This window comes from Paenibacillus cellulosilyticus, from assembly GCF_003182255.1.
Classification (GTDB): domain Bacteria; phylum Bacillota; class Bacilli; order Paenibacillales; family Paenibacillaceae; genus Paenibacillus_T; species Paenibacillus_T cellulosilyticus.
Genome location: NZ_QGTQ01000005.1, coordinates 1 through 57,671 on the forward strand (window position 1 = coordinate 1; position 57,671 = coordinate 57,671).

Below are 57,671 nucleotides of genomic sequence, written 5' to 3' on the forward strand. Positions count from 1 at the left end.
AGACCCCTGGAAGACGACCAGGTTGATAGGCTCGGGGTGGAAGCGCAGCAATGCGTGCAGCTGACGAGTACTAATAGGTCGAGGGCTTATCCTAAGCGTTTTGGCGAATGCCAAAATCGCAACTTCGGAAGCATAAGCTAAAATCCTTTGCGCAAGCGAAGGTAAAGCATACGCTAAAGCTAAAATGTTCTGCTACCCTATTCATATCCAGTTTTCAAGGTGTGATTTTGTGCATGAAGTCACCACCACATTGATGTGGTTTTTTTTATTGGCCTTTAGCTCAGCTGGTTAGAGCGCACCCCTGATAAGGGTGAGGTCGGTGGTTCGAGTCCACTAAGGCCAACCATATACGTACGGGGCCATAGCTCAGCTGGGAGAGCGCCTGCCTTGCAAGCAGGAGGTCAGCGGTTCGATCCCGCTTGGCTCCACCATTACATGGATAATGTTCCCTGATAGCTCAGTTGGTAGAGCACTCGACTGTTAATCGAGTTGTCACAGGTTCGAGTCCTGTTCGGGGAGCCATAACTATTCGTATGTCGTAAGGCCCGTTGGTCAAGGGGTTAAGACACCTCCCTTTCACGGAGGTAACAGGGGTTCGAATCCCCTACGGGTCACCATTATGGAGGCTTAGCTCAGCTGGGAGAGCATCTGCCTTACAAGCAGAGGGTCGGCGGTTCGATCCCGTCAGCCTCCACCATAATGAATATCGCGGGGTGGAGCAGCTCGGTAGCTCGTCGGGCTCATAACCCGAAGGCCGCAGGTTCAAATCCTGCCCCCGCAACCAATTAAAATGTGGAGCCGTGGTGTAGAGGCCTAACATGCCTGCCTGTCACGCAGGAGACCGCGGGTTCGAATCCCGTCGGCTCCGCCATTTTAAACAACATCATATGCCGGTGTAGCTCAGTTGGTAGAGCAACTGACTTGTAATCAGTAGGTCGTGGGTTCGACTCCTATCGCCGGCACCATTTTTCCTCGAGGGTTAATTACCCAACAGATCTGAGCATGAGCCATTAGCTCAGTTGGTAGAGCACCTGACTTTTAATCAGGGTGTCGTAGGTTCGAGTCCTACATGGCTCACTTTTAGTTTCATATGCGGTTGTGGTGGAATGGCAGACACGCTATCTTGAGGGGGTAGTGGGCGTACGCTCGTGGAGGTTCGAGTCCTCTCAACCGCACCATAATTTAATACGCGGTCATGGCGGAATTGGCAGACGCGCTAGATTCAGGTTCTAGTGGTGTAACAACCGTGGAGGTTCAAGTCCTCTTGACCGCACCATCTATGCGGAAGTGGCTCAGCGGTAGAGCATCGCCTTGCCAAGGCGAGGGTCGCGGGTTCGATTCCCGTCTTCCGCTCCATAATTAGTGCCCTTAGCTCAGCTGGATAGAGCGTTTGACTACGAATCAAAAGGTCAGGAGTTCGAATCTCTTAGGGCACGCCATTTCGGGATGTAGCTCAGCTTGGTAGAGCACCTGGTTTGGGACCAGGGGGTCGCATGTTCAAATCGTGTCATCCCGATATGACATTAACCTGAATCTATTCCATGGGTCTGATCCTGTGGCATAGAACAAATTTAAACACCTTCAAGGTAATACACTTCTTTCGTAAGAAAGAGGGGGAATCCTTGGAGGTGTTTTTGTATTGCGCATTTGAAAGCCGCCGAACCTTCGGTGGCTTTCTTGCGTTCACGGAACAAAATTTATTTGGAAAACATTATGAAGTCCTTTTTTCTAGGCCTCTTTCTCGGTGGTATTCTGCAGTTTAATGATCGTTCGGGCGTGCTTGCCGAATATAAAGTTGTGCAGGTATTAGCCAGCGGAAGCATAGGTTTATGATTGGATTTGTAACGGAATGGCTAACATTGAAACTCCCGATCAGTAAGGCGAAGGCTCGGGCATATTTCTTTATTAACAATTTAATTGCGCTAGTTGTTACTATTCTTTTGGCGTTATATGCATAGCCAATTTCTTTGATTATGTGATGTATCGACGGGCGCAAAAAGACTGTACAAGCAAACTAATCCTCGCTATGCTGAGAGTGGATTTATTTTACAATAATAGGAGGGTGATTGGGTGGATACTACAACAAAGGTTATCACAAATCAGGTAACAGAAATTTATGTGCATGTTCGTGACTATGATATAGCAATCGCGTGGTATACAGATGTTCTGGGCTTGAGTAAAGATGCACAGGGCAGATTGGATATGAACGGTGCTCGAATACTGTTAATTGAATCGGACAAGAGAAACCCAGCTACGCATGCGGTATTTAGCTTATTCTCATCGGACATTAACGCTGCGCACGAAATCCTCAGATCCAAAGGTGCCCAAGTCGATGAGATTTATTATTGCCCCTATGAGAAAACAACTAGTTTTCACGTAACAGATTCAGAGGGGTACCTAATCCTTATTAAGGATTGTTAGTTGGGTAGACTTCAGATGCTTTCATTCTCTAATAAAATCAATCCTGTCACCTATAGATATGCAAGAGCTGCCGAATAACTCGTCAGCTCTTTTTTTGTGCTCATACCATGCTACTCAGCGATTTTTTTGCGAATAATGTCGAAAAAGATCAATAAAGTTGAGTTTTACAAAACATTATGTCGATTCTTGAAATGGTTTTCCTTGTAAATAAGTTGGAAAAATAGTACATTGGTAGTGTGACCGAAAATAGCACACTTGACGAAAGTCAAGGTCGCAAAGCCGCGGGTCTAAGGTTCTATGGAACGATGACAGCCGGGCTGCCGAAGTGTATGGACAAGATCCTGTCTAGTTGTGACAACGGCTGCTCGTCAGAGCAGCCTTTTTGCGTTCAGAGGTCGGCAGCGCGTGCCCATTATATAGGAAGGAGTCGTGTTGAAGAAGGAATTTAGGAAGAACGATTATGTTTTTGACAAATGGCGTTTCCGCATTATACAACATCGGAGGTAACGTAAGTGAAAAGCAGATTGAGAATGTCCTTTTTCGCAAAAAATTTATTGTTCTCATCTATTAATATTATTTTGGTCGGGACAATACTGATTATCTCTAGCTACTATATTCAGAAAAACATATTGACCAGCCAGCTTCATCAGCAAATTAAGACGATAACAGAAGAATGGTCCAAGCAAATTAAGCCGGAAATGGCCCGGGCCTCTCTGCAGGAGCAGGACTTCCAGGGACCGGAACAGCTTAAATTGAGACCGATTCTCGATTCCGTTAACAAGTATAATCCGAACATCGCGCAGGCGTATGTGAGTGGTACGGAGTTGGAGAACGGAAATAAGACGTCACAGATCGCCGTTCCTACTTCTCTCCTAGAGCCACTCAAGGAGATGAATATGACGGCCAAGGACATGTTCGAGCAGCCGCAAGTAATCGTCGATACGCTGCACAGTATGATGAAATCGGGAGAGCCGACGTTCTCTGATATTTACTCCGATGAGTTCGGCATATGGACGACGATCGCTTATCCGATTAAAGACGAAAAAGGGACCATATTCGCCTATTTCGCAGCGGATGCGGATGCCAGTGCGATTTCTGTCGGGCTGCACGAGCTGCTTGTCTATAGTCTCTCCATTATGATTGGCTTCCTAGTTCTTGTCTTGCTTGTCCAGTACTACATCGTAAGAAGAACGCTGTCGCCAATTAAGTCGCTTATCGGGGGCATCGAGAAGGTTAGTGCAGGAGATCTTGACGTCGAAATAACGACAGGAACCGATGACCTGGGTATCGTAAACGATAAGTTTAACCAGATGGTTCGCAAGATGAACGGTACGATGGTTAAGATACAGGAGCTCTCAACGCAGGTCGCGGAATCTGCCCAGACCTTGTACCTCTCGACAGATGAAAATAACCGTCAGGCGGAATCGATTCATTCCAATATTAAGATGATCGCCGACAATATTTTGATTCAGCAGCAATCTGCACGGGACAGCTCGCGCGCAATTACGGAAATGTCGACCGTCATTCAATCCGTAGCGCAGAACTCGTCCAGTCTGGCAGAGGAAGCTGCGGATATGGAGAGCAAATCAGAGCAGGGCAATACTGCCGTCATCAATATGGTGGATCAAATGTCGGAAATCTCCGGATTCGTGAACAACGTTTCGCAAACGGTAGAATTGTTGAACCATAGATCCAATGAAATCGGCAGCATACTCGTGATGATTCGCGGGATAGCTACACAGACAAACTTATTGGCACTAAATGCAGCCATCGAGGCGTCGCGCGTAGGTGAGCACGGCCGTGGATTCGCTGTAGTTGCAGGAGAAGTACGGAAATTGGCTGAACAATCGAAAGAATCGGCTGAACAAATCTCGACGCTGATCGATGAAATCCAAGTAAGCATTCAACATGCTGCACAATCGATGGAATACGGAACAGGCGTCGTGGAAAAAGGGATGTCGTTGGCTCATGAAACGAGCAGTCTGTTCACGGAGATTTCGAGAGCGACCAAGAATGTTTCGGAGCAAACCCAGGAAGTATCGAGCGCTGCTCAAGAAATGTCGGCAGCAACGGAGGAGCTGGCTGCATCCGCAGATGAATTAAGCTCAACCGTCGATGCGACAACGACGGGAACGGAGAAGATCACCAACTCCGTTGAGGGGCAGCAGCAGCGGATGTCTTCCATTGTAGATGCTTCCAACATGCTCTCATCCGTAGCAGAGAAATTGAAAGAGCAAATCGAAACATTCCGCGTTAAAACAAAATAGCACAGGACAGGAGGGGAGATAATGGTCAAGAATACTGCATTGGGACCGAAAACGGATGACGTAAGGGATCAAGAACTGCCGATTCTGCAGCTTCCAATGGATGGTGCGCGTCAATTAAGAGCGTATGAGTTTGCAAGCATCAATGTGGAGCTTCGTCGAGATCTGCTGGCGTCTTATTCGGGCAATGTGTGCGATGAACAAAGACGTAACGCGTTTTTCTTGGCTATCTATGCCTCCCTTCTCTACCGGTTCTCCGGCGGAGAAACCGATATAGCGATTGGGACATCCATGCCGGATAAAGGCGAATTGCTTATTCTTATCTCACTCGATAAGGAAAGAACGTTTGAGGTAATTTTTGAAAAGGTTCTTAAGCAACTGAGCAAGACAGAGCACCAATATGGCAATGTGGTGGTGGACAACGGCTTTATCGTTGATGGTGAGCCGGATGCCTATAATGAACAGCTTCTAAGCTGGATGCTATCTTGCGGCCACCAAGAAGTATCGCTGCAAGTACGCTACGATACATCCATGTTCAAAGAAGCGACGATTCGCCGTTATTTGGACGCCTTCCGAACAATTGCGGAGGCGGCATATATGGATGAAACGGTAAACATTGAGACGATCGATTTATTGTCCGCCGATGAATATGCCCTGTACGGCAAACTGAATGACACGGATTTGGATTATCCCGAAGACCTGACGGTCCATCAATTCGTTGAGAACGTGGTGGAGCAATATTCAGATCGACTGGCTATTTCTTCGTCAGAAGGCTCCTATACGTATCGGGCATTAAATGAACAAGCGAACCGAGTCGCTCACATGCTGCTAAGCAAAGGAATACGCAAAGGCGATTTCGTAACGATCTTCATGGAAAGAAGCACGGATACGATCATCAGCCTGCTCGGCATATTAAAAGCAGGAGGGGCGTACGTACCTGTAGACCCTGAATATCCGGAAGATCGCGTCAGCTACATTCTGGAGGACACGAGAGCGGGATACATACTCACCAAGCATTCTCATCTAGAGCAGGCGAAGCAGATGGGAGCGAAGCTCGGTACGGTCAAGCATGTCATCGCTGTAGATTCGGATCTTAGCGTTTATAGCGATTCGAATCCGGAGCAAAATATAACGCCGGACGATCTGGCTTATGTTATCTATACCTCGGGCTCGACCGGCAAGCCGAAAGGTGCACTACTGGCTCATAAAGGGGTCGTGAACCTCGGCGTCTTCAGCAAGAAGGAGTTTGAAATTACGGAGCAGGATACCGTGGCGCAGTTCGCATCATTCAGCTTCGACGCCTCTGTCTCGGAATTGATTTGCGCGCTGTTTAGCGGCGCTCATCTGTATTTGCTCTCCGCAGAGGAACGCGTCTCGGTAGAAGACTTCGCGTCCGTTGTAGAACGAATGAAGGTGACGTTTGTTCCGTTCGTTCCGACCGTATTTTTCAACCAAATCGCTTCTGTACTCTCGGATGAGGGCTTCTATAAGCTGCGCCGGGTTAGAACCATTATGACGGCAGGCGAGGCTTTGTACGGGGAGCAGGTGCGCGTTTTTCAGAAAAAGACGGCTGGTCGAATTAACGTATACAACTTATACGGGCCTACGGAATGCACAGTCGGAACGACCTATTATCGGATTCCACAGGTGAAGGATGAACTGACGCATATCCCGATCGGGTATCCAAACAGTAATTACAAGGTTTACGTCGTTAACGAAGGCATGCAGCTATGTCCGGTGAATGTTCCTGGCGAGATGTTAATTGAGAGTGTCGGTCTGTCCAAAGGGTATTTGGGGAAACCGGAGAAGACAGCAGAAGTGTTCATCACTAGTCCCTTTGATCCCGAGAAAATGGTGTACAAATCCGGGGACATCGTCAAGCTGCTGGAGAACGGAACGCTTGAATATGTAACTCGCAGAGATACGCAGGTCAAAATCCGAGGACACCGGATTGAGATTGGCGCCGTCGAAGACGTTATGGCTAAATATCCGAATATTCAGGAAGCAGCTGTTGTTGCGGTTAAGGAGCCGAGCGGACAGCTGCAGCTAGTCGGCTATTATACTTCTAAGGATGGTAGTCGCTTATCCTCTTCGGAGCTCCGTGTCTTCTTGCAGGAGAGGCTGCCTGCTTATTATGTGCCCAAATGGCTCAGTCGATTGGACCGGATGCCGCTTTCTCCAACAGGTAAGGTCGATCGCAAGAAGCTGGCTGCCTACGAGCTGTCATCCATTGAAGAGGAGCAAGCTCTGGTGGACCCATCCAAACAGCCGCATACGGAGGTTCAGAAGCTTATTGCTCATGCTTGGAAGGAAGTATTGGGCAAAGAGGCTGCCAGCATTGAGGACGACTTCTTCCAGATTGGGGGGGACTCGCTGTCTGCCATTCAAGTGCTCGTTAGCCTCAAGCCGCATTATCCGGCGCTTGAAACCCAGCATCTCTATCAATACAAGACGATTGAGCAATTAGCAGGCTGGATGGAACGGCTCAGCCAGCTGGGACAAGCTGCATCTGAAGTGGCGGCAGCGCGTGATGGAAGCATCAAATTACTGCGCGAATATCCTAGAATGATAGGACCGGGTCATTCCGATGAGGACAATAGTGAGCCTACCTGCATTCTCTTAACCGGGGCAACGGGCTATTTGGGTTCGCATATTCTCTATGAATTGTTGAAGAAAAGCCGGGCTAGGATTATAGCACTCGTTCGCAGCTCACAAGATCAGCCTGCAGGCGATAGATTATGGGACGTGATGAGAACGTATTTCGGTGACAGCTTGTTGTTTGTGATGAATGAGCGTGTTCACGTAGTGGAGGGGGATCTTGAGGTTTCTGGACTTGGGCTGTCGGCTCAAGATAAGGATATGCTGCACAGTCAGATGGACACGGTCGTTCATGCTGCCGCCGACGTAAGACACCTAGGCGATGAAGAGCAAATTTTCAAAACGAATGTCGATGCCACTCGGCACCTGCTTGAACTTGCTCAGTCCAAACCAGGCGTACGCTTCCACCATATCTCGACGATTGGCGTTCCGGAACAATTAGCATTAGACGGGAAGTGGGATTCGGTAGAGCTTTCGGGTGAAATGGATGCGGGGCTTCAAGTGGATAACGTGTATACAAATAGCAAGCTGGAAGCGGAAAAGCTTGTTATTGCCGCTGCCTCGCAAGGGCTGTCCGTTAGCATTTATCGCCCGGGAAATATCGCCTGCCATTCTTTATCGGGCAAATTCCAAACCAACATCGAGAGCAACGCCTTCTATCGAATGATCAAGGGGATGCTGCTATTAGGCAAAGCTCCAAAAGTCGACTGCTATATCGACGTTACGCCTGTTGATTATGCGAGCAGTACGATTACGGACCTCATGCTGAAGCGGGAGGCAATCGGCCGCGTATTCCATATTTGCAATCCGAATCCGATCACGTACATGGAACTGATCGAAATGATTAATAAGTGTGGATATGGCGTGGAAACGATGGAATTCGGCAAGTATGTTCAATGGTTGTTCGATCCGGCCATCACGAAGAGCAAAGAAGCACTTGAGCTTGCGATGGCGCAGCTGGAGGGTGAGGGAGCCAGAGACTCGGAGTTCCTCTACGATTGCGAGATGACGAGCGCGTTTCTGGCGCCTACCAGCCTGCGATGTGCCTATACCGATCTATCGTTCGTAGACAAGTTGATGGCATATGCCAGCTATATTGGGTACTTCCCGCCGCCGCAGCAAGTTGCGCAAACCGCGTTGCTGTAAGCTGTGGCAGCGGCACGCACTTTGTTTCGCAGGTGCGACTGTAGGGCGATTGAAATTGAAGGGCACCCTTGTTGGGTGCCCTGGTTATATTGGCACCAATTATATGTCTCAAAATAACGAGTGGAATTGGTTAGAGAATGAGCCGCCTTTGTCCGATCGTTAATTTACGCCGTCATTTTTCGATACTATAGAAGAACAGCGAGAGTAAACACAAACAGCTTTATCTGAATTTATAATTTATACATTTTAAGGAGAGGTTCGTGTATGTATTATCAGTTCTGCCAGCAGGTGAAAATCGTAGATATGAATGAAGAAATTCTTACGGAAGTATTATTCCAGCATGGGGAGTTCGAGACGGCGGCTTTATCGATTGGCTCCTCTGTCCTGATTCAGCAGTTGGGATTAAAGGAGTTTGAAGTCGTCTATGATACCAGGGAGGGCCAGCTCGCTCGTTATAAAATCGTGGATATAGAGATCAATCTCGTGCAACAGCCTGCCGTCACTCGGGTTTATTTGGAACCGGTCAAGCTTATTGTCGGTCAACACGATATTGGGGAAATTGTCTGACATCCATGACGAGCTGCCACTGGGGACGGCGCTAATCTTCGGCAAGCAAAGCGAAAGGGAGCGTAATGCCGCCATTGCAGCAGAGCATCTGTCCGATCAAAAATAAAACCGCCGCGAGGGGGCGGCAGTTTGTAGAAGTTGGGCGAGATAGTGGTCAAGCTCGAAGCTTGGGGTGAAGATATTCAGTGAGCGACCGATCGCTCGAACACGACGACCGGTCTGCAACGCCGCACCTTCCCTTATGTTATTTGGTCTTGAATACGCTGCATGAACTCTTCGGCCGCACTGTAGCCGTGCTGTTTCAGATACCAGTTGTTCGCCGCCGCCTCAATTAAGCCGGCGACATCACGCCCCGGTTGCAGTGGAATCTCGATATGAGGAATCTGCACACCCATATATTCGGTATATCGGGGCTCTAGCTCCAGCTCATTGCTCAGCTCTCCTTCCCGCCAGGTTGTCAGCTCAATATCGAGCACGATGCGCGTCTCGTCCTGAAAAGCTCGACGGCCGTATTGGCGCACGACGTTGATCAAGCCGACGCTTCGCAACGCGAGGAATTCGCGGGTCGTCACATTATGGGTACCGAGCAGCAGCGCCGGACCTAGCTTCTTCAGCACGACGATGTCGTCCGCGACGAATCGGTGACCTCTGCGGATGAGTGTATGCGCAGTTTCGCTTTTGCCGACGCCAGACTTGCCTCTCAGCAGCACGCCGATGCCGGATACGTTCACGCACACGCCGTGAATCGACTGCTCAGGCGCAAGCGCCTTCGTCAGGAACCCGTCTAGCTTGGCGATGAATTCGACGGTCGTATCGGGCGTTCGCAGCAGGGGAATGCCCTCTTCGTCGCAGAATTTCTTCAGATAGGGGATTTCCTGCTGGTCTGCGGTCACAATGAAGCAGGGCGGATGGTACTTGACGATATTGCCGATATAAAGCAGCCGCTCCTCGACGCTGAGTCGAAGCAGATAGTTAATTTCTTTACGGCCTAGAACTTGGACGCGCTCCATCGGGAAGAAATCGAAGTACCCAACGAACTCCAGCCCTGGTCGATGCGCCCGAGAACGCGTAATGTCACGGTTGAGGCTGTTTGCAGCGGCAACCACCTCCAGCTTAAAATGGTCCACGAGTTTCTGCACGGTGATGGTTTTCAAGCGGAAAGCCTCCTTTGGCTGGCATTATGCCGATTTCAGATTACTCCGATGTATTCAACGGTGAAGTCCATTATTCCTGTACGTGGAGAGCTGCGTGCAGAAGAGAACTGCATGTTTTTAAGATAGATCCTGTACAAATAGAAGAGCCGGAAGACGCTGCAAGCAGCCTCTCCGGCTCTATTCATTTGTCATATGCATGAAACGCCGAAGCTAAGGCATATTCAAAATCAGCTGTACGCCCTCGATCTTTAGCTTGTCCATACGGACGACCCAATCCTTAAACGCCTCGTACTTCTCATCGGAGATATCAAACATCCGCTTCATCTCCATAATGACATCCTTCTCGTCGTCGTTGTAATCGCCGTCGGCATAGCACAGCAGCAAGGTTTCCACCATGAAAATATGCTGTACACGCTCATCCTGCACGCAGGCGAGTATATCTGAAAGCGAACGTGATGTCGCAACTGCCACAGGCAAATCCAGCTCAGCCGCGATCATGCGAAGTCCGCCCTTTTCCTTCAAGTTAACGTGTCCGTCGGCATTAACTACGATATGCGCCAGTTCGAGGAAAGCCTTCTTGTACTCATTTTGTTGCAAAAAGTGTAAAAACACGCTGCCAGCTCCCTTATCTGTTATAGTCATCGATTGTTCTTAGTTTCGACACCCACCGCTGTTTTCCTATCGTTCCATACCCGGATATGTAAATTGACAATCAAAAGACTGCTGAATTGTACATAGGTTCAACACTGAAATTGTATAAATCGTGCATTTAGGTACAAATTGTTCACTTGTATCCAGCAGGCTGAGAGCTAGACTATAATTGTAAGCGTTTTCTATTTCTAATTATACTGGAGGTGTATGATGAAATGAAGAAAGGATTGATTGGCATCCTGCTCGCTGCTTTCTTCATATCGCTGTTTGGCTTGTCACCAGAGAGGACGAGCGCAGCAAGCATCAGCATTACGAACGGCACGGACTGGGTGGACACTGCAGGCAATCCGATCAACGCGAACAGCGGCAACATTTTGCAAATCGGCAGCACCTATTACTTGTACGGCGAGCATGCGGTTAGCGGCACGTTCGACAGCGTCAATGTTTATACCTCGACGGATTTGAAGAACTGGACGTTCAAGAATGCCATTCTGACGAAAAACTCGGCGACGGAGTTGAATAGCAGCAAAATCGAGCGTCCAAAGGTGATCTACAACGCAGCCACAGGCAAATATGTGTTATGGGCACACTATGAGAATGGTACGGACTATGGCCTTGCACGCGTCGCGGTAGCGACGAGCAGCACGCCGGACGGCAACTTCACGTATCAAGGCAGCTTCCGTCCACTTGATTACGAGTCTCGCGATATGACCGTGTTCGTTGATACCGATGGCACGGGCTATCTCATTTCGGCTTCTAAGAAAAACGGTGGCGCGAACGATACGATGGCTGTGTTCCAAATGAATGCCAGCTATACGGGCGTTACGACGTTTGTCGGCTGGTTGTTTGAGAACTCGTACCGCGAAGCGCCTGCCGTCGTCAAGAAGGGCTCGCGCTACTATCTGTTCACTTCGCAGGCATCGGGCTGGTATCCGAACCAAGGCGCTTACGCCACCGCTACCTCGATGACAGGCACGTGGTCGGCGCTGACCAACTTCGGTAATCCGTCTGCATTCGCTACACAAATTCATGATATCGCGACGATTACGGGCAGCAGTGCGACGACCTATATCTATATGGCCGACCGCTGGAATCCGCTTGATCTAAGCGATCATAAGCATATTTGGCTGCCGCTAACGCTCGATGATTCAAGCGGAACGGCGACACTGGAGTGGTACTCCGACTGGTCCATTGATGCCGCCACCGGGGTCGTTACAACCCCTTCACTGGTGAATCATGCCCAAGGCAAGACAGCAACAGCAAGCTCTGTCGCCTCTAGCTCCTCAGCCTCGAACGCGAATGACGGCAACTACACGAACGCATGGGCTGCTTCGTCGAGCTCCTGGCCAGCATGGTGGCAGGTTGACCTTGGATCGGTGAAGACGATAACCGAGGTAGACATTTCGTGGTTTATGTACAAGGGCTCGGAAGGCTATTATAAGTACAAAATCGAGATCAGCAACGACGGCTCTACCTACTCGACGCTGGATATGACGAGCAACACGCGTTACGGCTTCACGACCGATGCGGTACATTTCACCGCTCGTTACGTCCGCATCAACATGGTGTCGGCGGTGTTGTGGAACAATCCGAGCAACTGGTATACGCCAACGCTGCATGAAGTGAAGCTGCTAGGTCCTTCCACGCCGGAGGCGACGGGGTACAGCCAATTTGCATCGTATAACTATCCGACCTATTATATCCGCCATTATAATTTTGCTGCGCGGATCGATCCTAGCGTCTCGCCAGTAGGGGATTCGCAATTCCGCGTCGTTACGGGACTTGCCAGCTCTTCCGGTGTGTCACTGGAATCGGTCAACTATCCCGGTTACTTCCTGAAGCGCAACTCAAGCAGCAAAATCGTGCTGGAGGCGTTCGCGAATACGACCGACTACAAGGCGGATGCGACGTTCCTGATCGCCTCAGGTTGGGCGGATAGCTCCAAAGTTTCATTGCAGTCGTACAGCCAGCCTGGCTACTACATTCGCCACTACAATTACGTGCTGCAGCTTGATCAGATCACCTCGTCGAGCAGCACGACCGATAAGAGCGACGCTACGTTTACTAGAACGAGTTTCTAGTCGGCTGATTGGTCGATAGATACAAAGGGACAGTCCCCTGCGCCAATGCAGCTAGGGGACTGTCCCTTTGTCACGAGATATTTCATACAAGAGGTCCCCTTTCTATTACATAATAGTAAATGTGAGAACAATTAAGGGGTATCACGTTTATAGGTAGACGAAACTAGCATAATCAAGTAAAATTTGGAATTAATCCGTGGTATTTTGACGCAAAATGAGAGGTTTTGGCGAGTAAACCGTCATATTCCGATGCCTGGCGGTGTTCCTGTTACTTGAGCTCCACCTGGCAATAGACCAAGGAAGAGGTGCTGTTCATGCAAGAAATGCCCGTTCACTCGTTTGATCAAGCAGATGTTCAAAGCAACAAAGGGATGGCCATCGTCGCATACATTATATTCTTCATTCCGCTGCTCGCTGCACCAAATTCAGCGTTCGCAAGATATCATGCAAACCAGGGTTTGACTCTATTCATTACCTGTGTTGCGCTTAACATCGTACTCGGCATTATTCCGATTATTGGTTGGCTGCTGCTTCCATTCGCTAACCTAGGATGCTTAGCGCTCGCAGTGATTGGTATCGCAAGTGCAGCACAGGGGGGCGCCAAGCCGCTTCCTGTCATTGGCAAATATACGCTGATTAAGTAAAATGTAAGTGCCGAGAGACCGCGTCGACACGGATAAGAGGGGCTATGACAGGCTGAGAACGAACGGCCTGTCATAGCCCCTCCTTGGCGTTGATTATTACAGATGGTTCTATCTCATTGTCTTATCGACGGGAGACGGACGGTTAGACTTGAGGGAAAGGCGACCTTGCTAATCCCAACAAAATTCGGTAAGTTTGTTAAACTGACTTATGAGCATCTGCATCTGCACGCCCTATGTCTAGCCCCACTTCCTGGGCTCTTGTTCTACCCAACCGATTGGCTCCAACAACCCCGGCAATAATGAGCACCGAGCCGATCAAATGATAGACGGTCACTTCTTCTCCAAGGAAGATTGCTCCCGCCGCTATTGAGACGATAGTCGAGAGATTAGTAAACGCGCTCATTCTTGATGCTTCCATCTTCGATAGGATGTAGTTGGACGTTAATGCTGTGACCAGCGATGATACTACCCCTAAGAAGAGAATGGATAGGAGAAAGGTGCCGCTTGTCAGCGGTGCAAAATAACGGTGGAGCGTACCTGCAGCCGCATGGTCAGTGAGTGTGACTGCTTGAAAAAAGACGAACCCGACTCCGAGCATCAAATAGGTGATTTCCGCCGGTCGGAATTGCTTCGATAGCGTACGAGCCAGCACGGTGTACCCGGCAAAAGCGACACACGTCAGCAGCAATAAGGAGATCCCCATCAGGTTCGATAGATCGATGCTGCTGCCTTTCATGATGAATATAAACACAACGCCGAACACCGATAGAAAGATCGACAGCTTCTGTAATAGGGTGGTCGTTTCCTTGAGAAACAAGGAGGCGATGATCATAGTTACGACCGGGGTGAACGCGTACAGAATGCCGCCTTCCGCCGAGCTGGCGTGCTTCAACCCGAACGCTTGCAGCGTAAAGAAACCAAGTGGATACATCGTTGCCAGCAGCAGCACTTTGCCAAGCGGCTTGCCGTGGTACGACAGCTTCACCCAGCCGAATGCGACGGGCACGGTCATGACGAGGAACGAAGCCGCGAAGCGGAAGGCCAACGTGTCCAGTGGGCTGGCGTAATCGAGTACTAGTTTGGCGAATAAAAAGGACAGCCCAATAATGACTGCGTTAAGCACGGCTAACAGGTAGGGAAGCCGCATATCTTTATGACTCATGTTCCATCATCCTCTCCAACTAACGGCGGCGTGTTCGCGAACGTCTCACCTGTTGAATTGAAGATAAAATAATTCGGTACGTCGAACAATATCATTTTCCCCTAACTGTACTGGTACAGTTGGGTCATAGGAGGAGGGCAGTATGAAAAAATATAACTCGATCCTATCGGATATAGAGAACCGTATTCGGGAGGGGCGCTACACACCTGGTCAGAAGCTGCCCTCCGTCCGCATCGCTGCGGAACATTATGGCTGCAGCATTAGCACGGTCACGAAGGCTTACGCGGAATTGGAGAAGCATCACGTCATTTATTCGGTTCCGCAAAGCGGCTTTTACGTCGTGGAGAAACCGGGCGATTGGCGTGATAAGCGGGATAGCAGGCTGATCGACTTCGCTACGGTGCTGCCGGATTTGGACGCGTTTCCGTATTTGGATTTTCAGCACTGTCTGAACAAAGCGATTGATATTTACAAGTACGATCTGTTTACCTATGGAGAACCGCAAGGGCTGGAGTCGTTCCGGCATACGCTTGTTTCGCATCTGGCCAATGACCAAGTGTTCACCCGGGCGGAGCGGATCTTCATCACTTCGGGGGCACAGCAAGCACTCGAAATATTGGCGCGAATGCCTTTTCCCAGCGGAAGGACTGATATTCTCGTCGAACAGCCGGGCTATGACCGGTATTTGCGTTTCCTAGAGATGGAGGGTATTCCGGTACAGGGAATTGCTCGTACCACTGCGGGTATTGACCTGCAGGAGCTGGAGACGAGATTTAGGAGCGGCCGCATCAAAATGTTCTACACCATGCCGAGATACCACAATCCGCTGGGTACTTCGTACAGCCTCGAAGAGAGGAAAGCAATAGCTAAGCTGGCCATCAAATACGATGTGTACGTCATCGAGGACGACTACATGGCTGACTTGGGTGCGGAGCACCAATTCGACCCGATCTACGCCTGCGATGGGAGCTCGCACGTCATTTATGTGAAGAGCTTCTCCAAGATCATCTTTCCGGGCTTAAGGTTGGGCGCGCTTGTGCTGCCTGAACGACTGCTCAAGACGTTCTATTCGTATAAAATCTACCCCGACACTTCGCTATTATCTCAGGCGGCGCTTGAGGTCTACATCAAGAACGGTATGTATGAGCGGCACAAGCACAGGATAAGCAGCCTATACGCACTGCGGATGCGGGCTTTGCGGGAGGCAGTGGGACGATATCATGAGCCAGGGCTGATGGAGATACCCGATATCCGCGCTGGCATTTACACACACTTCAAACTGAAGGCCGCGGTTAATATCGAACGTCTCTTAAAGCGGTTAAGCGAGCGGGATGTGAATGTCTCGACAAGCAAAGGGTACTACCTGACGGATTATATAGAGCGGGAGAAGTTTCTGCGACTCAGCGTGTCTCAGGCCTCATCGGAACAAATTGACGAAGGGGTCAAGATCATCGTGGAGGAAGTAAGGCGCGGAAACTGGTGAACGTTGGTCGTATCAACAGCCCTTGAGACGGGGGGTATAGCCGACCGGAACGGCGTGAGCTGGGTGCTGTCCTACTACCGAGGTTGATGCGAAAGTATCAAATAAACATCGCCAGGGCTCGGGCCGCGTGGCGATGTTTTATTTTACAAACAAACCTACTCCTTACTTGCCAAGCACATTCCTCTCAAATATGCGGTCAGACTGTCGATGTTCATGCGGACATGCCGATTATCGCCCTCCAGCTTGCTAAGCATGATGCCGCCCTCCATGACGGATAAGGTGAAGGTCGCAAGTGCATCGACTTGAAGGTCGGATCGGAATTCGCCGGACTGAATACCTTCGGAAATGATCGCCCTCAAAGCATGCAGCGTGTTATCCAATCCCCGACGAGCCTCCGCGCGTAAAACAGGATGCCCGTCATCGGACTCTGTTGCAAGGTTCAGAAGCGGGCAGCCACCGATAAAAGGAGGATCGTCCACGACATTCTCGTACACCCGCAGATAGACCAGCAGCTTGCCCATTGCGGTCGACTCCTGCTCGAGCGCTTCCTTAATGGTACGACTCACAATGCTGCCTGCATATCGGTAAGCCTCAACGGCAATTTCATCCTTGTTCTCGAAATGGCGGTAGATGCCGCCCTTCTTGATCCCCGTTAACGCTGTAATGTCCGACAGGGACGAGCCCGCATAGCCCTGCTGGTTAAACAGTTCGGCCGATTTCGCAATAATGTTGTTGCGGGTATTTTCACCCTTCGTCATGTCGTTCCACCCCCCTGGTGCACTTAAGAATAATTGCCTTTATTATACCAGACTACAATTGGCTGCCGGGAACCGATCCGCTGCCGTACAACGTGTCTATGCCAAAACTTAATAATTCTCTGCATCTCGGTTTACCATTCGGGTTTACAATCAAGGGATTACGTTACCGAGTCGGAAAGTGGTGAAGCGATGGCGGCATTGCAAAGGTGGGCGCCAACGGTGCTCAAAACGATTCTCGTGGTGGTAACGGTGTTTTTCGTCGTAAGAAGCGTTCCGTTAAGGGCGTCGGACATTCCGGCGTTCCTGATGCGGGCGGATTACCGATTCTACGCGTCCATGCTCCTATTCGCTGTGTTTCTGATGCTGCAGGCGAGCATATGGGTGTTAATCGTGAACGCGGCGATGACGGAGGGAGAGCGAGAAGGCATTCGGGAGGGTCGGAAGCTAGGGCTGCTGACTGGACTTCGCATCTTCATCGACTCGCAATTCGCCAAGTACATTCCCGGCGGTTTCTGGAATTATGCGGGCCGCGTTGTACTCGCGACACGGGCAGGCGTTCCGCTGCAAGCGCAGCTTGCATCCATCGTCTACGAGAATGTTTTGTTGGTGTCCGCCGCGTTAATGTACGCGCTTCTTTTCGCTTTAAGCTTGGGCGGCAGTCCGCTGCCGCTCGTATCGACCGCGCTTGTCATTATCGCTTTGGCGTATTTACTGTACGATCGCATTACGACTTGGATCCGGCAGCTATTCGTTCGTGCGTCCCGTTGGAAGCTCCTTGGGAGGCTGCTCGCCAAGGGGCGAGAATCTCATGAATCGGCAGCCGTCGGCGGTTCGGCGGTTATGCCGCGGAATCCATTTTTCGGGTATTTGGTCTGTTTTCTCGGCAGCCATTTCATAATGGGGATCGCCTTCTGGATGCTGACCGACAGCTTTGGCGAAGGGCATATCGGTTTATTGTACGCGGCAGGGACGTTTGCAACCTCTTGGCTGCTCGGGCTGTTCAGTCCGCTTCCAGGGGGGCTTGGTGTAAGGGAAGGTTTTCTCGTTTATTTCTTATCCCTAAAGCTGGGAACGGATGCGGCCTTACATATTTCCGTTATCGCGCGACTGTGGAACATCATGGCGGAATTGACATTCTGGCTGCTCATTAAAGCGGTAAGCCATCTACCGAAAAGGGTGAAAATGTATGAGTAGAAAAATCGTTCTCGTAACCGGTGTTTTCCCTCCCGGCATTGGCGGCATGCAGAACTATTACTACAACCTGTCCAAATACTCCAAGCACCATATGACGGTTCTCGCTTCCGAATATCCCGAGTGCGTCTCCTTCGATAAGGGCCAGCCATTCCGGATCGTGCGAGGATCGTTTATGCGAGGAGAAAGCGTAGACTTTACGAGTTGGGGACGGTTATTCCGCCATGTTCGAAGATTGCTTCGAAGCGAAGAGCCGGACGTCACTGTGTACGGTTATGTACTGATTGGCTTTATCGGACTGCTGCTGAAAATATTCAGCGGGCGGCGTTATGTGATTTCCACGCATGGCATGGATATGCTTATGTTCCGCAAGTACATCGGATTGAATCAGATCGTGAAGCTGATTTTACGAAAGGCGGACGGTGTGCTGACGAACAGTGAATATACGAGAAAACGGGTCGAGGATTACGGGGTTGATCCGAGCCGCATCGGGCTTGTGAATCCTGGGGTAGAAGCGATCTTCGATCGACAGGAGAAAAACGCAGAGCTGCTGAAGCAGCATGATCTAGAAGGCAAGCACGTCATTCTAACGGTCGGCCGACTCGTCAGGCGTAAAGGACATGACCGGGTGATTGAGTCCATGCCTGCCATCCTGCAGCAAATCCCTAACGCTATTTATGTCATCGTTGGTGACGGTCCAGAACGCGGACGCCTTGAGCAGCTGGCGAAGACGACAGGTGTGTCAGAAGCGGTTCGGTTTGTCGGTAATGTCTCCGGCAGTGAACGGCTGAACGACTATTACAATCTGGCTGATCAATTCATTATGGCCTGCCGCGAGCTGGAGGAAGGCGACGTAGAGGGATTTGGCATCGTTTATCTGGAGGCTGCTTCGGCAGGCGTACCGGTTATTGCGGGCAAATCCGGCGGCGCATCGGAAGCAGTGCTGGATGGGACGACCGGACTTATCGTTACGCCGGAATCTCATGCGGAAATAACAGCCGCTGTCGTCCGGCTTGCGAGCGACACCGTGCTGCGGGAGAGCCTTGTGCTAGAAGGCTATAAGCGCGCTAAGACGCAGTTCCAGCACGAGAACCTGGCCGAAACGTTCGATCTCTATATCGGACGGCTCTGTGCACGTCCGCTGCCGGGTAAGAAGCGGGCCAAGAAGCCGGCGATTCAGAGAATGCGTTAGTTTTGATTATGTTGAGATTCAAACAGACAAGACCGTGCTCAGCCCTGTATGGGAGGAGCGCGGTCTTAGTTTTTTACAATGGAAACTACTATACAGTATAGAGTACTTTATGGTATACATATGTTGAGGGGAGGATTATATTGGAAATTAATAAGGAAATGCTGAAAGGTTACATAGAAAACATCATATTGAGCCAGATTCTGCATGAGGATCAATACGGCTATGAAATCTCCAAACGAATTCGAGACATTAGTGAACATACATTCGAAATAAAAGAGGGTACGCTGTACGTCGTTTTAAAAAGGCTCGAAGGAAGCCGAATGATAACCTCTTATTGGAACGAGGACGAGGCAAGCGGGGGCGGAAGGCGTAAGTATTACAAAATTACGGAGGAAGGCAAGAACTACTTAGTAGAGGGAAAGAAGCAGTGGGACTTTTTTAAAAATATAATCGACACTTTCTATAGGGGGGTTGAAAATGAAGCGAATTGAGGACTACATTGCGTCGCTCAGCAGACATGTCTCGCTTGAACGCAAGGAGAAGAAAGAGCTAGAGGACGAAATTAGAAGTCATTTAACTGATTCTGTCTGGGCCTTAAGGCAGGAAGGCTATTCTGACGAAGAGAGTATGACGATTGCTTTGAAGCGGTTCGGAGAAGAAGAGATCATTAATGCAGAGCTGCGGAAGATGTATTTCAGAATGGATTCAAGAGGTGGATATTAATCGCTGCATGCATGTTCCTTGTCCTCTCTCTTGCATTCGTTATGTATAACCGATTCCTTGAGAATCGTAATTCCTCGGACTTTGATAACATGCTGCATGACTATCATGGCCGAGTAGAAGGTAAGATCACGAATGGTGTCATACCGACGGCGGAGATTCAGTCCTTTTATAAGGAGCATAAGAGGATATTACGGTTTGTCTATGTGCCTAAGACGAAGGATTTAACGAATGAATACGTGTACCCCGAGGATACGGAGGCATCAGGGTTGGACATGCAGCCTTACATTTCGTTTCCGGGTCTCATGGATCTAACCGGTGCTCAACGAGAGGTTAGAATTGCATTGAACAGAGAGGCATTATTCTCACCGTTGCCCCGCGTTTCTTTGGCAGCCGCAATGGTTAGTTTGTCAGTCTATTGGATCTTGTACGCATTGTGGAGCATCCTGAATGCTCATCGGATGGGTAGATTGAATGTACTGTGGGTCGTCCTGTTCTTTTCACTGAACATCGTAGCTTATCTTCTTTTCATCCTAATTGATAAAATAAGAATGGTTCGGCTAAAGGAAGTAATTTGAAACGTATTGAGAGATAGCCGATATCATATTTCCAATTAAAATGCGGTCGTACACTGGAGGACTGACGATGGTATTCGTAGCTTTACTTAGAGGCATTAACGTAGGCGGCAATAATAAAGTCGATATGAAGAAGCTGAAGCGTACGTTCGAAGGGATCGGCTTAACGGATGTCGTGACCTACATCAATACGGGTAATATCATATTCAGGGATGACACGCACTCCGCTCACGAGCTGAGTGAGAAGCTGGAGGAAGCGATAGCCGCAGACTTCGGCCTGAAGATTAAAGTCATGGTCCGTACATTAGACGAAATCAAAGTGATTATGGACAAGCTGCCTGAGCATTGGACGAATGGTACGGATATGAAGAGTGACGTACTGTACCTATGGGAAGAGATTAATGACGAATCTGTCCTCGAGAAACTGATCATTAAGCCTGAGGTCGATCGCGTTATTTATGTTCACGGGGCCATTCTATGGTCGTACGACCGTGACAATGCAGGCAAGAGTGGCATGAACAAAATTATCGGTACGAAGGTCTACCAGCAGACGACGGTACGGAACGTCAATACGGCACGCAAGATATACGAGCTCATGCTGGTCGCTGAACAAAAGGAACTTAGCTAGGGAAATATAAAAGCAAACCTGTGATCGGCACGCGTCGATAAACAAAACAAAAACTCTCCTTACATAGCTTATATAGGGGAGTTTTTGTTTTGTTGTGTATATTAACTATCCTTTTATTTGTTGAGGCTTTTGTTTAATCACATTTCCATTAACAGCGTCGAACTTTCTATCAATCCCTGCATATCTATTACTTCTACCAACACGTTTTACTAAGCCGTAACTTCGGAGTGTCTTAGAAATTTGAGGTGATGTGTAATTTATATTTCCTTCAACAAACTTGATCCCAAGTGTTTTGCTGATAGAATCTTTAACCTCAGCAAGTGGTTTATTTTGACGGTGGATCCCACTAAGTATTCGTGCATACCTTTGTGGTTCTACTTCTCGCTGGTGAATTCTTGTTACTACAGGGTAGTAGTCACTCATCAAACGATGTGCATCTTCCGCAGGAACATTGTAATTGTTGATCAACTCATTTTCAACAGCTTTATCATACCGACGGAACATCTCTTCTTTTGACATGACACTCCCACCCTTCCCAGTAATCTCTTGCGTCACTAACGGTAATATTGGTATCAAATTGATAGTAGCCGACGGGAACTAACATTGAATTTATGTCTTCATCGAAGAAGGCAATCTGATCGCCTAATTCAAGTCCTGATAAAAACTTAGATCCGTCTTTAGTCCATACAATTGCATTTGCGAACCATTCCTGATCATGCACGTTGTCTACATTTCGTCCGTCCTCGCGAAATGCATGTATTACTACCCCTGTATTGTTGTCGGCCATCGAACCACAAACGATTTGAGGGTGTCTTTCACACATACACTCTCCTACTGAACTATCAAACCTATGCCTCAGGATAAAGTTTGACCATGCTCGTGACTCGCCCCTAAAATCAAGTACTTCAATGACCTGTGGGACTAATTTTTCTGGTGCCAACTGATAAACAACGACGCAAGGGGCAATATTAGAACCGTCTTCCTCAGCAGCGAGTAATTCGTCTTCATAAAAGCTTTTCGCCCATCTTGAAGCTTGGTAAAAATCGATCGTTGTATAAAGTCCAGAGCCAAAATCTTTGTTCTTCCCTGCAAATTTCAAATTAATGGGCTTTTCAATAAGCCCGTTGCAATACTTCATGATCGTCCCGTGAAAGACGTAATCCGGCGTATTGAATCTTACAGTAAGAGGGTTGCTCATTTCCCTCTCACCTCAATTTTATCACGTACCGAATATCCCAGCAATCGAGTGAAGTCTATAATATAAGTATTTCCCACTTGTTCATCCCCTACTCGGAACAGATGTCTTATTTCCAATTATTATCATTATAACTCCTCTCTGTGAGGAAGAGTATCCTTGGCTAGGATACGTGCTTGAGATGACGAGCTAACAATGATGCGGAAATAAAAAAACGCTCGGCAGCTTGTGGCTGCAGAGCGCCATTATTAATCTGTACCACTTGTAGAAAAACTTAAAGTGTCTAGAAATGTACGGTTAACGTCATCATCTTCAGCCAACTTCCAATTTACACAAATATCAAGCCCCTGTCATGATAGGGACCTCTTGCATTGTACGTTCGAACGGCTCAGGGGAACCGGAATACTTATGTCCCCTACGTCACGCCATGAACATAAGTGAACCATTGCGTATCCAGCGCGCCTTGCCCTGGATTATAGGTGAAGAAGTACTCGACGGTATCGCCGGCCTGCAAGTTGTTTAGCGGATACGTATAGTTGCCATCGCCAGTCGATGACATGGCGACGTTCAATTGTGCACCGTTATTGACCTTATAGTGCAAATCGGCGAAAGTGGCTCCATTCACGTAGAACACCAGGTTGTTGCCGGTCTTCTTCAATCCACGTACCGCATCACTGATCGTGACCGTAGTTGGCTGTTGTGTCACCACAGTAATGGTGGTGGCAGCGGAATAATTGCCGTCAGCCGTCGTTGCCGTTACGGTCGTTGTTCCTGGCGAGAGTCCTGTGACGAGACCACTCGCACTCACAGAAGCGACGCTGCTATTGGCGACGGACCAGCTCACTTGCTGGTTCGTTGCATTCGAAGGCGCGACAGTGGCACTTAACTGCACGCTGCTGCCTTGTTCAACTTGTGCGCTCGTCGGCTGAACCGTTACGCCCGTAACGGGCACACTCGTGCTCCCGCCACCGCCGCTGCCTTCTTGATACACGCGAACGTAGTCGACCTGCATCGTAGCTGGGATGTCCGATGGATCTGGTGACAGACCGCCGTCGAAGTGTCCGCCGACCGCCAAGTTCATAATGAGGTAGAAAGGCTGGTCGAACGGTGCGTTCGGATTGTTCGGCGCTGCAACGGAATACCATTGCTCACGGCTGACTTTGAGGAAGAACTTGCCGTCCACATACCATTTCACATTATCTTCTTCCCAGACCACGGAATACACGTGGAAGTCGTTAGCGAAGGTTTGATCCTGCGGGAAGTGATATTCCCCAGAGATGTAGCGGTTAACCGGCCATTGGCCGCCAAAATGGACAGCGCCGCTGGTTGTACCCGGCAGACGGCCTTTTGCTTCCATAATGTCGATCTCACCGGAAGCAGCCCATGCGCCATATACGGAATCTTCCGGCAGCATCCAGAGTGCCGGCCATAAGCCGTTGCCCGTCGGCAGCTTCGCACGAATATCGACACGGCCGTATGTGATGGACATGTGGCCCTTCGTGTTGATTTTGCCAGAGGAGTATTGGGCATAGCGGGTTGGATCCTGCGGGAACGACTTCGGATCGTCGATTGCTTTCAGGTTGAGCTTGCCGTCCTGCACGAATACGTTCTGCGTGCTGGTGGTATAGTACTCCAGTTCGTTGTTGCCCCAGCCCCAGCTGTTCGGATCATCGGAGATATAGTAGCCTGTCTCGTAGTTCCACTTGTTCGTGTCCAGCGCCGTTCCGTTGAACTCATCCTGCCAATTCAGGCTGTAGCCATCTAGGGTAGGGTCGGTAGGTGTACCAATCGTAATGTCTCCTTGATCGGTAACGTCCGGCCGAGGTGCATCCGGGTTGCCGATGAAGGTGTAGGTGACAAAGTTGCTGCCGACACTTCCGCCCGTTTGCCCATTTAACGGATAGCCGATGCGAATTTGCATGTCGACTTGGATTGGCTGGAACCAGAGTCCGTAAATATAGTCAGCCCAGTAGCCCCACTGATTGGCATCGGACATGTTATTGTAGCCGTTGCCTGCATACGTGAAGCTGCTTAAGCTGGAATCGCTTAGTTCCACCCATTGTCCGCCGACGTTAATCTGATACACGAATTTACCGAGCTCGGTTCCAATCGCCGGTGTGCCATCGATCTTAGGCAGTGGAATGCCAATGGAACCGTTCGTATCTGCTGTAAAAGTTGTCGTGCCATCGTAGGAAGTGAGCGTATACGAGTTACGTACCGGTTGGTTGAACGTAATCGTATAGATGACGTTGGCCAAGGAGGTCTTGGATTCCAGCTTAACGTTAATCGACTCCGTCACTGTGAACCAATAACCGCCGCTGCCTTCGGTGAACTGACCGAAGTTGCTGTCGTAGATCCAGCCGCTGGCTGCATTATTGTCGATGTCGATCCATGTGCTGGAGGAGACCGGCTTGACGTACACTTTCAGATCGTCAGCGACAGCTGCATAAGGGATCGCGGAATCATTGTTGAAGGTAGGATAATTGATGCCTGCACCGCCGGTATATCCGGCTGTAATTTGCGTTCCCGCCGTTGGGGTCATAGAGGTGATGGTTGTTGTGTTAATGTTCTGGAACGCGAGCGTGTAGTCGAGCGTGACGCCGTTCGCTTTGGAATAGAGCTGGATTTCTGTCGTAGCGGACAGGGTGAACCAGTAGCCGTTCAAGCCGCCGTCGCTCCAATGCCCCCAGTTCTGGTTGTAGATAAAACCGCCGACGCTGTCGATATCGATCCAGCTGCCGCCCGATTTTACTTTCACGCCCACGTCATCGACGACGTCTGCCCAAGTCGCGGCACCTCCGTTAAACACGGGCATAACGAAGCCGTAGCTTGCTTGTCCGACCCCTGATTTCGAGATGACTGGACCATCATTGGCTGAATAGTACGCCATTGAGGTGACGGTCGTGCCGGCTGCCTCGGCAACCTGAATGCCTGCATTCGGCAGTAAACCGGTGCTTAGGAATAACGTTAGGGAAAGCAGCAACCCCCATATTTTCTTCATAATCATCCTCCGATCATCGTTATGAGATATTCGTAAGCGCTTACAAGATGGGCCCGCAATTTATTGTATCGGAAGCCTCCGCGGGCCGAAAAGGCACTATATTTTTGGTTATACCCCAATTTTTTGTCTCATGCTCTGATAACAAGGCCCTATTTATTGATAGAAGTCAATTTGCAGTACGGGAATTCATTTAAAAATTATGGAATAGCGGGAAGAAGGATAGCCGATTGTAGTTATAGAATTTGCTATGTGCGGAACGTTTGTTTACTTCACCTATTTCTGGTTTATCGATGCAAAAAAGGATCCTGATAAAACGAAACAGAGGCGATTAAGTTGAATGTATTCTATAACAATAAACCTTATAATATGGCTGAAAATAATGACTTGTTTGGAACCGTATTTAAAGCAGAAACAATAAGAAGTATTCTAGACAATAGTACTGAGTACTTTGAAGAAAATAACATGATAGCGTTATATGGTAATTGGGGTAGTGGAAAAACATCAGTAATGAAATATATTGAGAGTAAGACCACAAGATATAAAACAGTTTTTTTTGAAGCCTGGAAATACGAGCATGACTCTAACTTAGCTCTATCTTTATTTGAACAGATCGTTGCAATAATTGAAGATGAAAATGAAATGTCCTCTCCAATTATTGAGAGTATTAAAGTCTTGGGAAGATCCATCTTTAATTTCGGAAAGAAATTATTACACAATTCGGAAATATCACTGTATGGTATAACTGTAGCCACTGGTCTTACAGAAAATGATATTGTGTCTATAGGGAATAGATCTTTTTATGCTGAAGTTATAGAATTTAATAAGAAATTTAAAATGTTAATTGAGGATTACTATCAACATACTTCCAGGAAAATATTAATTTTTGTTGATGATTTAGATCGCTGCGAATCTGAAAACATACTGAATTTATTATCTTCAATAAAACATTTTTTTACTGATTCAAATAAAATTGTGTATTTTTGCGGTATCGACAAGGATGCAGTAAATAAAGCTATAAATATAAAGTATAATAATATAATTAAATCTGAGGAATACTTAGAAAAAATATTTGACTTAACATTTAATATGCCAGAGATTATATCTGTTGATGAATTTATTAATGATTTTTTTAGGAAACTGAACATTCAGAATAATTCAGAGAGATACTCTAGGGAATTGTTGCAAGACTTTTTTCGTAGAATGAATTTTACTAATCCGAGAAAAGTGAAAAAAGTTTTAAACAAATACATATATCTAAATGATTTGTTTAAGTCCGGTTTAGGTGTTGAAAGACATTTTCCTGAATCATTTGAAAATCATAGCCCAATGCAAATGGTCATGATAATGTTTGTTATTATTTTATACGAATTTAATAGAAAACTGTTTGATGGTATCTACGATATAGAATCAAAATTTGCTCAGATAATAAACAATCACAAAGCTGAGCAAGTATATACTGAACAGAGCAGAAGCGAGTCTTTAAGTTCATTTATAAATAGATATAGAGCAAGTTATAAATATTTGAATATTAATTTTGGGATGTCGGACTCAGTCATAATAGAAAAGAGAAGAAATGATATTGTAATGCTTATTATGAGTATACTTCCGACTGATATTAATAACATAAGTGTCCCTGCGTTGGGTAGTAACAATTCAAATGAAGTAAATACAAATATCACTAATTACATTTCTCAATTTAGAATGACAGAAAATAAAATTCTATATTTATTTGCTCTACAGTTTTTTGATTTGGTTTCAGATATAAATAAGAAAAAGTATACGGACCATAGTGGGAATATTGGTTTTTATTCATTATTTCAAATGGCAAATTTATATTTCTAACAGTATGATATAAAGCGTCCCCAATAAGAATCCTTTTAAAAAAGGTTAAGAAAAAATAATAAGAAGTTAAACAATGCAGAGCCTTTGATACGTGAGAGGTTCTGCATTGTTTATTTATGAATCAGTTACTGATACAGCCAAATGCCCGTGATCGTCATGACCGCTGGCAGTGCATGCTCATCAATCGGTACGTCATCGAACCAGCCGCCAACGGCAAGGTTGAGGATGAGGAAAAACCTCTGGTCGAAGGGGGTTACGCCCGGCTGCAGGCGCCGCTCGGCGAAGCAATGCCCGTCCACTGTCCATCGCATGCTGTTCTCGTCCCACTCCAGCCCATAATCATGAAATGCATCAATGCTCCCGCCTTGCTCGAATGCGTAGTGAAACTCATCGGTTATTTTGTTGGGTCCCATGTCGGTGCCATGATGCAGTGTACCGTAGACTCGATCCGGCAGACGGCCCTTCGCCTCCATAATGTCAATCTCGCCGGAAGCGGGCCAGCTCCCATAAACAGAGTCCTGCGGCATCATCCAGATGCCCGGCCATATGCCGGCTCCAGTCGGCAGCTTCGCACGTACGATCAGCTTGCCATAACAGAATGACATATGGTTCTTCGTATCGATCTTAGCAGACGTATAGACGAAACGGCGATCGCCCGACTCAACAATCTCACGATGTGCGCATAGGTGAAGGCCCTGATCATCGATATAGAGATTGTTGGCGCTGTCCGTATAGAATTGCTGCTCGTTGTTGCCCCAGCCAGTTGTAATGAAATTACCGTTATCATCGACCAAGTCGTTGCCTTGACGAATATTCCACTGCTTCAAATCCGCGCCGCTGCTCAAGAAATTCTGATGCCAAATCAGCTTGTTCATTCCGTTATTCCTCCTATTGATGAATGACCTCAGCCTCAGCATACCGTTTATCCGGCCCCAATCAATCAAACCCAAAATATTGAGATAGCATCAAAAATCATGCCATTTTTTTGTGTACGCGTTTTCATTACGATGAAAGCGAAAGGAGAGAGGGCAACATGCTGCAAGGTCGTATCCGAACGTTTGTCAGGCAGTGGCAGCTGCAAAGCATGGTCATACCCGGTATCATCTGGATGTTCATCTTCTGCTACATCCCGATGTTCTGGCTCATTATCGCATTTATGGATTACAGCATCGCCAAGCCGATGCTCAGTTCGCCTTTTGTAGGCTTTAAGCATTTTGAGGATTTCCTAACGGACGACCGCTTCTGGCGCTCGATTCGCAACACACTGGGGATGAGCAGCATCAAGCTTGTGCTGGGCTTCGCCATCCCGATCGTATTCTCCCTGCTGCTGAATGAGATTCGAAGCGTTCGGATGAAGCGTACGGTGCAGACGATCTCCTACCTGCCGCACTTCATCGCTTGGACGATATTCGGCGGCATTATGCTGAACTGGCTCGGCGAAGGTGGTGTCATCAATCAGCTGGCGATAGGGCTTGGTCTACAGGATCGCGAAGTGTTGTTCAACAGCGAGCCCAAGTACTTCTGGTGGATTACGTTCTTTTCCGATGTGCTGAAGGAAACCGGCTGGAGCGCCATTATCTACATCGCGGCGATCGCAGGCATCGATCCGGCATTGTACGAGGCGGCGGAGCTGGACGGTGCGAACCGCTGGCAGCGCATGTGGCATATTACGATCCAATCGATTCGCCCTACGATCGCAATCCTGTTCATTCTGGCTGTTGCAGGCATTCTCGGCAGCAACTTCGACCAGATCTTCATGCTGAAGAACAACATGAACCTGAAGATGGCGGAAAGCTTGGACCTCTATATTTACAACATGGGTCTCGTATCGGGCCGATACTCCTTCTCGACAGCCGTCCTGTTCGCGCGTTCGATCGTGGCACTGTGGCTGCTGTTAATGGCCAATTACGCGTCCAAGAAACTAAGCGGGGATGGCATTTTCTGATGAGGCGAGGGCTGAATGATGGTTAACCGTACAAAATTACGCCGTATCGGTGGTTTCGAAATCACCAATGGACTGCTGATGCTGGCTGTATGCTTCATGACGCTGTATCCGATGTGGTTCGTGCTGGTCAATTCGTTCAATGCCGCGGAGTATGCGGTGCTGGGAACCGTCAATTGGCTTCCGAAGGCGTTCTCTCTCGACAGCTACCGCGTCGTGTTCAATAACGAGAACATGATGCATGGCTTCCTGATCACCGCGCTGCGGACGATAATCGGAACGGTTGTGCACGTGCTGTTCACCGCCATTGTGGCGTACGGCCTAAGTAAGACGAACCTGATTGGTCGAAAATTTTATATGAAATACGCATTGATTACGATGCTGTTCTCGGGCGGACTTATTCCGACGTTCCTGCTGATGACGAAGCTGGGGCTCTACAATAACTTCCTGGTGTTCATCATTCCCGCTATGTACTCCTTCTTCGATATGGTCATCTTTATCAGTTTCTTCCGTACCATTCCTGACAGTCTAGAGGAGTCAGCGAAGGTAGACGGCGCTTCGGATTATGGGGTGTTGTTCCGAATCGTGCTGCCGAACAGCATGGCGGTTATCGCGACGATTGCGCTCTTCTCGGCGGTCTACCATTGGAATGATTACTACCAAGGCGTTATCTACATCCGCTCGCAGGAGCTGCTGCCATTGCAGACGATGCTGTACAAAATCATCGCAGAGAACTCCATGTCGTTCATGCAGCAGCAGGCGATGGCGCAGTTCGGCGCGAGGCTGCCCGGCAACTCCATCAAGTTCGCGTCCATGATGGTCGCGACGGTACCGATTCTGCTGTTCTACCCGTTCATCCAGCGCTATCTCGTGAAGGGCGTTATGATCGGCGCAATTAAAGGTTGAGCATCATAGGCCTCTTGAAGCATGATGAAGGGAGGCGTGTGATTTCAATAGATCATCATATAAGGGGTAAAGAAAGGATGAACATGCCAATGAAACGCATCAAGATGATCAAGCCTTTCATGGCGCTCACGCTGTCGATGATTCTGACGCTGAGCATGGCCGCGTGCAGCGGCTCGGACAGTAACGAGAACGAGAATAAGTCCGAGTCGTCAACGGACACCGGCACCACGAAGACAGACGATGCAACTGCGACGGCGCCTGCAACGCCAAGCGCCGAAGAAGCAGCGTGGAAGCTTGATACGAGTCCGATTGAACTGAGCTGGTTCGTAGGCGCTTCCTGGTACGCCCACCAATGGGGCGACAGCTTGAACTCCAAATACATTACGGAGAAAACAGGCGTGAACGTGAAGCTCGAAGTGCCTTCCGGCGATGCGAACGAGCAATTAACGCTTATGATGACGTCCGGTCAGCTGCCAGATCTGATCAGCATGGGCTCGTGGGAAACGGCTGTGAAGAAGCTTTGGGAAGGCGATCAGGTTTATGCGTTGAATGAGCTGGCGGATAAATACGATCCATACTTCTACAAGGTAGCGGGCGACGGCACGCTGAAGTGGTACAAACAACCAAACGGCAACACTTATGGCATTCCTAACGATTCCTACAGTCCTAATCTGATGCATGAAACAGGCATGACGGCCGCTAACCAAACCTTTTTGGTCCGCAAGGATCTGTATGAAGAGATGGGTAAGCCGGATCTGTCGACGCCGGAAGGATTCCTCGGTGCGCTGCAGACGCTGAAGGACAAGTACTCCACGTACAAGGGCCAACCGATGAGCCCGTTCTTCGCGCAGGGCAATGTCCCTTATGGCATGACGGAGTACTTGCAGAATCTGCTGGCGATTCCATATGAGAAAGACGGCAAAGTGTATGACCGCATGACGGACCCTGATTATATCAAATGGCTGAAGACGTTCCGCTCCGCTTATGAGAAGGGGCTTCTGAACGCCGACTTCCTGGTGGATTCGGATCAACAGGTGGAGGAGAAAACGAACAACGCACGTTACTTCATGATGATTCGCGAATGGACGGGTATGGCTGCGGTTAACCCGATGCTGGCAGCGAGCGCGAACCCTGATTCTTACTACATCGCCGTAGATGGACCGCAGAACAGCAACGGCGATTCGGCAAAACTGTTCCCTGGCAACATGGACGGCTGGATGGTTACGATGATCAGCAAGTCGACGAAGAACCCTGAGCGTGCGATCCGATTCCTCACCTATCTGGCGAGTGAAGAAGGCCAACGTGACCTGTTCCTCGGTAAAGAAGGCGAAACGTGGGACAATGTTGGCGGCAAGCCGGAGCTGAAGACGGACCTAGTGAACCTGGTCAACACGGATATCGAGAAGTTGGAGAAGGAATACGGCGTACTGGATACGTATTGGATGATGCGCAATCCGGTTATCGTGAACCAGTGGAGACCGGAGAAGTCGCCTGTTATTAAACAAATGGAAGACTTCGCGAACGCGCAAGCGGATATCGACAGCGGCATCTACAAGGGCCTGGACCCGCTTGGTGATTCGGAGGTTGCCGTTAACTGGGCGAAGATCAGCCAGAACTGGCAGGAGGTCATGCCGGAGCTGATTATGGCCAAGGATGATGCAGCGTTCGATAAAATATTCGACAGCTTCCTGTCCCGCCGCGATAAATACGGCTTCGTGCAAGTAATGGAATATCGTCAAACGGAGCTTGATGCGCGCAAAGCCAAAATGGCGGAGTAAGGATTGTTTCGTTCGCAATGAACCGGTCACCAAATAGGTGGCCGGTATGATCTGTTCCAGGCCTACCCATGAAGTGATATCGTCTGCTATATTACAGAAATAGGGGGGCCAACGATGAGGCGTGCACTGCGGCAGATGAAGAGAATTTATCGCAATTCCAGCATTACGCATAAATTGTTTCTGGCCTTCAGCCTGCTGATCGCCGTCCCTGCCATTCTGATTGCCTTCCTGTTCATCCACATTCAGGAGGAACAGCTGTACAAGGAAGCGATGGCCTCCGGCAGCAGCCACGTCATGCATCTGAACGAGCAGCTGCGCAGCAGAATGAGCATTATTGAAAACGTTTCCTCGATTGCGCTCGCGCAGAAATCGTTCGTCGACTACATCCACTCCGACATGCGTTCGGACGGGCTTGGCTTGGTGAAGTTCCGGCAGAACCAATTCGAACAGATGCGCCACATTATTCAAAGCAATAAGATGATCAGCCAGCTCAGCTTCTACGTCGATAACCCGAATGTCCAAGAGATTTGGCCCGAGATCTACAGCTATGACCGATTCTGGCCGCAGGAATATTGGCTGAGCCTGCGCAACGAAGGCGGAGCAGCCTACCGTTTGTTCGCTCTCAAGGATGGCGAGCACACATTGGCTTATTATCGATTGGTGCGGCTTCAAAGCCAATTGCAGAAATATCCAAGCATTATGGAGGTTCGAAGCTCGCACAGCGAGTTTTTCGGCGATTTGTTGGATGATACGAACAGCACATTCTTCTCGGTTGTCATGGACGCGAACGACCCTGCTCGTACGATCTATAACGATAAGCATGCATTTGTACATAATGAAGGTGATCATTTAGGGGACATCTTCACCAGCATTCACAAGCAGCTCGATATGCTCCAACAGACAGACCCCATTCAGGCCAAAGTGGGTGGCTTCACCTACTACGCACAATACCACTACATCGCGCCACTGAACGCCTATGTGGTCGATATCGCCTCCCGAGAGGCGCTGCTGAAGGGGCCGCGCAGCTGGTACGTGCTCGTCATCGCAATTGCACTGATCGGACTGCTGCTTATGCTGGTGCTTGTATCGCAGATGAACCGTCGCATTTTCCGCAGGCTGGACAGCGTATTGTTGTCGATGCGCAAGGTTCGCGGCGGCCAATTGGATGCGAAAATCGAAACGGGCCTTGGTCCGAATGAAACCGGCGATGAGATTGATGAGGTAGCCGTCAGCTATAACGGCATGCTGGAGGAGATCCAGCGGCTCATGACGCAGGTGGTCGATAAGCAGCTCGTTGCGAAGAACGCGCAGCTGCACTCGCTGCATTCGCAGATTAATTCGCATTTCTTATATAACGCCCTAGAATCGATTCGCATGCTGGCAGAGGTTGAACGGCGGCCAGCCATTGCCGATGCGGTCGTCACATTAGGCTCGCTCATGCGCTACAGCATGAAGTGGCGCAGCGACACGGTCGCTTTCGGCGAGGAGCTTGCCAATATTCAGAGCTATGTCCAATTCATTAACTTCATGGAGAGCGGCGGCATTGAATTAACAGCGGATTATCCGCCAGAGGTGCTGCAATATGCCATCCCTAAGATGTGCATGCAGCCGATCGTCGAGAATGCCGTTCGCCATGCAGCCCCTTCAGGTGGTGGTGTGCACATTCGAATCCATGTCAGTGTGGATAATGACAGTCTTCTGATCAACATCCGCGATAACGGCGTGGGCGTCGAGCCGTATATGCTGGAGAACCTTCAGGCTGTGCTGCGCGGGGAATCGGATGCACCGATTACAGGGAGCAACAACGGACTCGGCTTGGAAAATGTACATAAACGGCTGCAGCTTCATTACGGCACTGGCAGCGGACTATGGATGGAGAGCGAGCAAGGCGTCTACACATGCGTGACGATACGACTGCCTTGGGAAAATGACAATCTGGGAGGCTGGTAGCCATGTTCAACGTTCTAATCGTCGATGACCAGAGGAACATACGTGAGGGCCTTCAGGCGATGCTGAGCCAATTTCCGCTGCCGCTTGGTGAACTCTTCTGCGCCGCTAACGGTGTCGAGGCTCTTCGGCTGCTGCAGGAGAGCCTCATTCATCTCGTTATAACCGATATTCGAATGCCGGATATGGACGGATTAGAGCTGATGGCGGGCGCCAAAGCAGCGCACATCCATGTGGATTTCCTCATTATAAGCGGTTATGGCGAGTTCGCTTACGCACAGAAGGCAATTGAGCTTGGTGCGAAGGGCTATATGCTGAAGCCCGTGAAGCGGGAGGAGCTGCAAACCGCGGTAGACCACGTGCTGCAAGAGATCCGAACGAAGCAGGAACTCTCTCGTGATTGGAATCATATGTCGATGCAGGTGAAGGAGACAGAGCGCAAAGAGCTGTGCATGTTCATGCAAGGGGCAGCCTACGATGATGCTTGGGTCGTTCAGAACGAACAGCACAATCCGGAGCTGTGGCGTAATTACCGACTATGCCTGCTGCGGGAGGAAAGGTGGATCAACCAGCCGGGTGCGAGCAACGCGCATAGTATAGAGGCCATTGCTTACAGCGTGTACGGGACGCAAGGATGCTTGTGTCTACAGCAAGGAACGCAGCTCATTCTCGCGGTTGATGCGTCCATCGATGCGGATGCGCTGCCCGCTGCCCTCAAATCCGCCCAGATCGATGCGATCACGGTCATGACTCACCCGCATAAGAGCTTACGAGCGCTGCCGGACAGCTATGCGCAGCTCATGGATGTGAATCGCCACAGCTACCTGTTCCCTGAGAAGCGCTGCATGCTGCCAGCTTATATGGAGGGACTTGCGCAGCAATGGCAGATCCCGCATGACGAGCTGCAGGAGCTGTTCCAGCATATCGGCAATCCTAGCAGCTGTAAGATAGCCGAAGGTATCTCATCACTCTTCCACAAAAATGTGCTGCGGCGCTACAACGTCCGCTACACCCAGCAGTTATGCCGTGCTACGGTTGAGCTGATCGAAGAGTACGAACGCGTTATCCGGCCCTATCTAGGGGAGGAAGCGCTAGACATTGATTGCCTGCGCAATTTATTCGACTACCCCGGCATTCGCGAGTATATTCAAGCGCTCCAGCAGCAGCTTCTTCGGTTGAACCAGCTCTATTACGATTTCAAGTGCAGCTACCGCAATACGCGGGATTTGAACGAAGCGATCCGATTCATTCACGAGAACTATCATAAGCCGCTCGATCTCGCTATGGTATCCAATCATGTGTCGTTGAATTACGCGTATTTCTCCAACCTGTTCAAGAAGAACATCGGCAAAGGCTTCACGGAATACTTGCGGGACGTTCGCTTGGACAAAGCGCGGCGGCTGCTTGCGGAGACGGAGCATAAAATCATCGACGTAACCGATATGGTCGGCTATGAAAGCTACAAGAGCTTCACGCGTGCATTCCGCGATGTAATGGGCATGCAGCCAAATGAATATCGGCAGCAGATGCGGCGGAAGGTGGAGTAAGAGGTTGTGGGAAAAATAAAACACCGCCAGGAAGCGCGAGGGAGTATGACCAAGGCTTTACGGCGGCGTTTTTAGTTGTCCTAGTAAGATTAGTACTCCAGTTCCAATTCCTGTCCGCCAATCCATACACGCTCGATCTCCAGCTGATCGCTCAACAGCAGGATGTCGGCCTGTTTACCGACTTCAATCGAGCCTGTCACGTTGTCGATGCCGAGCTGACGGGCCGGGTTGCCGCTTGCCATGCGGCTTGCGTCCGCGATCGGCACGCCGATCTCGCGAACCATATGGCGCAGGGCGCCGATCATCGTGAGCGTGCTGCCGGCGAGATTGCCCGAATTGGTCAGCCTCGCGACACCGCATGTCATCGTAACCGGAAGCTCGCCTAGGTGGTAATCGCCATCGGGCATGCCCGCGGCAGCCATCGCATCGGTGACAAGAATGACCCGCTCAGGTCCCTTGGCGCGGCGCAGCAGCTCGATGCCTGCGGCATGCACATGATGGCCGTCGGCGATGACCTCGGCGATGATGCGGTCGTCGGTCAGGACAGCGCCGACCGTACCTGGCTCGCGATGGTGATAAGGACGCATCGCGTTGAAGGTATGGACCGCGTGGCGCAGCCCGCGATCCGCTGCCGCGATGATCTGGTCGTACGTTGCATCTGTATGCCCGCACGAAGGGACGATGCCATGGCTGTCCAAGCGCTCGATATAATCGAGCGCGCCATCCACTTCCGGCGCAAGCGTCTGGATGCGGATGACGCCGGGATAACGGCTGACCCATTCCTCCAGCCAATCGGGCTGCGGAGGCAATATGTAGTCAGGGTTCTGCGCGCCCTTCCATTGGTCACTCACGAATGGGCCTTCGAAGTGAACGCCAAGCACTTGCGCATAAGGCATGGGAGTGGACATGAATTGGCTTACCCGATCCAGTACGCTAGTTAGCTCGTCGCGGGACGCTGTCAGCGAAGTAGCGAGAATACCGGTCGTTCCATGGCTGGCATGAAACTTGGTAATCGCGCGCAGCCCTTCCTCGTCCGCATCCATGAAGTCATGACCTGCGCCTCCGTGAACATGGACGTCAATGAAACCGGGCAGTACCCAGCCTCCAGCACCGTCGATAATCTCGCCTTCTCCGCTAGAGGCCGCAATCGGTCCGTGTCCCAATGCCTCGATGCGATCGTCCGCCAGCCTGATCCAACCTTCATCCAAGACGCCTTGTGGCGTAACAAGCTTGACGTTCTTCAGGACGAGCGGGCTCATCGATGTTGATGTTGAGCTGCTCATGCCAGCTTCTCCGCTGCCGCTCTGTCCAGCAGTACGACCAGGTGCGGATGCGTCTGCAGCAGGGATGCTGGGCAATCGGTCGTAATCGGTCCTTGCAGCGCACGCTGTACGATATCGGCTTTGTCCGCGCCTTTCACGACAAGCAGAATCATCTTTGCTTTCAGAATCGTGCCGACACCCATCGTAATGGCCTGAGTCGGGACTTCTTCAATCGAATCGAAGAACCGAGCGTTCGCTTGCCGAGTTTCCTCTGCCAGGTCGACGATATGCGTCCCCCGCGTGAGTGCGTGGGCGGGTTCATTAAAGCCGATGTGTCCATTGTGCCCGAGTCCTAACAGCTGAAGATCGATTTGTCCGGAATCCTCGATCATCTCGTCATAACGCGCGCACTCTGCTTTTGGATCAGGAACATTGCCATTCGGAACATGTGCTTGAGACGGTTGGATATCGATATGGTCGAACAAATGCTGGCGCATATAGGAATGATAGCTTTCGGGATGGCTGGCCGGCAGGCCGATATACTCATCAAGATTAAACGTTGTAACGTTCTTGAAGCTGAACATGCCGCGCTTGAAATCGCTGACGACATGCTTGTAGAGACCGACGGGCGTTCCGCCTGTCGCGAGGCCTAGCACCGCACGCTTATTCGTCTGCACGACACCTGTAATGATGCCCGCGCCTGCTTCATTTAATTTGTCATCCGAGTCGAAAGTTAGGATGTTCATGTATTTGTCCGCTCCTTTTTACCTGTGTAGTGTTTAACGGTCTGGAATGATCGCTCCAGTCGTGGAACATAATCGTCGAAATGCTCGCTGACGAGGCCGGTGAACAATATATCAATGACGTGAAGCTGCGCCATCCGCGACGCCATGTCGCCTCGGCGCATCCCGGCTTCGGAGGAGGAGGTAAACAGCCGGATGTTCGCGTGATCGGTAAGACCGCCAGCGCCGAAGCGGGTAAGCGAGATCGTCGTCGCGCCTTGATCGGCCGCGCATCGCAGCGCATGGATCGTCTCCGGCGTTTCCCCGGAGTAGGAGATGCCGATCGCAACGTCTTTCGCGGTCAACGATGAAGCCGAAGTAAGCTGCATGTGCGAATCCGTGAATACCGCCGCCGCTTTACCGATTCGGATCAGTTTGTGGAAAAAATCTTGCGCTACAAGACCCGAGGTTGCCGCTCCATATAGATCGATTCGTGAAGCCGAGTGCAGCGCTTCAATCGCCTTGCGGAGCTCTCCGATATCGAGAATATGCGTCGTGTCGGTTACCGACCGAAGGTTATTAATTGTAATTGCCGATACGATATCAGGAAGCGGATTGCCCGCCACGATATCCTGATATTGCGTCGTGTCCGGAGGCTGTGCGAGCTCGCCGGCCAGCTGCATCTTGAACTCTGCAAAGTTCTGAAAACGCAGTGTTCGGCAGAAGCGGGACACCGTTGCCGTACTGCTGCCAGCTTCTTTGGCAAGCTCGGTAATCGTCAATCGAGCCGCTTCCTGCGGTCTGGCAAGGAGGAAGGCAGCGAGCTCCCGTTCCTTCGGGTTAAAGCTGTCCATATTGTCGCGAATCGTGTTTAGTAGGCTCACTTTTGCGATTCCTTTCATGAAAAGAAAATAAATTTCATGATATATTAATATTTTAAGAAAAATATTTTCATGGCTCTTATCTATAAGATACGGCATGCCGCAGAGATCTGCAACTGCTAATCATTATCCCCTTGGAAGACAAAAGTTCCCGTTGAAGCAAGCGCTCGTGTTGAACGAGATGCCGATCATGCACGAGATTCTATAAGCAAAAGAATGAAAGGGCTGCTCCCAAATGTCTATGTCATAGACGATTTGGGAACAACCCCTTATTTTATGCATGATGAATACGCGGCATGGGCATCGCTTCCTTGCCAAGCTCGGCCCAAGCGTACTTGAGCAGCAGCTCGGACTTCAGCCCGGCATGCTGTGGATCATCCCACAGATTGTGCCATTCATTCGGGTCATTAACTAAATCGAACAGCTCTCCATACGTCTGGCGGTAGTAGATCGTCAGCTTGTAACGTTCGTCGACGTACGTCTTCTGATGAATGGTCGTCGGCTCATGTCGGAACTCGCAGAGCGCGTGATCGCGCGCTTGCTCGTTCTGTCCCAGCCATACGTTCTTCTGATCCACGCCTGTCATTGCGTTCGGAATCGCAATGCCGCACATGGACAACAACGTTGGCGCTAAGTCGATGAGCGACTGAATCGCGGTGCTGCGTGCGTCAGCCGGTACATGTCCGGGATAGCGGACGATCATGGGTACCTTGATCAGATCCTCGTAGTGGAACCCGCCTTTGTACTGCAAGCCATGCTGGCCGTAGAAATGACCGTGGTCTGTCGTGAACACGACGATTGTGTTATCCCGCAGCCCGAGCTCATCAAGCTTGTCGAGAATGCGGCCAATATATTTGTCCATCAGACTGATCATGCCATAATACGTCGCCACGAGCTGTTTGCGTTCGTCCTCCGGCAGCAAGTGTGAGCGGTAGCCGTGAATTTCCCTTCCGGTCTCCTTGAGGTAGCGGAAATCTGGATTGTCGAGCTGGGTCATGCCGAAGTGAGGCGGGTTGCGATCATGCTCCCCTGGAACAATGGAAGGAATCGTTAGTTTCTCCGGATCGTACATCGTATCCCACGGCTCGGGCACTAGATAGTCGGGATGCGGATCGAAGAAGCTGGACCATAAGAAGAACGGCTGCTCCGATTCCTTGAACGATTCCAGCAGCGCGTTGGAACGCTCCGCAATCCACGTGTTGTAATGGTACTGCTCGGGTATCGGCCATTTATGAGCAATCGACGGATCCATGGTTCCGGTTGGCGCGAGGAAGTAGTCACGCCAATTGTCGCACCCGTTCTGTTCCAACCAGAGTGCATAGTGCTGGCCCACGTGAGCTTCGTTCGTATGATTGCGGGCGAGCTCGACATGGTTGAAGCCGTAGAACTGCTCGTTGAATGTTGACCAGAAGTCTAGATCCTGCAGGATCGGATAAGATTCGATCGAAGGGTATTCCTCCGTTCCTTTGAGCGGTTGAAAATGCGCTTTGCCGATTAAGGCGGTCTCGTACCCGCTGGCGATCAGGTCTTCACCGACTGTATGACGGTCTTCGAGCAGCTTCGTGCCGAGCGTCCAAGCGCCATGCTGACTCGGGTATGTTCCTGTAATGATCGAAGCGCGTGTCGGCGTGCATGTTGGATTCGGGCAATAAGCGCGGGAGAACATCGTGCCTTCCTTCGCGAGCCGATCCAAGTTCGGCGTATGAAGCTCCGGATTAATCGCGCCGATCGTGTTCCAATGCTGCTGATCGCTCGTGATGAGCAATATATTCGGTTTGTGCGATGAGGCCATCCCACGATCCCTCCTTTAGTCCGTAAGCTGAATGTAAGTGGGTATAAATCGTGTTGGCGGCGTATCTATACGGAAGCCGCTATGCGAAATCCCATGTTGCCCGTAGAGCTGTCAGGTGTATTCTTGCTCCTGGCTGCCGTTCGGTAGCGGTTGCAATACGAGTCATGGCACAGGTAAGAGCCGCCTCGTATGGACCGGCTGCCGGTCGGTTCGGAGCCATAGGGACTCTCAATAGATGTAATGCGATGATAATCCGCCGAGAACCAGTCCGCGCACCATTCCCACACGTTCCCAACCATGTTGAATAGACCGTATCCGTTCGGCTGGTACGCTTGTACCGGAGCGGTACTTATATACCCGTCATCTGCGCGATTCTCGATGGGGAATTCGCCCTGCCAGATATTGCAGCGATGCTCGCCGCCTGGCGTCAGCTCATTTCCCCAAGGATAAGTCGCCTCTGCGAGACCTCCGCGGGCCGCGAATTCCCACTCGGCTTCAGTCGGCAGTCTGACGCCGGCCCATAGGCAGTAGGCGGCTGCGTCGTTCCAGGAGATGTGCACGACCGGATGATCCGAGCGATTCGCCAGCGAGGAGTCAGGTCCTTCCGGATGAAGCCAGTTCGCTCCATGAACGACCAGCCACCAGGGAGTCTGCGGTGGGAACTGTGTCACCTTGCGTCTTGTTTCTTGCGAGACGAGCATATGGAAAACGAACGACCAGCCGAAACGCTCGGCTTCGGTTCGATACCCGGTCTGCTCGACGAACTGCGAGAATTCATGATTCGTTACGGCATGAGGCGAGATCAGGAAGGGCTTCAATGTGACCCATCGGGGCGGTCCTTCGCCGTCTTCTGGGAAGCTCTCCGCCGCATCTGTTCCCATCCGGAACGTGCCACCTGCCAGGCGCACCATTTTCGCGCGAATATGCTCCCGGCTCTTGGCAGCATTCGTTGGCGAAGGCAATTCCTTGGTATCGCGGACCGTTTTATCGGAGACGATCTCTCTCCCCGCTGCGCAGCAGGAAGGGCGCACTTGAAGTTGACGCATGGCTTCTGCACTTCCTTTCCGAAATCCGGGCAATAATGGCGAACTCAACGATGGAATTCCAGTACATAGACCGAATGAGGCTTCATGTCGAGAATGGGAGGTTGACCTGCACGATTATAGGCTAGGCGCCGTTCCTGCATCACGACGGCTTCCGGTTCGAACACGGAATTAATCGCTTCGAAGTCGTCGCCGGTCAGTTCCCACACGATGGCATCGCCGGTTTCTTCGAATAGTCCCACCGACAATACAGCCTCAACGGGCTCCAGACCGCGGTTCACGGCGAATATCGTCAGTGTTGTTCCCGCCTCGTTGAGAGCAGCTGCAACATCCAGCACCGATGCCGGGCTCGGATCAATGGCGAAGCGATTCGATCCGGCGGTCCAATCGTACGTGTCGCAATCCGTCGTCACTGGCACGATGCGGGAGATGCTGCGATTGGCATATGCCTTCATCACATGGAAAGTCGGCGTGCCGTACGCGACGCGGCTGCGTCCGCTCCAGCCAGGAACCTTGCCGCGATATTGATCCGCATAGACATCTCCGATGCGGATGCAGCCGCCAAGCCAGCCGTTGACGAGATCGGAGAAGCTGCCGATCTCCACGAGATGGGACTGCCGCAGAAACTCGTTCAAGTTCGTTGCATTGGCGACCGCTGCCTCCAGCGTATGCTCCATAGGACGATCTTTACGGATCGTATTCGGGTAGTACATCGTGTTGTATTCCGTAATGGCCAGCTTCATATGTGCGTAAGCCGGGTCTTCTTCGATAAGCGCCGCTGTGCTGCCGATGATGGATCGGCTCACTTCCGCGAACGAGACGACTGCGGGATACCGCGTTTCCTTCGGCGTCTCCGGCAGAATGCCGACCGTGCCGTGGCCATGATAAATGTGCAGCGTCAGCATATCGATCTTATCCGCCGAACGTTCGAGCAGTATACGATTCCATTCGGGATCGCAATCGCCGCAGGCGAGCAGGACGATGTTGGGATCGGTGGCTTTCATCGCGTTCGCGAATTGGTTGTAGCGATGCGCGAACTCCTCGGCCGTGCAATGACCATGCTGCCAATGGCCGTAAATCTCGTTGCCGATTTCCCAATATCTAACGCCATACGGCTCAGGGTGTCCATTGCGCGCGCGCAGCGCCCCGTAGACCGTATCGATGCTTCCATTGCAATATTCGAGCCAAGCCGCTGCTTCCTCGGGAGTTCCCGTCCCGGCGTTGACGCAAATGAGCGGCTCCGTGTTCGTATCCCGGCAGAATGCCAGAAACTCGTCCGTGCCAAAATATTTGTTCGTCCATCCGCCCCAAGCTTCATTGATCATATTCGGGCGCTCCAGCACGGGGCCGATCGCGTCCTCGAAGTGATAAGCGCTAATGTAGTTGCCCGCGAGACGCATCATGCCAGGCTTTAGCTGCTTCGTCAGCTCGACGACATCCCGTTTGACGTACCCGATGCTGTCCGAAGGAAGCAGAGAGATGTGATCGAGCCAGATCGTTCCCGAACCAATTGCATCACGCCAACGATCCTCTTCGGATGTGAGGATGATTCGGAATTCAGCCCGTTCACAGGACCGGCTAATCTGCAATTCAGCCTCATACGTCTGCCATCGATGTCCACGAAGCGTTATGTTGACAGTGCCAAGCAGCTCTCCTGTCTCCCGATCGACGATCTCGCACACGGCAGAGGGCAGATCAATGGCCGCCCGCGCCACGATGTGTAAGCGGTACGTCATGCCGCCTTCCACGCTGACGTGCTGGCCGATCCCGCCTCGGCACTGATCCGCACTCAGGATGCGAATGCGCTGGCTGTGGCCGGAATGGCGAGGCGCTGCAGGTTCTAGCGCGTACTCGGTATTTTTACCATCGGTAACCGCATGCCAGCCGGAAGATACGCCACGCCCGTCGGCTTCGTCCTCGAAGTCCATGTCCTTCAGCACGAAGGCAAGCATAGCGTCCATATGGTCGCGAATGTCCTCTACGAAATGGCCAAAAACGTAAGGATTAATGCGATGTGCCGAAGGCCGTTCGGCATGCACCGTAATTGCAGCCCGTCTACTCATTGTGTTCTCTCCATTCTGTTGGTGGTGAACGCGCTATTCTTTAATGGAACCGATCATGACACCTTTCACAAAATGCTTCTGCACGAACGGATACATCATAATGACAGGAATGCTTGCGATAATGATAAGGCCGTATTTGATGCTCTCAGCCAGCAGCAGCTTCTCGGTCATCCCAAACGTGGAGCCGGAGCTGTCCAAGTAACTGCTCTGACTGACGATCAGAATTTCACGCAGCACAAGCTGCAGCGGATAAAGGGCGTCATCCCGCAAATAGATGAGTGCGTTAAAGAAGGCATTCCACTGATTGACGGCATAGAACAGCACCATGACGGCGATGATCGGCTTCGACAGCGGCAGAATAATGTGAAGCAGCAGTCTCGTGTTCGTGCAGCCGTCTATCATGGAAGCCTCTTGCAGCTCCCATGGAATGCTGTTCTGGAAGTACGTCCGCATGACGATCAGGTTATAGGTAGCGATTGCGGTAGGCACGATCATCGCCCACATCGTATCGACGAGATGAAGATTTTTGACAACGAGATAAGTAGGGATCATTCCGCCGTTGAAGAACATCGTGAATGTAATCAGGAACATTAGAATACGCCGTCCTGGAAGGTCCCGACGGGACAGTGGGTAGGCCGCCAGCGTCGTCATGGTGACGTTGATTATCGTACCGACACCTGTATAGAGAAGCGTGTTGCGGTATCCCGTCCAAACCGCGTCGTATCGGAATATTTCCTTGTACGCGTCGAGTGTGAAGCCTACCGGCAGCAGCCATAGATCACCGTTCATCACTCGCACGGGGTCGCTGAAGGATGCGCTCAAGACGAACAGCAGCGGATACAGCACGATTAGCATGATGAGCCCGGCGATGGCGTAGACGATAAAGTCGAACACACGCTCACCAGCCACGGAGGCCGATCTGCGGCGCGTTACAATTGTTTGTTGATTTACCATAGACTCGTCTCCGCCTTTCTGCGAGCGTAGCCGTTAATAAGAACCAGCAGTGTAAAGTTGATCGCCGAATTGAACAGACCGACGGCGGCGCTGTAGCTGAAGTCGCCTTGCAGAATCCCGTTGTTATAGATGAAAGTCTGGATAACATCACTCGCACCGCGGTTGAGATCGTTCTGCATGAGCAGAATTTTCTCGAAGCCGACGTTCATGAACGCACCGACATCGAGGATCAGCATGATGATCATAATCGGCGTAATGCCAGGCAATGAGATATGCCATAATCGGCGAAGGCGGCTAGCGCCGTCTACCATTGCAGCTTCGTATAGATGCGGATTAATGCCGCTAAGCGCGGCAATATAAATAATGGAAGCCCAACCCATGTTCTGCCAAATGTTAGAGCCGACGAGAATCGTCTTGAACCAGCCTTCGCTCTCCATGAATGGTACGGATTCGAAGCCGAATGCGTTAAGAATCAAATTCACGAAGCCGGATTTCGGATCCAGAAACAGCTGAAGCATGCCGACGATAACGACGACGGAGATGAAGTGCGGCATGTAGGTTATATTTTGCAGCAGCTTCTTGAAGCGCTGGCTTCGGATCTCGGTAACGAGGAGAGCCAGTAGAATGGGTATCGGAAATGCAATGAGTAAAGAAAGCAGGCTGATGCTCACCGTATTCCAGAGCAGTCGGCCGAAGTAATACGAAGAGAAAAAACGATCGAAATTGTCGAACCCGACCCAGTCGCTGCCGGTAATTCCTTTGACAGGAATGTAGTCTCGGAATGCGATCTGGACCCCATACATCGGGCCATACTGGAAAACGACGTACCAGGCTACCGGAAGCAGCAGCATCAGGTACAAATCATATCGGGATAACGCTCTCTTCCAGGCTCTGCGCCAATTCTCCATCATGAAGCCCTCTCTTCCTGCGATGTCTCGCTGGATTCTGATGCGAACGTATCGTGGAAACGGCCGCTCTGCCAATCACCCCGGTGAGAGAGATCTGCGAGCGGCCCATTCGTTCGCTTACTTGTTCTTGTCGTATGCTTCCTGATAGATCTTCTCCAGCTGTCCAAGGTTCATCTTCTCGAGCGTCTTCACGTAGTCATCCCACTTATCAAAGGAGAGCGCGCCGGTAATGAATTTGGAGCTGTTCTCCAGCACGTAGATATCGATATCTTGACGCAAGGTGTTGACTTCTTTGGACGTCTTCTCATCGAAGATCGGTGCACCGTAAATTTCCTTAGGCAGGTATGGTTCGAGTGCTTCCTGCGCCGCCTGGACTTCCTTCGGATTGATCGCCGACGAGTTGAGCTCGCTGATCAGGTGCGGCGCTCCGCCGCCCGGCCACGGCGAGAATTGTCCGATCGTCGTACCTGTGCCGCGAGAGTCGGTTAGAATCTCATCCGTATATTCCGGCTTTCCGTCGCTTTGCAGGTTGTACGTCTGTCCTTCGATGCCGTAACGGAAGAAGATGGAGCCTTCATCGCCATAGAAGTAGTCGATCCAGCGAATGGTTGCCTCCGGATTCTTGTTCACAGATGTAATGGCGAAAGCGCCGAAGTCACGCGCGACCGGTTTGCCGAATGCTTTGCGGTCTCCGTTCGGACCGGCCACCGGCGCAATGCCGACATAGTCATCCTTCTTCGAAGTGAACGGATCGTTCGCTTGGTTGGCGAAGAAGCCGAGGTTGCCAGAGCCCATCTTCGCAATGTATTGGGCTTCCGTCTGCGTGAACACCTCGTGATCCAGAAGATTCTCCGTGTACAGCTGATTGACGAATTGCAGCAGTTCCTTGAATTCCGGGTTATCGAACCAGATGTCCACCTTGTCATTATTGATGTTGAGATCGTAGCCCATCTGCTGGTCCAATCCCCAAGAGCCGATGAACTGGTTGATGATGCTGTTACCGACGATGTCCTTGTCTTTGCGCCGCGCGGACAACGGAATTTCGTCCTTCTCGCCATTGCCGTTCGGGTCGTTGTCGCGGAATGCCCGCAGCACGTTCAGCAGCTCGTCGGTCGTCTCCGGCGCCTTGAGTCCAAGCTTATTCAGCCATGTCTGGTTAATCCAGAACTTATCTGTTCTGCCGGAGCCAAGCGTTACAATCGCTGGCAGTGCATAGATATGACCGTCCGGAGCGGTAATGGATGACTTGATCTCCGGATATTGCTCCAGCAGTCCCTTCAGGTTAGGTGCGTACTGGTTGATCAGGTCCTCTAGTGGAATCAGCATGCCGGATGAACCGTATTTGACCGCCTCAAGCTGTGTAATGCCTGCCTTGAACAGCGCGTCCGGCAGCTCGTTGGAGGCGAACAGCAGGTTCTTACGTTCAACGAAGCCTTCCGTCGGAACGTCCTCCCATTCCACATCGATATTCGTCAGCTTCTCGTATTCTTGGAACACGAGCATGTCTTCGTAAGGACCGTTCGGCGGCGATTTCTGCGCGAACATCTTCAGCTTGATCGGCTCTTGCACGATCGGGAATCCGCTTGCGGATGCATTTGAGGCATTGCTGTCTGAATCGCTTGTCTCTGTCGTGCCTGCTTGCGACGGACTTGTGCCCGCACTGGTTTCTTCTTTGTCGCTGCCCGAGGAGCATGCGGTAACGGCGCTTGCTAGCATGAGGACAGATAAGAGATAGCCGGTCTTCTTCTTCCAGTTTGTCATTTCTGAGAACCCCCTACAGGTGTTTATGGAAACACTCCAATTACGTATGGAAAGCAATGCTTTCACAATTGCAGCAATACCAAGCGGCAGCTGCAAATGGCTGAAGGGCCTTTCGTAAGGTACGATCGGTCGGTGTGGTGAATCCACAAAATGTTTGCTTATTATTCACACCAATTTACTATGCTTTATGCGCATAGGTTTATATTAATCCGAACATTTGTGGAATAAAATATCAATTTGTCTGATCGCGATTTGTCATTTTGTCTGGTCTTGGAGGTAACGACTCGGCGGCATTCCGTACTGCTTGCCGAAGGCGCGGGAGAACGAGTATAGGTCTGGATATCCGAGCGACAAAGCGATTTCGGTTATGCTGTATGCCTCACTTCTGAGCATCGCAACAGCCCGTTCCATGCGCAGCTTCGTCAAGTACTGCTGCGGCCCCATGCCGGTAAGCCGCGTCATCTCGCTGTATAGATGAGAGCGGTGAACGCCGGAGGCACGTACAATATCTGCGACGGCGATTCCCTCCATGTAGTGCGTTCGGATGTAATCGAGCGTTGCGTTGATCCACTTATCGGTGCTTTTATTGACTGGTTCGGGGTCACGGGTCGTGTGCAAAATGCCGAACAGCCTATAAATAGATGCGCTTAGCTGAAAGTCGTCGTCGGCATTCTCTCCTCGCATGAACGATAAGGTTTGCTGAATCGAGGCTTCCGTATCGGGCGTCAGCCGCTGGCGAGAATAGGGTAGATCGAGGCTGATACCGAGACGGTCAAGCAGATCAGGTGCCTGCGTTCCGTTGAATGCCAGCCAGTACATCCGCAGCCGAACAGGTTCATCCAAAGGCTCGCCACGGCGATACAAATACCTCTGATTCGGATACAGACAGAATACATCTCCTGCATGAAGTGTCACTGATCCGCCGGGGTATTCGAGATAGAGTGACCCCTCAATGATGAAGTGAACGGAGTAGCACTCGATGATTTTCGGCCCGACGATATACGCCGCTTTGGCTCTGTTCCATCCTGCCCGGACAGGCCATAAGCCTCCCTTCTTCTCGAACGGAGAAGCTGTATAGTAAATGTGCTCAGCGAATTCATGATCGAATTCTTTCATAGCAGATCACACTCCTTATGTTCTAAAACTAACTATTCATAGTATAATAGTCGCATTTTAGAAAACAACATTCTTATTGCCAATGAACGGGATCAGCTGGTTGAAAAATATTTTCCCAGCACCTTGCATTACCTATAATTCCAAGTATAATACTAGGTATATAGGTGAGGATGGAGATGAGCTTATGATCTCAACCGGAACATTCGAGAGACAATGGATGGATGATTATTTGGATTTGCTGAACTACGCGAGGCAGATTGGAGACAATGCGTGGCAGCAAGAAATAATAAATACGATGAACGATGCTAAGCATCGTATGGAGCAAGAATCGCTTGAACGTCGACGGGAAGAGTTGTGGCAGCAGTTCGATGCCATAAACGCCAAGATGCTGGAGTTGTATCGGCAGCTGCGTGAGACGGAGAATGCTTCAATCGCGGAGCGATTATCCGAGGAAGTGTGGGAGCTGAAGACACGGCGAATCGAAATCGGCAGGCAGCTATACGCCATCCGATAATAAATCTGGTCCAAATAAAAAAGCCCGCATGCAGTTAACCGCTCTGTCGGACATCGGGTATTGCTATGCATTTGTTAAGATCGGTGCGCGTGCAGTCGTCTGCTCCGCAGCAGCGTAAGTAAACCAGTACGGATCCATGGTCAGATGGATATGTACACCTACATAAATGTAACCCAATTTCGCAAATTCGGCAACCGCTTGTGTTTGATTGCTCCTTGGCAGAGGAGAAATCTTATACGGCGGTTTCTTTCATTTGACGCATCATGCTCATCATCATCGTCATCATTTCGTCGCATTGCTGCATATTAGCCATCATTGCGTCCATATCCATCATGTCCATCATGTTCATTTCTTGCATTTGGTCCATCATCATCTGCATGTTCTTCATCTTGCACATCATCTCATCCATACACATCGACATCATCATTTTCATCGACATCATTTCCATCTTCGCACACATCCTTATTATGGATAAATTTACTTTCGAATAGTAGATTAACGGATTTGGTCGAAATACACAAGATATTTTTTGATAAAATGTTGATTTTATTTCTATATGTATGTTAGTATATTGGGTTTATTATTCCGCTTTGGTTGATTGGTTTTATTGTAATTTAGACGAGCGCGAGGCAAAAAAGAAGCGGATCCTGATAGCAGGTATCCGCTTCTTTTGCCATTATGACTTAGAGAGATCAAGTGGAGCAGGCGGTTTCTCGCCTTGGTTGTTCACTTCATCATAGAAGTGAGCCGACGCAACCGATATATAAGCTCCGAGCCAGAGATAGCCGATACCCAGCGTCAGTATGCACAGCAGCGCCCAGCCGATGAACGTGAGCTGGAGAACGAACAGGCGCCATTTGTGGCCGACCATCATCTCTTTGCTGCGGCGAATCGCTTCGAGCGGACTTATATTCGGATTATCCGTCAGAATGTAGTAAGCCTGCGAATAGCGATAAGCGGCGATGATGCCAGGGATAATCAGCAGCAGTGTCCACAGGCAGATAAAGATGGCCATCAGAATGTACAGCAGGAAGGCTTTGCCCGGATTATTGAACCCTTGATATATAGACTTGGCCGGGGGCTTCTGATGGCGGGAGATACCCAGGAAGAAGGCTGCTGTCCCCAATGCTATCATCCCTGCAATCACGTAGCTCATAATATCGCCAGCGACTTTTAGTGTGTGAGAGAAAAGTCCGAGAAAGGCCAGAATGAAAGATGGAATAGAAGCGAGCAGTATTGCGCCAACTGATTTGCCCCATTGTCCCCGCAAGCTTTCTCTAGCTCGTCTGCGAAACTCAGAGTAAGAAACGTTCAAGTTGTTATCCTCCTAATGACTTGTATACTTAACAGCTTATTGCAGCAAGGCCACTTTTATATTCGACGATTTGGTCGAATAACCTCTTTTTTTGTCGATGGTAAGTTGGCTGTACTACGTGACGTCTTCAAGAAGGTAAGGTGAAAGTGCTGGCCTTTTATAGATAAGTACGCAAATATGACGGGCTAGATTCAGATTTTGAGGATAGTTACGGGAATTTGTATGCTCGCGGAGTACTATGCTTGATCGTTTCATCGCTTAAGTCAGCTAACGTATGCGAGATATAATAGGAAAAGCTCAGTAGGTAGGAAAGGGGAGTGCGTGCTTTGAAGGAAAATGATACGGATACCTATCCGCCAGGTTCGGTCATACCGTTTCAACTATTAAACAGTGCCTTTGAGAGCGAACAATTGGATAAGGTCATGTACATCATAGACAATTACACGATTGATCATTATAACGATAAGGATGATCCTGTAATCGTTAATGCCGCCCGGCGCGGCAATAAAACGCTATTCGAGAAGCTTATTAAGCTCGGTGCTGATATTAACGCAATGAATCATGTGAAATCTTCGGCCGTGAAGAGCGCTCTTTACTCTCGGAATTATGAGGGCATCCGTGCCTTGCTTGAGCTGGGCTTCGAGATGAAATCTTATTCTGGTGGTGCGGCTCTTCGCTCGGCAGCATGGGACGGTGAATTCGCAATGGTTCGCCTTTTCGTCGATTATGGAGCGGATGTCAACTTCAGCGGCAAGGATCAGGTGTTTCCGTATTGTCCAACGCCGATTCAAATGGCCGCATCCGGCAACCATTTCGAAATCGTCAAATATTTGGTGGAGCACGGCGCGGATGTAACGATCAAAGACAAGTATGGTGGACGTGCGTTTCTAGAGGCGAAGCAGCTCAAAAATCAAGAAATGATGGCTTACATTAAACAGTTCGAGCCAGCAATCTGGCATGAGGCGGACAAACGTGCTGCAGAACTAAAAAAGATGGGACTACCATCGGACATCGTCAAATGGCTCGGAACCGAGAGCCGTCGAATCGATCTTCCCGATAATGGCTCGGTGGAATATATCGAGTTCGAAACGATCTTTGATGTGAAGGAGATACATTGGCAGGATAGAGTGTTTCTGGATTTCACCAAAGAAGTTGAAGGCTTTGACAGTACAGGCTTTATCATTTGGATTCCAGACCAGAAATGTTTAGGCAGCTTAGATGTCGAGCATGATGAACTTGTCACATTTGAGGGAGTAAAGTGGCAGAAGTTCATCAAGAAGCTCCCTATCATTATTGAGCATGTGTTGGATGGCGCGCCGATCGATGAGCTTTAAGCCTCTTCCTCCGCACTCATCGACGGATAATGCCCGTTCTTAAGCTGACGGATGCTGTATCCGAAATCCATTTGGAGGTGGGGATTATCTTTGAATCCTTCCCAGTCGCCGCCCCATGTGAAGCCGAGCTTCTTGGCAATATCGACGACCTCCATCCAGTCCGCGCGGCCATTGCCGTTGCCGTCATACCCCATGTCCCAGATGACATCATTGCTTGGCGTCCGCAATGCGAAATCAATGGCAAGACCGTAGTTGTGGTACGACTCGCCGCCCTTTACCTGGGTCACAACTACACCGCTGTCCTCGCGTCCTTGGCGGTACAGCGCATCCTGCTCGGCGGAGCTGCGGAAGCCGTCGGTGATGACAACCTCAATACCAAGCTTCGAGGCTTCATCGACCAATTGGTCGATGGCCTGCGCAACGGCAGGATGAAGCTCGGTTGGTGGAGGCAGCTCCTCAGAGGGACCTTGCCGATATAACCATACAGCGGCGGCGACCAGCAGAGCCAGTGCTATGAGGACCAGCAGATTTATTCTCGGCCAAGGATATGTATGCGAAGAGCGTACTCTTGATCTCACAGGAGCGGTATAGTCTGAACTTTGTTTCATTTGCTGCATCACGATAAGGGCCTGCCTTTCTTCCGTACGAAGGAATGGTGGTCGGCTTATAGAACAAGCTGATATTCCTATTGTAGAAGAAACTTTCTTAAATAATCTTCAAGCAAAACTTAAAGTTAACTTAAGATTTTCAATTGTTGGGAAAAGAATAGCAGAGTAGACTGTTCTCCGTAACGGTCTCAGGGTCAGCCCCTACGCACCGACTAAGGTCGAGGAACTGCCACGACCGCATTGCATACGAACTTAAACATAGGGTTCCTGTCTATGAAAAAAGCCGGCAACGTCGCGCGCCATCAGGCGAGGACAATGCCGGCTTTATCTTTTCCGAAATCTACACGATCTATAGATCAATTCCGACCATCGATTGCGCCATTGCTGGCGTATCGGTAATAATGCCATCTACCTCGAACTTGAGCATTTCTTTCAGATTGTGGCGTCCGTTCACCGTCCATACCCAGACCTCGCGTCCGGCATTATGGGCCTGATCCAAGAGCTGCTTCGTCACCATGATCTGCTCAACGGTGTAGAAATCGACGTCCAGCGAAGAGAGATTCCCAACGGCAAAATACATGATTTGACCGATTCGGATCTCGGGCGCCAGCTGGCGGATTTGCCGCAGTGTGCTGCTGTCGAACGACTGAATGTACACGTCTTGTTCCATTCCGAAATCATGGACCAGCTGAACGACTTCCTTCACGAGCGGTTCGCTCGGTCCGGTCGGCTTCAAATCAATCAGCAGCTTAATTTGCCCTTGTGCTTCGGCAAGCACTTCCTCAAGCGTCGCGATAGGGATAGAAGCGCCTTCCTCATCAAGGCCCAGGGAGAGCTTGCTCACTTGGGCATAGGTCAGGTCGGACACACTGCTCTTCACACCCGTCATGCGGTAAAGTGTAGCGTCGTGATTCAGGACAGCTACACCGTCCTTGGTCAATTGAACATCGATCTCGACCGATTGGATACCTTGTTCGATTGAGCTTAGAATTGCCGGCATGGAGTTCTCCGGTGCGAATTCGATGTCGCCTCCGCGATGCGCCGAGATCAGCACGCTCCATTTGGCATAGACCAGATGGCTGCTTGCCTTGACACCAACGAATATCATCAGAGATACATAGATGACGCCGATTACGGCGAATAACGTTCGTCTGCGCGTGTACCGTCTCGCGGCGTCGGCGAGATTATGCTCCCAGCGCCCGATGAAACTGCGATACAGCCGAAGGTGATCGCGCGGCGCTTGCCCCCGTTCTCGTCCGAACACATAGAACAGGCGCGTCAACACGATGATGTTCAGCGGCATGATCGCCAGCGTCAGCATGTATGTAAGCATGGAGGTGAGCGTTAATGAATAATGCTCGGTGAATGCCTTAAGAACGTTATGGTTGAGCCAATAAGGTAAGAACGACAAGGATGAGAGCGCCGCAAAGCCAGTACCGATGACGAGTACATTAATGAGAAACAACGAGACGAGAACCCTTGATTGCTTCCCCCTTGTCAGATCGAGACTGCTTCGAATGGCGGCGCCGACCGATCGGCCCTCCAGGACGATGAAGTGAAGCACGAACACCCATCGCATAATCAAGTAAACCGCCGCGGTCAAAATAACAACGTACACGATCGACATGACCAGCGATAAATGCAGCACATTGCGCTCAAGGAAAATCGGTACGTTGAATAGCGCATAGAACGACTCCGACATCGGCGAGTCGACGAACGGGATCAGCACGAGCAATAAAATAACGAGCTGCACGGAACCGACGCCCAGCAGTCGCGGCGTCTGGCGAAGCGCCGTCAGTAGCGCGTCAGTAATGGCGACCCGATTGCCAAAATACCGCTGCTGGACAAGAACAACGAGCACACATAGCTCGATGAATACGGCGAATGATGCGATTAGACCAATCGCAATGAGTCCGACCATACCCTGCCAGTTCAATCCGAGCTCCGCAATATCTTCATTCATGAGCGAGCCAGAACCGATGACCGTAAGAACACGGTTGAAGATCAGCGTAATGATCGGAATAATGATGACACTAGTAAGCAGCATATATAAATATTCGAAAAATAGCAGCTTCGGATAAGCAGCACGGAAGTCGCGGATGCTTCGACTGAGCAGCTTGAGCATGGCGTTCATCCTTTCTTCAATGCAGCACTTGATCAATAGTTGTACTAATAAAAATACAATATTGACTGTTATAATACCAGTTTATGACGAACAAGACCGGACAGCATCCTCGATAGAGGGCCGACCGGTCCGATTATATGCTTTATTTTTGGTAGAGTGGTTTGATTAGTCGACAATGACTTCTTTGTTCGGATTATGTAAGTATTCGAACATCAATTGAAGCTGCTTCAGCGTATTGCGTTCCGCAGACAGCTCGGGCAGATTATGCTCCTCGAAGAAGTCGACAGCACTGGTCTCAAGGCCGATCTGAGCGTCACCGCCGATGATTTCGCATTGGATGAATATTTTGTAGATATGATAAGGTTCGGGCGGGTGGTTGTGGAACTTCTTGTCCAGCACGGCCAGCAGTCGAACCGGTCGAACCGTATAACCGGATTCCTCACGAACCTCCTTAACCGCGACCTCTGTCGGGGAAAGTCCAATATCGGCCCATCCGCCGGGGAGAGACCAGGCTCCGTCCATCTTCTCGCGAACGAGCAATAGTTTACCCTGCTGGAACACGACTGCTCTTATATCGACCTTCGGAGTGGCATAGCCGGTATCGCTGGCAAAGGTAAGTTTGATCTTCTCGTCTGAGGTTATGGAGTAATTCGCTAGGATGTCGATGCTCAGCTCTCGGAGGATCTCATACCGCTCAATGTCGTATACATCCTTGGCATAGGTCAGTCCCGTTTGTGCAATGGCTTGTATTTGCTTGGCCCATTCCAGCCATTTCAATTCCATTGGTTATTCCTCCTTATCCCTGCTGGACCAGTTATTACTATTATCATACTACAACCTCTAGATATAACCTACATATTATTATCTACATATTGATTACCCGGCGATCATGCGTACGACTCTTTTATTTCTCATTTACTCGCCTCTATGCAAGGGATAATATGGAGGTAGAAGTGAATAGGAGGGGGCGTTCAGAGAATGCGTCAATATGATGCGGCTCTAGTTTTGAAAGCGGTTTCCGATCGTATGATTCCTGGGGATGAATGGCCTTCGGCCTCGGATGGCGGCGTGTTAACCTACTTGGAGCGCCGCGCTGCGGAAGATGTCACCGCTTGGACAGAGGTAGTCGAGCCTGGGCTTCGCGCATTGGATGAGGAAGCATACACGCAATATGGCTGGTCATTCTCGGAACTGCTGCCTCTCGAGCAGGATCAACTCCTACGCGAAGCGGAGCGCGACAACTATCAGGCTTGGCCTGTGTCACCTACACATTTCTTCCGTACGCTGCTCAACCTAGTGGTTGAGGGCTACTACGGCAATCCAGATGCGGGCGGCAATAGGGGGGGCAAGTCATGGGAGATGCTTGGCTTCCGTCCCGGCCCGATTATGAATATAGATACACCCGTTCCAGAGGTCGATTTGCCGCAAAAATCATTCGATCAGCTGCGAGATCGCTATGATGCGATCGTCATTGGAGCAGGCGCGGGTGGTTCTGTTGCAGCAGCGGTATTGGCAGAAGCGGGGCTTCAAGTTCTCGTCGTGGAGCGCGGAAGCTGGCTCCGATACGATGAGGTCGGCCGAGATCATCTGCGCAATCATCGGCTTAGCCATTATGGACATAACACAGGCCCAGACTTGGAGGGGAACCCGCGCACTATCGTTTTGGCAGGAGAGGAAGAGCGTGTGACAGCGCCTTACACGGGCGATTACCACAACAATGCGATGACGGTGGGTGGCGGAACGAGGGTCTATGGGGCACAGGCATGGCGCTTCCACCCGAACGATTTCCGTATGGCAAGCCGTTACGGGGTTCCAGAGGGAAGCTCATTAAGCGACTGGCCGATTCGTTACGAGGATCTGGAACCTTACTATGATCGTGCAGAATGGGAGATTGGCGTCTCGGGTGATGGGAATGCTCACTCTGGAAGGGGCAATCGGGAGCGTCCATTTCCGATGCCGGCCATGGCGTTAAACCTCGATGCGCAGCGGTTAGCCCGCGCAGCAGAGAAGCTGGGATGGGAGACGGGTCCCGTTCCGCTCCTTATCAACTCGGTAGAGCGGGACGGGCGGCCGGCATGCGTCCGCTGCGGCGAATGTGTCGGGTTCGCCTGTCCCACCAACAGCAAGAATGGTGGGCACAATACGATGCTCGTTCGAGCGATGGCAACGGGCAATTGCGATCTGATCTGCGATACGATGGCGGAACGCATCGATACGGAAGGTGGCAAGCACGCGACGGGCGTTCGACTTGTAAGGCAAGTCGATGGTGTTGTCGAGCGGAGACAAGTACGGGCAGGACATGTGGTGGTGGCTGCTGGTGCCATTGAGAGTGCACGATTGCTGCTGGGCTCAGCTACGGATGAGGAGCCGGATGGAATCGGCAATCGGAGCGGTCAGGTAGGAAGGCATCTGCAAGGACATGTGTACGCCGGTGCGTATGGTCTCTTTGATGAAGTCGTACAGGATGGTCTTGGGCCAGGGGTCAGCATTGCGACCTTCCGTTTCGATCATAGCGGCGAACAAGGCGTAATCGGGGGCGGGCTGCTTGCGAACGAATTCACTCGGCTGCCGCTCATTCATTGGTACCGAGCCGTTGCGCCAAATGCAGCACGATGGGGAATCGCAGGGAAACGGATGATGCGCGATAGCTACTTGCGCACGAGTCAGATTATGGGCCCGATTCAAGAGATTCCGAATCCGGAATCTAGAGTGAGCCTATCCAAGACGGTCAAGGACCGTTTCGGGATTCCGGCAGCCCGTCTGTCCGGCAGCGTTCACCCTGAGTCGCTTCGGGCGGGGAACATGCTGGGCGAGCAGGCGGAGAAGTGGCTGTGGGCAGCAGGAGCGCGAGAGGTGTGGCGTACCGGCCCATATGGTGGGCTTAGCGGCGGTCAACATCAGGCGGGAACACTGCGGATGGGGAATGACCCGATGACATCGGTCACCGATCCACTTGGCCGCATACACGGCTACGATAATCTATGGGTAAGCGATGGCTCGGTACATGTAACGAATGGCGGCGTGAATCCGGTGCTGACCATTATGGCGCTGGCCTTCCGCACCGCAGAGAACTTGGTGAACCAGGGGCAATGAATAAAGGGGAGCGCTTCTCAATGCGGAGAGGTGCTCCCTTTTGTGTGCCTGTAGCAATAAAAACTTAACAAAAATCGAGAAATATTTATTGTAAAACGATAAATCATACGTTAGAATCAAATCAGAAAACAGCCCTTATGGTAACCGAGATTAGGGGAGGCATAACAATGAATGTTAATAACCGGGTGCTGGAGCAGCTCCATAACCCACGTGAGCTGGAGCAAATGTTTCGAGCGGACCCCGAGGCGTTCCGCCAGTCATTCGCTCATGCTTGGGAGCACAATCCCGATTCACAGGTTCTTGCCGTGTGGAACGAACGACTGCATTATAAGGAGCCAGAAGCTGCAAAGAAGGCCACCCTGTTTCAGCGGAATTTCGTATCGATGGGCATTTTGGCGATACTGGCTGGTATTTGCACGAGACTCATCCTTTTCTTTGCCAATCGCGGCGACATCACGATGATGAATATTGCCTTTGGTGTACTTCCCTTTATTGCGGCTTATTTCGCTGTCAACAATGGAGCCAACAAGCGAATGATCTACACCTTGGCATCGATATTCGCACTTGCGATCGTCCTTCTGAATCTGCTGCCGCAAAAGGAGACGGACAGCATTGTATTGGCGTATTTGCACCTGCCGATCTTCTTATGGGTAATCGTCGGGCTCGCCTACACAGGCAATGAATATCGCATCGGCAGAGCAAGGCTCGCTTACCTCAAATTCAATGGCGAGTTTGCGATCCTATACGCCTGCATGGCGATCAGCGGCATGCTGCTGACAGGCATTAC

Annotated in this window: 45 protein-coding genes, 14 tRNA genes, 1 rRNA gene and 1 riboswitch (1 of these 61 running past the window's edge); of the genes, 37 read left to right on the plus strand and 23 right to left on the minus strand. The window is 50.5% G+C overall.

Annotated elements, in window-relative coordinates:
• The 19 genes from DFQ01_RS09020 to DFQ01_RS09115 all read left to right on the plus strand — a co-directional run.
• Positions 1-94, plus strand: a 23S ribosomal RNA gene (locus DFQ01_RS09020); the annotation flags it as partial.
• Between the two features lie 175 nt (positions 95-269).
• Positions 270-346: transfer RNA gene (locus DFQ01_RS09025), tRNA-Ile, on the plus strand.
• 9 nt (positions 347-355) lie between these two features.
• Positions 356-431: transfer RNA gene (locus DFQ01_RS09030), tRNA-Ala, on the plus strand.
• Positions 432-446: 15 nt separating this feature from the next.
• Positions 447-522: transfer RNA gene (locus tag DFQ01_RS09035), tRNA-Asn, on the plus strand.
• Between the two features lie 20 nt (positions 523-542).
• A tRNA-Glu gene (locus tag DFQ01_RS09040) sits at positions 543-617 on the plus strand.
• Between the two features lie 4 nt (positions 618-621).
• A tRNA-Val gene (locus DFQ01_RS09045) sits at positions 622-697 on the plus strand.
• A gap of 10 nt (positions 698-707) precedes the next feature.
• Positions 708-784 (plus strand) — tRNA-Met (locus tag DFQ01_RS09050).
• A 10-nt stretch (positions 785-794) separates the two neighbouring features.
• Positions 795-871: transfer RNA gene (locus DFQ01_RS09055), tRNA-Asp, on the plus strand.
• 18 nt (positions 872-889) lie between these two features.
• A tRNA-Thr gene (locus DFQ01_RS09060) sits at positions 890-965 on the plus strand.
• 39 nt (positions 966-1,004) lie between these two features.
• Positions 1,005-1,077 (plus strand) — tRNA-Lys (locus DFQ01_RS09065).
• 15 nt (positions 1,078-1,092) lie between these two features.
• Positions 1,093-1,178 (plus strand) — tRNA-Leu (locus tag DFQ01_RS09070).
• A gap of 11 nt (positions 1,179-1,189) precedes the next feature.
• Positions 1,190-1,276: transfer RNA gene (locus tag DFQ01_RS09075), tRNA-Leu, on the plus strand.
• A gap of 5 nt (positions 1,277-1,281) precedes the next feature.
• A tRNA-Gly gene (locus DFQ01_RS09080) sits at positions 1,282-1,356 on the plus strand.
• 6 nt (positions 1,357-1,362) lie between these two features.
• Positions 1,363-1,439 (plus strand) — tRNA-Arg (locus DFQ01_RS09085).
• A 3-nt stretch (positions 1,440-1,442) separates the two neighbouring features.
• A tRNA-Pro gene (locus tag DFQ01_RS09090) sits at positions 1,443-1,516 on the plus strand.
• A gap of 554 nt (positions 1,517-2,070) precedes the next feature.
• Positions 2,071-2,421, plus strand: coding sequence for a VOC family protein (locus tag DFQ01_RS09100; RefSeq protein WP_110043585.1), 351 nt, complete (start codon positions 2,071-2,073; stop codon positions 2,419-2,421).
• A gap of 238 nt (positions 2,422-2,659) precedes the next feature.
• Positions 2,660-2,746: riboswitch (cyclic di-GMP riboswitch) on the plus strand.
• Between the two features lie 187 nt (positions 2,747-2,933).
• Positions 2,934-4,688 (plus strand): methyl-accepting chemotaxis protein, encoded by a 1,755-nt coding sequence (locus DFQ01_RS09105; RefSeq protein WP_245946590.1) that lies wholly within the window; start codon positions 2,934-2,936, stop codon positions 4,686-4,688.
• Between the two features lie 21 nt (positions 4,689-4,709).
• Complete coding sequence (locus DFQ01_RS09110; protein WP_245946591.1) at positions 4,710-8,429, plus strand: non-ribosomal peptide synthetase; 3,720 nt, start codon at positions 4,710-4,712, stop codon at positions 8,427-8,429.
• 264 nt (positions 8,430-8,693) lie between these two features.
• Entirely contained in the window at positions 8,694-8,996 is a 303-nt protein-coding gene (locus DFQ01_RS09115; protein ID WP_110043586.1) for a hypothetical protein, read from the plus strand.
• Positions 8,997-9,235: 239 nt separating this feature from the next.
• On the opposite strand, the gene hprK is transcribed toward DFQ01_RS09115, so the two are convergent.
• Both hprK and DFQ01_RS09125 read right to left on the minus strand, forming a co-directional pair.
• Positions 9,236-10,150, minus strand: a complete 915-nt coding sequence (gene hprK, locus DFQ01_RS09120; protein WP_110043587.1) for an HPr(Ser) kinase/phosphatase — start codon at positions 10,148-10,150, stop codon at positions 9,236-9,238.
• Between the two features lie 210 nt (positions 10,151-10,360).
• Complete coding sequence (locus DFQ01_RS09125; protein ID WP_110043588.1) at positions 10,361-10,762, minus strand: hypothetical protein; 402 nt, start codon at positions 10,760-10,762, stop codon at positions 10,361-10,363.
• Positions 10,763-11,016: 254 nt separating this feature from the next.
• Here DFQ01_RS09125 and DFQ01_RS09130 point away from each other — a divergent pair, with 254 nt between their 5' ends.
• Positions 11,017-12,882 (plus strand): AbfB domain-containing protein, encoded by a 1,866-nt coding sequence (locus DFQ01_RS09130; protein ID WP_110043589.1) that lies wholly within the window; start codon positions 11,017-11,019, stop codon positions 12,880-12,882.
• Positions 12,883-13,196: 314 nt separating this feature from the next.
• Positions 13,197-13,526 (plus strand): DUF4870 domain-containing protein, encoded by a 330-nt coding sequence (locus DFQ01_RS09135; protein ID WP_110043590.1) that lies wholly within the window; start codon positions 13,197-13,199, stop codon positions 13,524-13,526.
• 196 nt (positions 13,527-13,722) lie between these two features.
• Here the strand turns inward: DFQ01_RS09135 and DFQ01_RS09140 are convergent, their stop codons facing one another.
• The gene (locus tag DFQ01_RS09140; protein ID WP_110043591.1) at positions 13,723-14,688 is read right to left on the minus strand and encodes a DMT family transporter; all 966 of its coding nucleotides are present in this window, start codon (positions 14,686-14,688) and stop codon (positions 13,723-13,725) included.
• 142 nt (positions 14,689-14,830) lie between these two features.
• Here DFQ01_RS09140 and DFQ01_RS09145 point away from each other — a divergent pair, with 142 nt between their 5' ends.
• A complete protein-coding gene (locus DFQ01_RS09145; RefSeq protein ID WP_110043592.1) occupies positions 14,831-16,171 on the plus strand; it encodes an aminotransferase-like domain-containing protein in 1,341 nt (446 codons plus the stop codon).
• Positions 16,172-16,326: 155 nt separating this feature from the next.
• Here the strand turns inward: DFQ01_RS09145 and DFQ01_RS09150 are convergent, their stop codons facing one another.
• The gene (locus DFQ01_RS09150; protein ID WP_110043593.1) at positions 16,327-16,929 is read right to left on the minus strand and encodes a TetR/AcrR family transcriptional regulator; all 603 of its coding nucleotides are present in this window, start codon (positions 16,927-16,929) and stop codon (positions 16,327-16,329) included.
• Positions 16,930-17,118: 189 nt separating this feature from the next.
• Here DFQ01_RS09150 and DFQ01_RS09155 point away from each other — a divergent pair, with 189 nt between their 5' ends.
• The 5 genes from DFQ01_RS09155 (at position 17,119) to DFQ01_RS09180 (ending at position 21,235) form a co-directional block, all read left to right on the plus strand.
• A complete protein-coding gene (locus DFQ01_RS09155) occupies positions 17,119-18,123 on the plus strand; it encodes a lysylphosphatidylglycerol synthase domain-containing protein (protein ID WP_110043594.1) in 1,005 nt (334 codons plus the stop codon).
• A complete protein-coding gene (locus tag DFQ01_RS09160; RefSeq protein ID WP_110043595.1) occupies positions 18,116-19,312 on the plus strand; it encodes a glycosyltransferase family 4 protein in 1,197 nt (398 codons plus the stop codon). Before DFQ01_RS09155 ends, DFQ01_RS09160 begins: the two co-directional genes overlap by 8 nt.
• Before the next feature lie 140 nt (positions 19,313-19,452).
• On the plus strand, positions 19,453-19,803 hold the full coding sequence (locus tag DFQ01_RS09165) for a PadR family transcriptional regulator (protein WP_110043596.1): 351 nt from the start codon (positions 19,453-19,455) through the stop codon (positions 19,801-19,803).
• On the plus strand, positions 19,790-20,035 hold the full coding sequence (locus DFQ01_RS09170) for a permease prefix domain 1-containing protein (RefSeq protein WP_110043597.1): 246 nt from the start codon (positions 19,790-19,792) through the stop codon (positions 20,033-20,035). Before DFQ01_RS09165 ends, DFQ01_RS09170 begins: the two co-directional genes overlap by 14 nt.
• Before the next feature lie 642 nt (positions 20,036-20,677).
• The gene (locus DFQ01_RS09180) at positions 20,678-21,235 is read left to right on the plus strand and encodes a DUF1697 domain-containing protein (protein WP_110043599.1); all 558 of its coding nucleotides are present in this window, start codon (positions 20,678-20,680) and stop codon (positions 21,233-21,235) included.
• A 105-nt stretch (positions 21,236-21,340) separates the two neighbouring features.
• On the opposite strand, the gene DFQ01_RS09185 is transcribed toward DFQ01_RS09180, so the two are convergent.
• From DFQ01_RS09185 to DFQ01_RS09195, 3 genes are all read right to left on the minus strand, one after another.
• Positions 21,341-21,754 (minus strand): hypothetical protein, encoded by a 414-nt coding sequence (locus DFQ01_RS09185; RefSeq protein ID WP_110043600.1) that lies wholly within the window; start codon positions 21,752-21,754, stop codon positions 21,341-21,343.
• Positions 21,723-22,433 carry a DUF3990 domain-containing protein gene (locus tag DFQ01_RS09190; RefSeq protein WP_110043601.1) on the minus strand — a complete coding sequence of 237 codons (711 nt, stop codon included), beginning with the start codon at positions 22,431-22,433 and terminating at the stop codon, positions 21,723-21,725. Before DFQ01_RS09190 ends, DFQ01_RS09185 begins: the two co-directional genes overlap by 32 nt.
• A 412-nt stretch (positions 22,434-22,845) precedes the next feature.
• Positions 22,846-25,431, minus strand: a complete 2,586-nt coding sequence (locus DFQ01_RS09195) for a family 16 glycosylhydrolase (protein ID WP_245946592.1) — start codon at positions 25,429-25,431, stop codon at positions 22,846-22,848.
• A gap of 333 nt (positions 25,432-25,764) precedes the next feature.
• Here DFQ01_RS09195 and DFQ01_RS09200 point away from each other — a divergent pair, with 333 nt between their 5' ends.
• Positions 25,765-27,273: a KAP family P-loop NTPase fold protein gene (locus tag DFQ01_RS09200; RefSeq protein ID WP_110043603.1), complete on the plus strand. Its 1,509-nt coding sequence runs from the start codon at positions 25,765-25,767 to the stop codon at positions 27,271-27,273.
• A gap of 125 nt (positions 27,274-27,398) precedes the next feature.
• Here DFQ01_RS09200 and DFQ01_RS09205 read toward each other — a convergent pair whose 3' ends face one another.
• A complete protein-coding gene (locus DFQ01_RS09205; protein ID WP_174812916.1) occupies positions 27,399-28,148 on the minus strand; it encodes a glycoside hydrolase family 16 protein in 750 nt (249 codons plus the stop codon).
• 158 nt (positions 28,149-28,306) lie between these two features.
• Between DFQ01_RS09205 and DFQ01_RS09210 the strand changes: the two genes are divergently transcribed.
• From DFQ01_RS09210 to DFQ01_RS09230, 5 genes are all read left to right on the plus strand, one after another.
• Positions 28,307-29,218, plus strand: a complete 912-nt coding sequence (locus DFQ01_RS09210; protein ID WP_110043605.1) for an ABC transporter permease — start codon at positions 28,307-28,309, stop codon at positions 29,216-29,218.
• Between the two features lie 15 nt (positions 29,219-29,233).
• A complete protein-coding gene (locus DFQ01_RS09215; protein WP_425452375.1) occupies positions 29,234-30,121 on the plus strand; it encodes a carbohydrate ABC transporter permease in 888 nt (295 codons plus the stop codon).
• 89 nt (positions 30,122-30,210) lie between these two features.
• Positions 30,211-31,899 (plus strand): extracellular solute-binding protein, encoded by a 1,689-nt coding sequence (locus DFQ01_RS09220; protein WP_174812917.1) that lies wholly within the window; start codon positions 30,211-30,213, stop codon positions 31,897-31,899.
• 114 nt (positions 31,900-32,013) lie between these two features.
• Complete coding sequence (locus tag DFQ01_RS09225; RefSeq protein ID WP_110043607.1) at positions 32,014-33,849, plus strand: sensor histidine kinase; 1,836 nt, start codon at positions 32,014-32,016, stop codon at positions 33,847-33,849.
• A gap of 2 nt (positions 33,850-33,851) precedes the next feature.
• Entirely contained in the window at positions 33,852-35,393 is a 1,542-nt protein-coding gene (locus DFQ01_RS09230) for a response regulator transcription factor (protein WP_110043608.1), read from the plus strand.
• An 89-nt stretch (positions 35,394-35,482) separates the two neighbouring features.
• On the opposite strand, the gene nagA is transcribed toward DFQ01_RS09230, so the two are convergent.
• The 10 genes from nagA to DFQ01_RS09280 form a co-directional block, all read right to left on the minus strand.
• Positions 35,483-36,676 (minus strand): N-acetylglucosamine-6-phosphate deacetylase, encoded by a 1,194-nt coding sequence (gene nagA, locus DFQ01_RS09235; protein WP_110043609.1) that lies wholly within the window; start codon positions 36,674-36,676, stop codon positions 35,483-35,485.
• Positions 36,673-37,401 (minus strand): glucosamine-6-phosphate deaminase, encoded by a 729-nt coding sequence (gene nagB / locus DFQ01_RS09240; RefSeq protein ID WP_110043610.1) that lies wholly within the window; start codon positions 37,399-37,401, stop codon positions 36,673-36,675. The genes nagA and nagB overlap by 4 nt, the downstream gene beginning before the upstream one ends.
• Positions 37,398-38,279, minus strand: coding sequence for a MurR/RpiR family transcriptional regulator (locus DFQ01_RS09245; RefSeq protein ID WP_110043824.1), 882 nt, complete (start codon positions 38,277-38,279; stop codon positions 37,398-37,400). The genes nagB and DFQ01_RS09245 overlap by 4 nt, the downstream gene beginning before the upstream one ends.
• A gap of 253 nt (positions 38,280-38,532) precedes the next feature.
• Positions 38,533-40,050: a sulfatase family protein gene (locus DFQ01_RS09250; protein ID WP_110043611.1), complete on the minus strand. Its 1,518-nt coding sequence runs from the start codon at positions 40,048-40,050 to the stop codon at positions 38,533-38,535.
• Between the two features lie 65 nt (positions 40,051-40,115).
• Entirely contained in the window at positions 40,116-41,096 is a 981-nt protein-coding gene (locus DFQ01_RS09255) for a formylglycine-generating enzyme family protein (protein WP_110043612.1), read from the minus strand.
• Between the two features lie 44 nt (positions 41,097-41,140).
• Positions 41,141-43,156 (minus strand): alpha-L-arabinofuranosidase C-terminal domain-containing protein, encoded by a 2,016-nt coding sequence (locus tag DFQ01_RS09260; protein WP_110043613.1) that lies wholly within the window; start codon positions 43,154-43,156, stop codon positions 41,141-41,143.
• 33 nt (positions 43,157-43,189) lie between these two features.
• Complete coding sequence (locus DFQ01_RS09265; protein WP_110043614.1) at positions 43,190-44,110, minus strand: carbohydrate ABC transporter permease; 921 nt, start codon at positions 44,108-44,110, stop codon at positions 43,190-43,192.
• Positions 44,104-45,021, minus strand: a complete 918-nt coding sequence (locus tag DFQ01_RS09270; RefSeq protein WP_110043615.1) for an ABC transporter permease — start codon at positions 45,019-45,021, stop codon at positions 44,104-44,106. Before DFQ01_RS09270 ends, DFQ01_RS09265 begins: the two co-directional genes overlap by 7 nt.
• Positions 45,022-45,135: 114 nt before the next feature.
• Positions 45,136-46,779, minus strand: a complete 1,644-nt coding sequence (locus tag DFQ01_RS09275; RefSeq protein WP_245946593.1) for an extracellular solute-binding protein — start codon at positions 46,777-46,779, stop codon at positions 45,136-45,138.
• 255 nt (positions 46,780-47,034) lie between these two features.
• Positions 47,035-47,895: an AraC family transcriptional regulator gene (locus DFQ01_RS09280; protein ID WP_110043616.1), complete on the minus strand. Its 861-nt coding sequence runs from the start codon at positions 47,893-47,895 to the stop codon at positions 47,035-47,037.
• A 184-nt stretch (positions 47,896-48,079) separates the two neighbouring features.
• Between DFQ01_RS09280 and DFQ01_RS09285 the strand changes: the two genes are divergently transcribed.
• On the plus strand, positions 48,080-48,409 hold the full coding sequence (locus DFQ01_RS09285) for a hypothetical protein (protein WP_110043617.1): 330 nt from the start codon (positions 48,080-48,082) through the stop codon (positions 48,407-48,409).
• Positions 48,410-48,641: 232 nt separating this feature from the next.
• Here DFQ01_RS09285 and DFQ01_RS09290 read toward each other — a convergent pair whose 3' ends face one another.
• Together DFQ01_RS09290 and DFQ01_RS09295 are read right to left on the minus strand one after the other, a co-directional pair.
• A complete protein-coding gene (locus DFQ01_RS09290; protein ID WP_110043618.1) occupies positions 48,642-48,857 on the minus strand; it encodes a hypothetical protein in 216 nt (71 codons plus the stop codon).
• A 228-nt stretch (positions 48,858-49,085) separates the two neighbouring features.
• A complete protein-coding gene (locus DFQ01_RS09295; protein WP_110043619.1) occupies positions 49,086-49,724 on the minus strand; it encodes a DUF975 family protein in 639 nt (212 codons plus the stop codon).
• Positions 49,725-50,041: 317 nt separating this feature from the next.
• On the opposite strand from DFQ01_RS09295, the gene DFQ01_RS09300 reads away from it, so the two are divergent.
• Positions 50,042-51,058: an ankyrin repeat domain-containing protein gene (locus tag DFQ01_RS09300; protein WP_425452376.1), complete on the plus strand. Its 1,017-nt coding sequence runs from the start codon at positions 50,042-50,044 to the stop codon at positions 51,056-51,058.
• On the opposite strand, the gene DFQ01_RS09305 is transcribed toward DFQ01_RS09300, so the two are convergent.
• From DFQ01_RS09305 to DFQ01_RS09315, 3 genes are all read right to left on the minus strand, one after another.
• A complete protein-coding gene (locus DFQ01_RS09305) occupies positions 51,055-51,675 on the minus strand; it encodes a M15 family metallopeptidase (protein WP_110043620.1) in 621 nt (206 codons plus the stop codon). The genes DFQ01_RS09300 and DFQ01_RS09305 overlap by 4 nt on opposite strands.
• 340 nt (positions 51,676-52,015) lie before the next feature.
• Entirely contained in the window at positions 52,016-53,791 is a 1,776-nt protein-coding gene (locus DFQ01_RS09310) for a glycerophosphodiester phosphodiesterase (RefSeq protein ID WP_110043621.1), read from the minus strand.
• 165 nt (positions 53,792-53,956) lie between these two features.
• The gene (locus DFQ01_RS09315; protein ID WP_110043622.1) at positions 53,957-54,574 is read right to left on the minus strand and encodes an NUDIX hydrolase; all 618 of its coding nucleotides are present in this window, start codon (positions 54,572-54,574) and stop codon (positions 53,957-53,959) included.
• 195 nt (positions 54,575-54,769) lie between these two features.
• On the opposite strand from DFQ01_RS09315, the gene DFQ01_RS09320 reads away from it, so the two are divergent.
• On the plus strand, positions 54,770-56,884 hold the full coding sequence (locus DFQ01_RS09320; protein ID WP_110043623.1) for a GMC family oxidoreductase: 2,115 nt from the start codon (positions 54,770-54,772) through the stop codon (positions 56,882-56,884).
• 167 nt (positions 56,885-57,051) lie between these two features.
• A protein-coding gene (locus DFQ01_RS09325; protein ID WP_245946595.1) for a DUF4153 domain-containing protein crosses the window boundary here: on the plus strand, positions 57,052-57,671 show its start. Its footprint extends 625 nt past the window's final position; only the first 620 of its 1,245 coding nucleotides appear in the window; its start codon is at positions 57,052-57,054; the stop codon falls past the right edge of the window.

What these genes read in the sequence shown, in the direction of transcription:
- DFQ01_RS09110 (WP_245946591.1), top strand. Translation starts at nt 4,710, where the DNA reads ATGGTCAAGAATACTGCATTGGGACCGAAAACGGATGACGTAAGGGAT.
- DFQ01_RS09115 (WP_110043586.1), top strand. Translation starts at nt 8,694, where the DNA reads ATGTATTATCAGTTCTGCCAGCAGGTGAAAATCGTAGATATGAATGAA.
- DFQ01_RS09130 (WP_110043589.1), top strand. Translation starts at nt 11,017, where the DNA reads ATGAAGAAAGGATTGATTGGCATCCTGCTCGCTGCTTTCTTCATATCG.
- DFQ01_RS09135 (WP_110043590.1), top strand. Translation starts at nt 13,197, where the DNA reads ATGCAAGAAATGCCCGTTCACTCGTTTGATCAAGCAGATGTTCAAAGC.
- DFQ01_RS09140 (WP_110043591.1), bottom strand. Translation starts at nt 14,688, where the DNA reads ATGAGTCATAAAGATATGCGGCTTCCCTACCTGTTAGCCGTGCTTAAC.
- DFQ01_RS09145 (WP_110043592.1), top strand. Translation starts at nt 14,831, where the DNA reads ATGAAAAAATATAACTCGATCCTATCGGATATAGAGAACCGTATTCGG.
- DFQ01_RS09150 (WP_110043593.1), bottom strand. Translation starts at nt 16,929, where the DNA reads ATGACGAAGGGTGAAAATACCCGCAACAACATTATTGCGAAATCGGCC.
- DFQ01_RS09155 (WP_110043594.1), top strand. Translation starts at nt 17,119, where the DNA reads ATGGCGGCATTGCAAAGGTGGGCGCCAACGGTGCTCAAAACGATTCTC.
- DFQ01_RS09160 (WP_110043595.1), top strand. Translation starts at nt 18,116, where the DNA reads ATGAGTAGAAAAATCGTTCTCGTAACCGGTGTTTTCCCTCCCGGCATT.
- DFQ01_RS09170 (WP_110043597.1), top strand. Translation starts at nt 19,790, where the DNA reads ATGAAGCGAATTGAGGACTACATTGCGTCGCTCAGCAGACATGTCTCG.
- DFQ01_RS09180 (WP_110043599.1), top strand. Translation starts at nt 20,678, where the DNA reads ATGGTATTCGTAGCTTTACTTAGAGGCATTAACGTAGGCGGCAATAAT.
- DFQ01_RS09185 (WP_110043600.1), bottom strand. Translation starts at nt 21,754, where the DNA reads ATGTCAAAAGAAGAGATGTTCCGTCGGTATGATAAAGCTGTTGAAAAT.
- DFQ01_RS09190 (WP_110043601.1), bottom strand. Translation starts at nt 22,433, where the DNA reads ATGAGCAACCCTCTTACTGTAAGATTCAATACGCCGGATTACGTCTTT.
- DFQ01_RS09195 (WP_245946592.1), bottom strand. Translation starts at nt 25,431, where the DNA reads ATGAAGAAAATATGGGGGTTGCTGCTTTCCCTAACGTTATTCCTAAGC.
- DFQ01_RS09205 (WP_174812916.1), bottom strand. Translation starts at nt 28,148, where the DNA reads ATGAACAAGCTGATTTGGCATCAGAATTTCTTGAGCAGCGGCGCGGAT.
- DFQ01_RS09210 (WP_110043605.1), top strand. Translation starts at nt 28,307, where the DNA reads ATGCTGCAAGGTCGTATCCGAACGTTTGTCAGGCAGTGGCAGCTGCAA.
- DFQ01_RS09215 (WP_425452375.1), top strand. Translation starts at nt 29,234, where the DNA reads ATGATGGTTAACCGTACAAAATTACGCCGTATCGGTGGTTTCGAAATC.
- DFQ01_RS09220 (WP_174812917.1), top strand. Translation starts at nt 30,211, where the DNA reads ATGAAACGCATCAAGATGATCAAGCCTTTCATGGCGCTCACGCTGTCG.
- DFQ01_RS09225 (WP_110043607.1), top strand. Translation starts at nt 32,014, where the DNA reads ATGAGGCGTGCACTGCGGCAGATGAAGAGAATTTATCGCAATTCCAGC.
- DFQ01_RS09230 (WP_110043608.1), top strand. Translation starts at nt 33,852, where the DNA reads ATGTTCAACGTTCTAATCGTCGATGACCAGAGGAACATACGTGAGGGC.
- nagA (WP_110043609.1), bottom strand. Translation starts at nt 36,676, where the DNA reads ATGAGCAGCTCAACATCAACATCGATGAGCCCGCTCGTCCTGAAGAAC.
- nagB (WP_110043610.1), bottom strand. Translation starts at nt 37,401, where the DNA reads ATGAACATCCTAACTTTCGACTCGGATGACAAATTAAATGAAGCAGGC.
- DFQ01_RS09245 (WP_110043824.1), bottom strand. Translation starts at nt 38,279, where the DNA reads ATGAAAGGAATCGCAAAAGTGAGCCTACTAAACACGATTCGCGACAAT.
- DFQ01_RS09250 (WP_110043611.1), bottom strand. Translation starts at nt 40,050, where the DNA reads ATGGCCTCATCGCACAAACCGAATATATTGCTCATCACGAGCGATCAG.
- DFQ01_RS09255 (WP_110043612.1), bottom strand. Translation starts at nt 41,096, where the DNA reads ATGCGTCAACTTCAAGTGCGCCCTTCCTGCTGCGCAGCGGGGAGAGAG.
- DFQ01_RS09260 (WP_110043613.1), bottom strand. Translation starts at nt 43,156, where the DNA reads ATGAGTAGACGGGCTGCAATTACGGTGCATGCCGAACGGCCTTCGGCA.
- DFQ01_RS09265 (WP_110043614.1), bottom strand. Translation starts at nt 44,110, where the DNA reads ATGGTAAATCAACAAACAATTGTAACGCGCCGCAGATCGGCCTCCGTG.
- DFQ01_RS09270 (WP_110043615.1), bottom strand. Translation starts at nt 45,021, where the DNA reads ATGATGGAGAATTGGCGCAGAGCCTGGAAGAGAGCGTTATCCCGATAT.
- DFQ01_RS09275 (WP_245946593.1), bottom strand. Translation starts at nt 46,779, where the DNA reads ATGACAAACTGGAAGAAGAAGACCGGCTATCTCTTATCTGTCCTCATG.
- DFQ01_RS09280 (WP_110043616.1), bottom strand. Translation starts at nt 47,895, where the DNA reads ATGAAAGAATTCGATCATGAATTCGCTGAGCACATTTACTATACAGCT.
- DFQ01_RS09285 (WP_110043617.1), top strand. Translation starts at nt 48,080, where the DNA reads ATGATCTCAACCGGAACATTCGAGAGACAATGGATGGATGATTATTTG.
- DFQ01_RS09290 (WP_110043618.1), bottom strand. Translation starts at nt 48,857, where the DNA reads ATGGAAATGATGTCGATGAAAATGATGATGTCGATGTGTATGGATGAG.
- DFQ01_RS09305 (WP_110043620.1), bottom strand. Translation starts at nt 51,675, where the DNA reads ATGCAGCAAATGAAACAAAGTTCAGACTATACCGCTCCTGTGAGATCA.
- DFQ01_RS09310 (WP_110043621.1), bottom strand. Translation starts at nt 53,791, where the DNA reads ATGCTCAAGCTGCTCAGTCGAAGCATCCGCGACTTCCGTGCTGCTTAT.
- DFQ01_RS09315 (WP_110043622.1), bottom strand. Translation starts at nt 54,574, where the DNA reads ATGGAATTGAAATGGCTGGAATGGGCCAAGCAAATACAAGCCATTGCA.
- DFQ01_RS09320 (WP_110043623.1), top strand. Translation starts at nt 54,770, where the DNA reads ATGCGTCAATATGATGCGGCTCTAGTTTTGAAAGCGGTTTCCGATCGT.